Raw genomic sequence first — 46,385 nt, 5'->3', positions numbered from 1 at the left:
AAGAGGTCACTGGTTCAATCCCAGTATCGCGCACAAGGCCCAGAAACGGGCCTAGAAAACCGGGCCTGGTTTTCGAATGCGGATGTAGCGCAGTTGGTAGCGCATCACCTTGCCAAGGTGAGGGTCGCGAGTTCGAGTCTCGTCATCCGCTCCAGCACACTTGTGTGTGAGGCGGTATCGCCACGGTGGAATGGCCGAGTGGTGAGGCAACGGTCTGCAAAACCGTGCACACGGGTTCGATTCCCGTTTCCACCTCAACTTTGACACGCTTTGGCGTGTCGAGCGCGATTAGTTCAGTGGGAGAGCGCTTCCCTGACACGGAAGAGGTCACTGGTTCAATCCCAGTATCGCGCACTAGGTGCTTAAAGCACCTAGTGGGCTTCGATCAGAATCCCGAATGCGGATGTAGCGCAGTTGGTAGCGCATCACCTTGCCAAGGTGAGGGTCGCGAGTTCGAGTCTCGTCATCCGCTCAAATAAGAAAGCTTCTGTTCGGGATTCCGGACAGGAGCGTTTTTGTGGGTTAAGGGTCAAAATGTGTGTCTGGCTCGGCGTGTCGCGGGGGTTAGATTTGGCCTTTTTGAATGCCGATTGAGTGGGTGTAGTCGGTGTCGATAGCGTTGTCGTAGAGGGCTGGGCGTCCTGTTTCGTGGTCGGCTTGGTTCTCGGTTTGGGTCAGGGTGGATACTTTGGCGAGTTGGCCCTGGCCCCAGTCGGACTGCCTGGCGATTCGTACTGGATCGTCAGGCAGTTCCGTTTTTAAGTAGAGCCACCAATCCAGCATGCGGCGTTGTCGTTCGCCTGATCTGCCGCGGTGGGTTCTGGCGAGCAGTTTGAGCTGGGCGTTGATGCCGCCTTCTAAGCTGTTGGTGGTGGATTTGATCCGCTCGGGCGCAAGGACTCCTGCTGGCGGGTTGAGGTAGACAAACAGCATCTCGGACCGCCAAAGATGGTTGAGGCTGTTGTAGGCCTTGCGCACGTTGTGGTGGGTCCACACGCGGGTCCATGCACCTGTTTTGGGGTCTTTGATCATGGTTTTCTCGTTCATCCATTCCCGGTAGATCGTTGAAAACTCGTGCAGTTGCACACCCCACGCGGCGGCTTCATCCAGTGTGGTGATCCGGGTCAGTTTCAGCGCAAGTCGGTAGATGGTGCGCCCGGCATCGGTGCGTGGGTTGGTGGTGGTGTAGCGGCGGACCACGCGTTGGGCGTGGACGAGGCAGCGTTGAATTTTCGTAGTCGGCCAGCACTTTTTGATTGCGCTGTATGCGCCTTGGCCGCCGTCGATGACGGCGATGAGTGGGGCTTCGATGCGTTCAAGCAGCAGTTGGTAGTCGCGGGTGGTTTCGTGTTTGCACCAGTGCCAGGCGATCACGTGGTCGATGGTCGCCGCGACGATCAGGCAGCCACCGGCGGTGTAGGTGCCATCGAGAAATACCTGGTCGTAGATCCGCTTGTGGTGGCCGGCGGTGGGGTCAGGCACATCAACGAGCCAGCACCACTTGAAGCGCCGCTTCATGGTGGCGCGGCTAACACCGTTTCGTTTGGCTAGGTCGTCGAGTGATATTGCGGTGGTGCAATGCTCGATGAACTGGGTGAACACTGCCGCGTTGGTGATGTCGTTTCGACGTTTGACGCTGGAGGCGCCGCATTGTTTGCAGCGCCATCTGGTGGTGCCTTTGCTGGTGGTGCCGTTGCGTTTCATTTCACCGCCGCAGTGGCAGCGTGGTTGGTTCTTCGACATTGCGACACCACACCACGCCGCGCATAGCACATCACGGCTGCCACACCGAGGATTTCCCGTCGGGGGCTAGATATATGCTTCCGGAGCATATACTTTCCGGAAACCTACAGGTCAATCCGTGAAAATCCGCGATTCCGGACACACTTTTTGACCCTTAACCCGTTTTTGTCGTGCACTTTGAAAGTTTCAAGAGCACTTATGGCTCTTTAGCCCTTTTGGCATTACCTTGATGCGGATGAGCTGTATTCCAGTGGCGAAGAATACTGCTCCTGCAGAGCCTATTGCTGCGTTGCTTGGAGCGCTCATGCATACTGGCACCATGAAACTGTTTCTTGCGTCCTACCTTCATCCGCAGCTGCGGGAATTCTTACACGGCAAAATCTTGTACATCGATGACGCTGCAGTGGGGATGGAAGAAGTGCCGTTTGCACAGAAGGAGCGGGAAGAAGTGGCTTCTATTGCATCCGACTTTGTTTCACTGACCGTTGCGAATACCACGCTTGAAGAGTTTGAGACTCAAGTAAAGAAGGCGGATTGTGTCTACGTCGCAAGCGGTAATGCTTACCGCGTACTGTATGAGTTAAAGAAGTCTGGTGCCTTCGAACTGCTTTCTGAAGCGGTTCGCGGCGGTTTGCCATATGCTGGCAGCTCGGCGGGTGCGGTCCTTGCCGGGCCATCGGTCGAACCGATTTCCGTTATGGATGATCCAGGTGCTGTTCCCGAATTGCATGATCGTACGGCTCTATCACTTACTCCCTATGTTGTAGTTCCTCACGCACAGGGAACTACTGGCCCATACGCAATTTCGGTTATTAGTGAAACGGTTCAAAAGTACGGAAAAGACTGGAACCTGGTGCTTTTGCGTGATGGGCAGGCGCTGCTGATTAATGATGATTGCGTTGAATTGATCTAGAAGGTCCTATCTCGTACAGGCAGCCATACCCACCGGGCGTGGCGTCGATTGGCGGGTGCGTCAATTTCCGCCTGGAGGCGTTAACCATTTACCGAAAATAGTGTGCATTAACACATTTCCTATGACACTGGGAACTAAGCCGAATGGGGCAGCGACTAATAAGGCAACCGCTGCTCGTTCAGTTGGTTGGTATCCTGATTTGCTTTAAGCAAGGCTTAGGTTATTGGCCATTGTTTCGGGTGCGGTTATAGCATGTATTTACCCATTCGCAAGCCATGCAATTCGAGGAGAAAACTATGCACTTTCGTCGCTCCACCAGTCTGTTTGCGCTCTGTGCTGCCGCGTCCATGCTCGCCATGTCCGCGCCTGCAGCCTTGGCACACGACTCCGTGATCGGCGGCAATGTGGTCAGTGATTCTCCGCTGCAGGAGTTTCCGGAGGAGATCACTCTGGAGTTTTCCGCAGTACCCAGGGACGACTTCAACACCTTCGCTGTCACCGACACCAAGACGGGCGAGGTGCTTTTCGACGCCGAGCCCGAAATCAAACAGCGTGAGCTCACCATCGAGGTTCCGGACGATGTAAAGCCGGGACCTGGCGAGTACCAGGTGGGCTTCCAGATCACCTCCTCGGACGGGCATGCAACCCGTGGTTCCGTTCCGTTTAGCGTTGCCGGCTCTGCCGACGGCGCAGCGGGCGATGCCGCAGACGGCGATGACGCGAATGACGATGCTGCTAAACAAGATGAAACCAACTCCGAGGGCCTGCCGCCCGCCGCACTGTGGGCGCTGGGCATCGTCGGTGTTCTGGCTATCGTCGCCGTGGTCATCATGGCCGGTGCAAAGATGCGACGCGCAAATGACCTGGACTCTTAAAACCCACCCCTTTTAAGACGCAGGCAAGGCACAAATAAAAGGAGTGCCTTCGCGCCTTAAAGCTTGGACAAGAAAGACATCTAATGATGAAGATGCGTAATATTGTTGTTTCTGCCGTTGCCGTCAGCGCACTCTGGCTGGCTGGCTGCTCCAACAGCGAGCAGGATTCCGGTGCCGAAAAGGAAGCTGCAACCAGCGCGGCTCCGGCAAGCGCAAGCGCCTCCGATATGCAGGCAGGCGATGTCACCATCGAGGACGGCGTGGTTCGCGCCATGGCTGAGGATGCGGAGATGACTGCTATCTTCGGCACCATCCATAACGATTCCGACAATGACATCACCGTCACTGGCTTTAGCTCCTCCATCGACGCCGAGATGAACCAGGTGCACGAGGTTGTTGACGGTGTAATGCAGGAAAAGAAGGGCGGCCTGAAGATTCCGGCTGGTGGCACCGCAGAACTCAAGCCAGGCGGCGAGCACTTCATGCTGATGGGCGTGAAGGAACCAGTCATGGCGGGCGAGACGGTCAAGGTCACCCTCTTGCTTGAGGACGGTTCCAAGGTCGAGGCCGGTGAGGTGCCGGTGCGCGAAATCGGCGCCGGCGATGAGAACTACGGCGACATGTCTGGCATGGATCACGGTTCGATGGAGCACGGCGACATGTCGGGCATGGATCACGGTTCGATGGATCATGGCTCTATGGACCATGGCTCTATGGATCACGGTTCGATGGAGCACGGCGAGCACTCGCACCACTAAAGGCTAAAGCCGACGCGCGGGTGGATTACTCACGCGCCAGCATTGGAATGAGTAGTAGGGAAAAGAACATGGATGAGTCCTTAAAATCTGCATCTTCCTCCGCGCGTGAGACCACGGAGTTTTTGAGTCGACGCGGCCTGCTGGTTGGCGGCGCCGTCGCGGCCAGCGCGGTGGCGGTGGCCAGCTGCGCTTCACCTTCTCGCGACGATTCTGACTCTGGGTCTGGTGCGGCAGCTGCTGCTGGGCAGCCAGCGCAGGATGAAGCAGCCGAGATCATGGGCGATAATATCGTCGCATTCGATGGCGAGCACCAGGCCGGAATCGAGACCCCGCCGCAGGCACACGTGGCGCTCGTGGGCTTTGACTTAAAAGATTCCACCACCAAGCGAGGCGCCAAGGCACTGATGCGGTTGTGGACTGAGGACGCACGCCGACTGTGCACCGCAGAAAACCCCTTGGGCAGCCTGGAGCCGGAGCTGGCGCAAACCCCGGCTAGCCTTACCGTGACTTGCGGTTGGGGAGAAGGCTTCTTTGCCCGGACGGGCGTCGCCAAGCCGGAGTGGCTCCGGGATGTGCGCGCGTACAAGCGCGATAAGTTGCGCCCGGAATGGGGCCAAAGCGATGTGGTGCTGCAGATTTGCAGCGATGATCCGCTAACGGCGGCGCACGTGATGCGGCACATGACCCGTGCGGGTGCGAGCTACGTGGACACCAAGTGGGTACAGCAGGGCTTTGGTCATGCCAACGGCGCCGCGAAGAAGGGGGAGACCGCGCGCAATCTCTTCGGGCAAAAGGATGGCACTGTCAATCCGCACACTCCAGAGGAATTCCGGGAGCAGGTCTGGATCGATAAAGGAAAATTCGCCGGCGGCAGCGCCATGGTGGTGCGCCGAATCCACATGAATCTGGACGCGTGGGAAGAGCTTGACCGCGCTTCCAGGGAAAACTCCACTGGCCGCAAGCTGGACTCCGGTGCGCCGATGCACGGCACCGAGGAATTCGATGCCGTGGACCTCAACGCGCGCGATAAGTTCGGATTGAAGGCAATTGACCCGGCATCCCACGTGGCGCGCGCCCATCCGCCGAAGGACCATCCGGAGCAGAAGATTCTGCGCCGGCCGTTCAACTACAACCTCCCACCGAGCGCGGAAAACCCAGGTGAGCTGTCTAATGCAGGGCAGATTTTCATCTGTTATCAAAAGGATCCGAGTAAGCAATTTGAGCCCATTCAAGCCCGCCTTGATGAGCAAGATTTGCTCAATACGTGGATTACCCACATCGGCTCAGCCATGTACTTTGTACCGGCCGGTACCACCTCTAACTCCTACTGGGGCGAGTCGCTTCTTGAGGGTTAAGCGGGGTAGAATCTTTCGCTGTAACTCTACGATTAGCTTTGGTCGGCCAGGTATGTCGATCGAAGCGTGAGCGCATAAGGAGCGCAAGTCTAAATGGCGGAAATGATTCCAGCTGTACCGGTGAACTACGAGCCTTTTAAGGTGCCAGCAGGCACTGCCGTAGGCGCAGCAATGCGGGAGCTCGAGCTTCCAAACAAGGGCCCAGAGGCAGTCGTCGTCGTACGCGGCGCCGATGGAGCTCTCTACGATCTCTCGCATACGCCGACTGCCGACGCCGAATTCACCCCAGTTGCAGCAAGCGAGGAGGACGGCCGCGCTGTCATCCGTCACTCCACTGCACACGTGATGGCACAGGCAGTTCAGGCTGAGTTCCCGGGTACCAAGCTGGGTATCGGTCCGGCCATTGAAAACGGCTTCTACTTCGACTTCCAGACCGCCGAGCCTTTCACGCCGGAGGATCTGAAGAAGATCGAAAAGCGCATGAAGAAGATCATCAAGACTGGTCAGCGCTTTGAACGCCGCGTGTATTCCTCCAACGAGGAAGCAGAGGCAGCGCTTGCTGAAGAGCCATTCAAGCTGGAGCTCATCCAGGACAAGGGCAACGTTGACCCAGACTCCGATGAGGCAGCAGAGGTTGGCGCAGGCGATCTGACGCACTACGACAACATCAACCCGCGCACCGGCGAGGTGGAGTGGTTCGATCTCTGCCGTGGTCCGCACCTGCCAACCACCAAGTACATTCCGGCGTTTACCTTGACCCGTTCCTCGGCTGCTTATTGGCGCGGTGACCAGTCCAAGGCTGGTCTGCAGCGCATCTACGGCACCGCTTTCGAGTCCAAGGAGGCCCTCGAGGCCTACCAGCACATGATTGCGGAGGCAGAAAAGCGTGACCACCGCCGTCTGGGCCAGGAGCTTGACCTGTTCTCCTTCCCGGACGAGATTGGCTCCGGCTTCCCAGTCTTCCACCCGAACGGCGCCATCGTGCGTATGGAGATGGAAGAGCACTCCCGCCGCCGTCACATTGAGGATGGATACTCCTTCGTATCCACCCCGCACCTGACAAAGGGTGACTTGTTCAAGAAGTCTGGCCACCTGGACTTCTACGCGGACGGCATGTTCCCGGCCATGGCTTTGGACGGCGAGTATGACGAGGACGGTAACTGCACCAAGCAGCCGCAGGATTACTACGCGAAGCCGATGAACTGCCCGATGCACAACCTCATCTTTGCTTCCCGTGGCCGTTCTTACCGCGAGCTGCCGCTGCGCCTGTTCGAGTTCGGTACTGTCTACCGCTACGAGAAGTCCGGTGTTATCCACGGCCTGACCCGCGCTCGCGGCTTTACCCAGGATGACTCCCACATCTACTGCACCCCGGAGCAGCTGGAAGAAGAGTTGACCAAGGTTTTGGACTTCATCATTTCCTTGTTGAAGGACTACGGCCTGGATGACTTCTACCTGGAGCTTTCCACCAAGGATCCGAACAAGTATGTCGGTACCGATGAGATCTGGGAGCGTTCTACTTCCATCCTGCAATCGGTGGCTGAAAAGTCCGGCCTGGACCTGGTTCCGGATCCTGCAGGTGCTGCTTTCTACGGCCCGAAGATCTCCGTGCAGGCACGCGATGCCATCGGCCGTACCTGGCAGATGTCTACCGTGCAGCTGGACTTCAACCTGCCGGAGCGCTTCGAGCTCGAGTACACCGCATCCGACGGCACCAAGCAGCGCCCGATCATGATTCACCGCGCGCTGTTCGGCTCCATCGAGCGCTTCTTCGGCGTGCTGCTGGAGCACTACGCCGGCGCATTCCCAGCATGGCTGGCTCCGCACCAGGTAGTTGGCATCCCGGTTGCAGACGAGTTCTCCCCGCACTTGGAGGAGATCGCTGCGAAGCTGCGCAAGCGCGGCATCCGTGCCGACGTGGATACCTCTGACGACCGCATGCAGAAGAAGATCCGCAATCACACCACCGGCAAGGTGCCTTTCATGCTGCTCGCCGGCGAGCGCGACGTCAACGCAAATGCCGTCTCTTTCCGCTTCCTCGACGGTTCGCAGGTCAACGGCGTGCCGGTGGATGAGGCTATCGAGCTCATCGCCGCATGGGTTGCTGAGCGCATCAACGAGCAGCCGAACGAAGAGTTGATCAGTGCACGACGCTAATGAGCAATACGTCGATTCCGGGGCAGGGGAACCAGACCGCCTTGAGCGGCTGTGGGCTCCCTACCGGATGGCGTATATCTCGAAGCGTTCGAAGGACCCCTTTGTTGAGGCTCCCAAGGGCAGCGATGAGGACGGGCTGATTATTGCCCGCGGTGAGTATGTCTACGCCTTGCTGAACCTTTTTCCCTATAACTCGGGACATTTAATGGTGGTGCCTTATCGCAAGGAATCCCAGCTGGAGAACTTGACTCTAGAGGAATCCCACGAGCTGATGGCCTTCGCACAGAAGGCGGTACGTGTTTTAAAGCGCGTGTCCAAACCGGAAGCAATCAACGTGGGCTTCAACCTGGGCAAGGCGTCTGGCGGTTCCGTGGGAGATCACTTACATTTGCATGTGGTTCCCCGGTGGGCCGGTGACAGCAACTTTATGACTGTCTTGGAGGGCACTAAAGTGTTGCCTCAGTTATTACAAGAGACTCGCGCCCTTTTGGCCCAAGGCTGGCGGGAGATCGATGAGGAGGATTCCAATGCTTAGCGTTCACGGGCGAAAGCCAGCGGCAGTCGTCGTGGAACCCGTGGCAAAGCTGTTTCTGAAGATGGGGCTGACCCCCAACGTGGTCACCATCGTCGGCACTCTTGTCACCATTGCTATCGCAGTCGTCTGCATTCCTCTGGATCACCTGTTCGCGGCAGCAGTGCTCTCTGGTCTCTTTGCGGCCTTTGACATGCTCGACGGCACGATGGCCCGCATGACCACGGGCGGGTCCAAGTTTGGCGCGACTCTCGACGCCTCCTGTGATCGCATCACCGACGGCGCCCTGTTTTCTGCCATCTTGTACTGGCTGGTTTACGTCGATAACGCTCGCCCCATCCACGTGGTGGCCTGCCTCATCGTGCTGGTTTCTTCGCAGGTCATTTCCTATATCAAGGCCCGCGGCGAGGCTTCTGGCTTCAAGATGGTCGGCGGTCTGATCGAGCGCCCAGAGCGCCTCATCATCGGCCTGGCCGGTATTGGCTTGGAGGGCTTGGGTGTTCCCGACGCCATCGAGATCGCCCTGTGGATCCTTGTATTCGGTTCCATCTTTACCGTCATTCAGCGCATGGTCCAGGCTGCCCGCCAGGACACGAAGGCCCGTTTCACCCCAGACCTTTAAGGATTAATGCCTATGGCCCTTCTTCCTGGATTAGACCGTGAGCAGCTGTCTGCCGCCGGCTACTTAGCCGGTTGGCGGCTGGTGCGTTTGTTGCCGGAGAAGTGGGCCAAGCGCCTTTTTGACTGGGGCGCAGACCGCGCCAGCGATGATGGCCGCGGCATGGAGCAACTGCGCCAAAACTTAGCGCGCGTGGTGGGCCCAGAAAACGTCACGCGCGAGTTGGTGCGCAATTCGATGCGTTCCTATATGCGTTACTGGCGGGAGGCATTCTGCCTGCCGTCGATCCATCAGGACCCGGATCTGCACGCCAAGCTGCTTTCCGGTTTGCAGGGCTTAGAGAACTTCGATGAGTCCATGGCCCGCGGCAAAGGCGTCATTTTGGCGCTTCCGCACACTGGCAACTGGGACATGGCCGGGGTGTTTCTGGTGGGCCACTATGGCCAATTCACAACGGTTGCAGAAAGGCTCAAGCCGGAGGTGCTTTTCGACGCCTTCGTGGACTTCCGCGAGTCCCTAGGCTTTGAGGTTATCGCTCTGACAGGAGAGAAGACCTCACCTTTTGGTCGCCTCAAGGAAGTCTTGGAAGCAGGTGGCGTGGTCTGCCTGGTGGCCGAGCGCGACCTGACTCGCACTGGCGTCACGGTCGACTTCATGGGCGAGGAAGCCAACATGGCTGCCGGCCCGGCCCGCTTGGCCATGGAAACCGGGGCGGCATTGCACGTGGTCCACTCCTGGTTTGAGGATGAAGGCTGGGGCCTTTCCGTCAGCCCGCAGGTAGAAGTCACCAATGTGCAGGAGACCACCCAACGCCTGGCCGATGGCTTCGCCGCGAACATCAAGGCCCACCCGGCGGACTGGCATATGCTGCAGCCGCAGTGGAATGTAGACGTTGAACGCCGCGCGGCCGATCGCGCCGCACGCCGCGCAACCAAGGACAAGCGTACGTCCCAAGAAAAGCTCGAAGATAACGGTAAAAAGTAGGGAAGTAGGCAGTAGTGCGTATCGGAATCGTATGCCCGTATTCCTTTGATGAGCCAGGCGGCGTGCAGGCCCACATCCTGGATTTGGCCACCGTCTTTATCGAGCAAGGCCATCACGTGGAGGTCCTTGGCCCAGCAGCCCCGGAGACACAGCTGCCGAGCTTCGTCATGAAAGGCGGGCGCGCCATTCCGATTACCTACAACGGGTCCGTGGCCCGCTTGTCCGTAGGCCCGCAGGTAAAGCGCAACGTCAAGAAGTTCATTGAACGCGGCAATTTCGACGTGCTGCACATCCATGAGCCGAACTCGCCAAGCTACTCTATGGTTGCGCTGGCACAAGCCAAAGGCCCCATCGTCGCGACCTACCACGCCTCGGCTTCTAGCTCGCTCGTGCTGAAGCTGGCCAAGCCTTTCCTCACACCAATCCTGGAGAAGGTGCGCGGCGGCATTGCCGTCTCAGAGATGGCCCGCCGCTGGCAGGTGGAACAACTCGGCGGCGACCCAATTCTTATTCCGAATGGCGTGGATACCTCCGTGTACGCGGCAGCACGCAAGCGGGTCGCCGCGCAACAAGAGCAACTCGGACAGCCAGGGCAGTCCGGGCAGAAGGTGCCCGAGATTGTGTTCTTGGGACGTCTCGACGAGCCACGCAAAGGCCTGGATATTTTGCTGGAGGCCCTCACGATGGTGGACACGGACGTCAAGGTCACCGTCATGGGCGGCGGCCGCCCGCGTGAGGTCGAGGGCGTGGACTTCGTTGGCCGCGTAAGCGATGTGGAAAAGGCGGAGATCCTCGGCCGCGCTGATATCTATGTCGCTCCTAACACCGGCGGCGAAAGCTTCGGCATCGTCCTGGTAGAGGCGATGGCTGCAGGTTGCGCGGTGGTAGCTTCCGATCTTGAAGCCTTTGCCGCCGTTTGCGACGCCGATTCTGAAACCCCAGCCGGTGCGTTGTTCCGCAACGAGGATGCCCGCGACCTCGCGCGGGTGCTCAACCTTGTCCTGCAAGACAAAGATAAGCGCAATGCTTTAGTTGAAGCCGGTACCGAGCGTGCTCGCACCTACGATTGGGACCATGTGGCCGCTGCCGTGATGAAGGTTTATGAGACTGTGCAGGACGGAACTAAGGTCCGCACCAAGTAGAAGCGGGCGTTGCCGCCCTTTACCCACAGCAGATTTAAGAGCAGGAAAAGACTATGGCAGTAGAACTGGTTATCGTGATCGTCGCGCTCGTGCTCATCTTGATGTGGGCCTATTTCACCGCGCAGCGGTTGAACTCCCTGCACATCCGCACGGATGCGGCTTTGGCGCAGCTGGAGGCCACCCTTGACCGCCGCGCCGCCGTCGTGGCAGCGCTAGCTCCGGAGCTGGAGGAGGTTGCCTCCCGCGCGGAGTCGAGCGAGCTTACCCAGGGCCATTTTGAGACGCGTTCGGCCCACGAGCGGGAGCTGTCTATCGCGGTCAACGAGCGCTTTGCCGAGCGTCCCGCATTGCTTGCCGACGCCGAGGGGCGCATCCACCTTGCTCATCGCTTCTACAACGAAGCGGTCAGCGATACCCGCTCGCTACGCCTACGCCCCCTCGTGCGCATGTTCCGCTTGGGCGGCACGGCACCGCTGCCGGAGTTCTTCGAGCTCAGCCAGCTGCGGATTACTGAGTAGTTCCTGCTACTGAGCTGCTTGCTTGGTAGAGCTAGTGTTTTCGCGCTTGAGCTCCAAGCGCAGCCAAGACAAAGCAAGGCTTGTCAACACGAGGATGAGCACGTTGCGCGCCAGCAACAAGAAGGCAGGGAAGAGGCCGTCGCGGCCCGCGTAGAGCACCGCGTCATAGTTGAACGGGTAGACCAGTGTGCCCAGTGCCGCCGCAGCAAGCGTGCACAGTGCGAGGTTGCGCAGCACTTTGCCTACTTTTTCGTCGATATGTTGATGTGCAACCGATGAGGCACGCGGCCAGGCATGCTTGAGCGCTATCGCCAAGATCGGGCCGAGCCAGATGATGTACTGGGTGGAAAAGACCTTGTTGCTGATAAAAAGCAGGCAGATCATCGTGATGAAAAAGGCCAGCGTGCTGCGCGCACCCCAGTTGCCGTTGCGGAAGCGCATGAGTGCGAAGCCGATAGCGAAAAACAGCATCGCCAAGGTCAAAACGTTGCTAAGAACTAAGAGCGCGCTAACCCAAGGGCCGGTGATTTCAAAACTCTTGGAGGCAGCGTAGCCGATGGACCAAGTGTCCGGGAAAAGATGCGAGGCAAATACCGGAAGTGTTGCAGGTATCGATTCCACCTGTAGTCCCCGTACTCCCTGGTAGCGCAGCGGGGAAATGAGGCGCTCGACGTCATTGAAGGTGATGACGAGCAGGCAGATGCCCACGATGGAAGCGAAGAACGCGCTAAGGCGCTGCCAAGTCGCACGGGCATTGAAGCGGCCAACCAGGCCTGCGGCGAGCACGCCCGGCCACAGCTTCATCGTGGTGGCAAGGCCAAGCAACGCCGCTGCAAGCCGCGAGTTGCGGCCAAGAAGCATTCCTGCGGCAGCAACTGCCAGAGCCGGAAAAATATCGAGGCGCCAGACAAAGACCTGACCCACTGCGGTTCCAAAGATAACCCAAAACCATGCGGCGACGAAGGCCTGCGGCTTGCGGCGCCAGCCGTGAAGCAAGACCATGAGGAAAGCGGCGTCGACAAGCAGGCACAGCCCTGTAAAAATACCGGTAAAGCTGGTCTGATTCGGGCCGCTCAACCAGCCGACGAGAATTGAAGGCCACGTGCCAGGGTGCGGGTACTCGGTCATATCCGAGGAGTTTGTCCCAAAACGCTCGGAGAAGTAATAGGAAATATCTCCTAGCGGGACGTTGTTCCATTGCAGCAGTCCGATGAGGATAAGCCGGAAACAAATCCAGCCAGTCCAAACTGCTGGAACGGAACGAAAAATTTTCACCTAAGTAATGCTATTAGATGTTCGACTCGATAGTGGATTCGACATCGACGGGTGGCCCGAGCATCAGCAGAACGCCAAAGACCAGCGCAATGATTACGACGAACACGCTCAGAGTGCGCACTGGGAAGCGCACTACCTGGGCCAAAAGCTGCTCGGCAAGGCCGTGCGGCTGCTCAGAATCGCTAAAGCGCCAATGCGGCAGGAACTTATCGTGCTTGTCCGCCCATAGCGCAAACGGGAGTGCGGCAAAAGGTATGACCGAAACGATAAGCCCCAACATGCCCAGGCCAAAGGACCACTTGTTATTGATCCACACCATGACGCCCACGACGATGAAGCAGAGGAAACCAAAACCGTGGATACCGCCCGCGATAGGAGTTAGAGCCTCCGTCACGCCGGAGTACTTCAGGACCATAGAGAAAATAAGAAATGCCCACGTGAACATCTCCAGGTAGGCAACGACGCGGTGCAGGCGAGCAGGGCGTAAAAAAGACATGCGGCATATCCTACGCGCTAGCCCGGCGCACAGGTAAAGTTGACAGGGTTGCATGTGAAGAGCGCACGTTAAGGTTGCGCGTTGAGCAAAGAGGGGAGTCCCGCGTAGGTAATGGCTAAGGTGTGCGAGGTTATTGATCTAGCGCCGCTGAACGAAAAGGCTCAGGGTGATGTCTTTTCCGTGCCCATGGTTCCGTCCCAGATTGCGCGCACCTTTGGCGGGCAGGTGGTGGCCCAGGCGCTCGCTGCAGCCCAGCACACCGTTGAAGGAAAGCTCGTGCATTCCTTGCATGGCTACTTCGTGGGCCCAGGTGATGCCGCCGCGCCTGCGCGTGCCGAGGTAGAGCGCGTGCGGGACGGCCGTTCCTTTGCTACCCGTCAGGTGCGCATCTTTCAAGACGATCGCCTGATTTTCATGCTCAACGCGGGTTTCCACATCGCCGATGACTTTGGTCCTGAGCACCAGGACGCCATGCCGGAGGTTATGGGCCCGGAGGAGGCGGCCGCCGCCGGCGGTGGTGCTCCTTATTCCACCCGCATCATCCTGCGCGAGTGGGAAGACTGGGATATCCGTTTGGTCCCGCAGGAAAGCCGTGACCCTGAACTTGCCGAAGCCACAGGCGCTGGGTTCCGCTACGTGTGGTTCCGCAATACCTCGCAAGAATTTGCGGCGTCAGAAAGCAGCCAGGATGCCCACCGTGCGGCACTTGCCTATATGTCTGACATGACCTTAATCCGTGCTTCTCTGCTGCCACACCAAGGCGAGCAAGTACAGCTTGCCAGCCTGGATCACTCGATCTGGTTCCTGCGTCCAGTGCGTGTTAATGAGTGGTTGCTGTATGTGCAGGAATCACCATCCGCGCAGAATGCGACCGGTCTGGCCACCGGAAAGATCTTTAACCAAGGCGGGGATTTGGTTGCCGTGGTGGTCCAGGAAGGGCTTACCCGAACCGTGCGCGAGGGCATGCAGGTAGGCTCGCACAACGGCAATTGGCAAAACGTCTAGAAAAATATTCACTCAAACGCCGGAAAACGGTGGGGGCTGTTTTCAGCTACTCTACGCCCGTCCGTATAATTGCAGGCAGTTTCATAGAGCCACAATGAAAGGGATGAAATGTCCGGACACTCCAAATGGGCTACTACCAAGCACAAGAAGGCTGCTAACGATGCCAAGCGTGGCAAGGAATTTGCCAAGCTGATTAAGAACATCGAGGTCGCGGCCCGCACCGGTGGTGGCGATCCGGCTGCTAACCCGACTCTCGATGACATGATTAAGAAGGCCAAGAAGGCCTCCGTGCCGAACGACAACATCGAGCGCGCCCGCAAGCGCGGCTCCGGCGAAGAGGCCGGCGGTGCCGACTGGGAGACCATCATGTACGAGGGCTACGGCCCGAACGGTGTGGCAATGCTCATCGAGTGCCTTACCGATAACCGCAACCGTGCAGCCACCGATGTTCGCACCGCAATGTCCAAGAACGGCGGCAACCTCGGCGAGTCCGGTTCCGTTGCCTACATGTTCTCCCGCACCGGCATTGTTTTGGTCAACAAGGGCGAGCTGACCGAGGATGACGTCCTGATGGCAGTTCTGGAAGCAGGCGCTGAAGAGGTTAACGACCTGGGCGAGAAGTTCGAAGTTGTCTGCCAGCCGGGCGATATCCCGGCAGTTAAGGAAGCCCTGGTTGAGGCTGGCATCGAGGTCGACGACAATGAGACCGACTTCCGCGCATCCGTTGAGGTTCCGCTGGGTGCCGCTGATGCTCGTAAGATCTTCCGCCTCATCGACGCGCTGGAAGAATCCGATGACGTGCAGAACGTCTACACCAACATGGATCTTTCTGAAGAGGTTCTGGCCGAGCTCGAGCAGGACTAGCATTTAGCCAGGCTCTGCCACTTCGCACCGCGCCTTATTCTCCGCCTCGCGTAGGCGATAAGGAGAAAAGGCGCGGTTGCTCGTTTTAACCCCGCTCCATTTTTAGAACATGTGTGTGTATGATGTGGGAGGATCTTTTTCCTGAACTTCGCTCGGATTCCAAATCCAACTACCCACAGAAAGGCTTGCCGTGAACCTTGAAGGCTTGCGCGTCATGGGCATTGACCCAGGTCTAACCCGCTGTGGCCTTTCGGTGGTCCAGGCTGGGCGCGGTCGCGCGGTGATTCCCGTGGCAGTCGGCGTGGCGCGTACGCCGAGCGATAAAGAGCTAACCGAGCGTCTGCTGCGTCTTTCGGTGGCAGTTAAAGAGTGGATGGATGATTACCGTCCCGATGTGGTCGCTATCGAGCGCGTCTTCGAACGCGGCGAGGTCTCCACCGTCATGCAGACCGCCCATGTGGTTGGGGTAGTGGTGCTTGCTGCTGCTGAGCGCAACATCCCAGTGCACATGTACACCCCGTCTGAGGTAAAGAAAGCCATCTCCGGCAATGGCCGCGCCGATAAGAAGCAGATGACGGTAATGATTACCCGTATCCTTGGCTTGAGTGAAGCACCCAAGCCTGCCGACGCCGCCGATGCCCTAGCGCTTGCCGTATGCCACTGTTGGCGCGCACCCGCTTTGGCCCGCGTGGGGGAGAGCACCGGCTCTTGGCCTAAGACCAGCGGCGTGAAGGGCCGGGCCAATAAGCCGCGGACATCGTCTGGTACGTAGCCGGGGTGCCGGCCAGCATGACGCTATCCAGACTCGCACTGCTTTACTTACTGTTTCATCGCTTTAGATTTCATCCCGTCAAATAAAGGAGCCCCACCCACATGATTGCCTCGCTACGCGGAACCGTGTTGACCATCGGCCTTGACCACGCTGTCATCGAATGTGCGGGCGTGGGGTATAAGTTTCTCGCCACCCCAGTAACTCTCGGAACCCTGCGTCGCGGGGAGGAAGCTACCGTGCTTACCTCCATGGTGGTCAAGGAAGATTCCATGACTTTGTATGGTTTCGGCAACGATGAAGACCGCGAGATGTTCCACGTGCTGCAGTCCGTCTCCGGCCTGGGGCCAAAGCTGGCAGTAGCGGCGCTGTCCGTGATGGGAGCGGGGCAGTTGGCAGCGGCAATCTCTAGCGGTGATGCAAAGACACTGCAGTCTATTCCTGGAGTGGGCAAGCGCATGGCAGAACGCCTAGCGCTAGAGCTGAAGGACAAGGTCAGCGTCTTTGCCCCGCAAGCAGGAGCCGGCGAAGTTACAACGGGTACTTCCGCTGTGGTCAATGCGCCGGTGGTCGAGCAGGTCGTGGAAGCGCTCGTTGGTCTAGGCTTTAGCGATAAGGCGGCGCGGCCCGTCGTGGAATCTATTGTGGAGGCAGATCCGGCAGCAGAGACTTCTACCGTCCTGCGCGGTGCACTGGCACAATTGGGACGCAAGAAGTAACTTTCGCAGTTCATATTCGCTTTGAGCCTTAACCCCCGCCCGACTATCTAAATTAAGTGAGAATGCATGTCCGATGTAGAACGCACTGAGTTTCAGCTCCCTGAGGGGCTCGCTGACCCGAGCGCGCCGCAGCGCAACCTCGACATTGACGCGAGCGAGCAGGTGGGCGAGCACGACATTGAGCGTTCCTTGCGTCCGAAGTCCATTGAGGAATTCATCGGCCAGCCCAAAGTGCGCGAACAGCTCTCACTGGTGTTGAAGGGTGCTAAGAATCGTGGGGTAACTCCAGACCACGTGTTGCTCTCGGGCCCGCCTGGCCTGGGTAAGACCACCATGGCGATGATCATTGCGCAGGAACTCGGCACGTCATTGCGCATGACCTCCGGCCCAGCGCTAGAGCGTGCCGGTGACCTGGCTGCCATGCTGTCTAACCTGATGGAAGGTGACGTCCTATTCATTGATGAGATCCACCGTATTGCACGTCCGGCAGAAGAAATGCTGTACATGGCAATGGAGGATTTCCGCATCGATGTCATCGTGGGCAAGGGCCCTGGTGCTACTTCCATCCCGTTGGAGATTCCGCCTTTTACCTTGGTGGGCGCTACCACCCGCGCCGGCATGCTGACCGGCCCGCTGCGTGACCGCTTTGGTTTCACTGCGCAGATGGAGTACTACGACACTGCTGACCTGACACGAGTAATCACCCGTGCAGCAAAGATTTTGGACGTTTCCATCGATGAAGATGCTGCCGTAGAAATCGGTTCTCGCTCGCGCGGTACGCCGCGTATTGCGAACCGCCTGCTGCGCCGCGTGCGTGACTTTGCAGAGGTCAACGGTGACGGCCACATTGACCTCGCCGCAGCACAGGGCGCGCTGGCCGTCTTCGACGTCGATGAAAAGGGCCTGGACCGCCTCGACCGCGCGGTGCTGGAAGCACTCATCAAGGGCCACGGCGGCGGCCCGGTTGGTGTCAACACCCTCGCAGTAGCGGTGGGTGAGGAGCCTTCCACAGTGGAGGAGGTCTGCGAGCCGTACCTCGTGCGCGCCGGCATGGTTGCCCGCACTGGCCGGGGCCGCGTGGCTACCGCAGCCGCCTGGCGCCATATTGGATTGGAACCGCCCGAGGGTACGTTGGGCGAGGCGCTGTTTTAGAAGCCGCGTCGCGGCGTTTTGGCAGCCGCTAGATGTGGATTTCTGGCACACTGTCCTGTTATGAAATACGCTTTTCTACTCGTTATTGCCCTCCTTATTATCCTGCCTAGCTTCATGACTATGCGGAAGCAGAAGGAGCACCAGAACAAGCTGCGCAATCTCCAGGAGAACCTCGCCCCTGGGCAGGAAGTTATTACTGCGGGCGGCATGCACGGCACTGTGGTTGCCACCACCGAACGCGATGTGCAGCTACAGATTGCCCAAGGCGTTGTCGCAACCTTCGACAAGATGGCCATCGTGCGCACCGTTGAAGCCGAGCAGCCTGGCGAGGCCCGCGACGTCGACAATGCACGCGTTGCGGATGGGACCGCTGAGCCTGTTGAGTCAGTTGAGTCTGCTGAGGATTCGCAGCGTTAGCTGCTGGTGTAGCACTGGTCACACTCAGTGCTACAGCTGAGATCCCGTTGAGTTAATGGCCCGTCCATGACGTATCATGAGGGATCGTGCTCGTGCGCCAGTAAAACATTGGCCGCACGAATTATTCACTTTTAATTTGTTAAACCCTGTTTCTAGTTGCACAGGAGAACTTCTTGTCCGCAAAAAATCGTGGCGCATTGCGCAACAAAAACAGGCAGTGGCCCAAGCGCGCCATGGCCTTGTTTGCGCTAATCGTCGTTGCTATTTACGCCCTTATTTTCCTAACCGGCCCGCGCGAGGCTTCGACGAAGCTCGGCATCGACTTGCAGGGCGGTACCCGCGTGACCCTCGTGCCGCAGGGAGAGGAACCGACGCCGGATCAGCTCAAGCAGGCACGCGACATCCTTGAACAGCGCGTCAACGGTATGGGCGTTTCTGGCTCCGAGGTGGTTATTAACGGATCCACCCTCGTTATCACCGTCCCTGGCGAGGACGCCTCCCAGGCACAGGCAGTGGGCCAGACCTCCCAGCTTCTGTTCCGCCCTGTTGCGCAGCAGCCGATGCCGGATATGTCCAAGCTGGAAGACACCTTGCAGGATATGGCTAACCGCTGGGTGGAATACCGCGTTATCACCCCTGAGCAGGCCAATGAATCCCTGAAGAAGGTCAACGATGCAATCCAGCAGGGCGCAGAGCAGGCTGGCAACAAGGATGCTAAGAAATCCGAGGCACCGAAGGTCACCGCTAAGCCAAAGGAAGAGCCTTCCAACTCGCTTGAAAAGGCAGACTTCCGCGATGAGATGACTAAGATGCTGCTCAAGGACCGCCAGTCTGAAGACGCCACGACTATCTCCGCGGCTTCCGCACTGATGCGTTGCGACGCCGATACCGATCCGCTCGCCGGCACCGACGATTCAGCCAAGCAGTTCGTGGCTTGTGACTTTGCTGATAAGACGCCGTACATTCTGGCGCCGTCCCCGCTTCTCGAGGGCATTAAGGATCCAAACGGCACTCGCCTGACCGGTAACGAGATCGACACCAACAAGCCGATCAATGGTGGGCTGAACCCACAGACTGGCCAGATGGAAATCAGCTTCGCGTTCAAGGACGGCGATGGCCCGAACGGCTCCGAGACGTGGTCCAAGCTGACCCAGGAGAACCTGCAGAAGCAGGTTGCCATCACCCTTGACTCCGCGGTTATCTCCGCACCTGTCATCCAGGGCGCAACCCCGGTTGGTTCTGCTACCTCCATCACCGGTGACTTCTCCCAGGAAGAAGCAAGTAGCCTGGCTAATAACCTGAAGTACGGCGCACTGCCGCTTTCCTTTACCGGTTCCAACGGCGAGCCTGGCGGCACCGTCGAGACTGTTCCGCCATCACTGGGCAAGGCAGCTTTGAAGGCGGGCCTTATCGCCGGCATCGTCGGCTTCCTCCTCGTGGCTGCATACTCCCTGTACTACTTCCGCGCACTTGCTGGCGTTTCCCTTATCACCCTGGTTGCCTCCGGCATCCTGACCTACGGCGCCCTGGTTCTGCTGGGCCGCTGGATTGGTTACTCCCTGGATCTTTCCGGCGTCGCTGGTCTGGTCATCGGTGTGGGTGCCACGGCTGACTCCTTCGTGGTCTACTACGAGCGCATCAAGGATGAGCTGCTCGAGGGCCGCTCCTTCCGTTCCGCCGCCACCAAGGCCTGGGAGCGATCGCGTGCCACCATCGTCACAGGTAACGCCGTGACGCTCATCGGCGCCGTCATCGTCTACTTCCTTTCCATCGGTGAGGTTAAGGGCTTCGCCTTCACCATGGGCCTTACCACTGCCTTCGACTTGGTTGTTTCCTTCCTCGTTATGGCGCCGCTTATGCAGCTCATCGGCGGCAAGCCTGCGGCTGCGAAGCCCGCAATGAATGGTCTCGGCGGCATCTACGCGCTCGTCGAGGAGCGCCGCGCCCGCGGCTACTACGCAAAGACCCCGGCGGCAGGAAAATCCGATGCGTCCCGCCTGTCCGAGGAGGAGAAGTAAGCATGACCTCTAGCGTTAAGTCCCACAAAATTTCCAAGCTGGACCGCCTCTACGAGGACGAGGGCGGATTCGATTTCATTGGCCGTTCCAAGACCTGGTACGCCATCACCGCAGCCCTCGTGGTTGCCGCCGTCTTGGCCATCGCCATTCGCGGCTTCAGCCTTTCCCTCGACTTCGAGGGCGGCACCAAGCTCAACATGCCTGCAGGCGACCTCGTGGCCGAGCAGGTAGGAGACACCTTCGAGGAAGCAACCGGCATCGAGCCGGAGGTGGTGCAGATCGTCGGTGCTGGCGATTCCCGCACCTTGGAGATCACCACCGAACGCCTATCCCAGGAGCAGGTCGACACCGCTCGCCAGGCCATCTTTGAAAAGTACGAGCCGAAGGACGAGTCCGGCGAGGCCACTCCGGATGCGATTGGCTCCTCCACGGTCTCTGAGTCCTGGGGTTCTTCCATCACCGAGCGCATGTTGCTGGCCATGCTCGTATTCTTGGTCGCCGCCACCATCTACGTGGCAGTGCGCTTGCAGCGCGACATGGCTTTCGCCGCCATTTTGGCGCTGATTCTCGACGGCGTGATCATCGCCGGCATTTACGCCTTGTTCGGCTTGGAGGTTTCCCCGGCCGTCATCATCGGTCTGCTGACCGTTCTGACCTTCTCCATCTATGACTCTGTCATCGTCTTCGACAAGGTCAACGAGAACACCGAAGGCTTCGAGGGGCAGCGCAAGCGCACCTACGGCGAGCTGGCCAACTTGGCTACGAACCAGACCGTCATGCGTTCGATTTCCACCTCGATCATCTCCGTGCTGCCAATCATCGCGCTGTTTGTTATCGCGGTCTGGCTCATGGGCATCGGCACCCTGCGCGATCTCGCGCTTATCCAGCTGATCGGCGTTATCGAGGGCATTTTCTCCTCGCTCTTCCTTGCTACTCCATTGCTGGTTACCTTGGCTAACCGCCGCAAGGCAGTAAAGAAGCACAATGCGGCCGTTAAGGCCTTCCGAGCCGAGCACGGCGAGGATGCCACCGAAGAAGACACAACAGAGGCGGCCAAGGGTTCGCGAACCGTGGCTTCGCCGCAGCGTGCGGCAACAGGCGAGAAGGCGGCGTCGCCAAGCACTGGCGAGAATGGCACCCCGCGTAACCTGGATACGCCGGGCAGCGCTGGCGCAAGCTGGCGCCCGGGCCGTTAAGCACAACGGGGTGAAAAGGAGCGAGTACTACCGTGGTAAACACACCACAGAACGAGCGTCATTGGAGCAAGCGAGCTGCGATGGCGCTCCTCGCCGTTGTCGGGCTAAGCGCAACGGCGTGTTCGAATGGGGCAGGCGAGGATTCCGCTGGGCAAGCCAAGGATTCTGGCTCTCACTCCACGGACTTTTTCGGTTACATGGTCAATACCCGCCTGGCCACCACCAATGCGGGAACGTCCTTTGGCAACGCTGCGAATGCGGCCCAGCTGTCGAGCCGCCTATACCCAGGCATCTACATGCCGGGCCCATCGGGGCAGATGATTCCAAACTCGGACTTGGTGCAGACCGAGGAGATACCGGCCAGCCCGGAGAACCCATATAAGCAGGTCAATTTCACCTTGTCGGAGCAGGCAACCTTCTCCGACGGCGTTCCGGTGACCTGCGATGACTACCTGTTGGCATATACCGCTGGCGTCATGCCAGCCGAGTTTGGTTCGCACATGCCGCTTACTAGCGAGATCGCGCATTTTGATTGCGCACCCAACGCGAAGAAGTTCACCATCACCTTCAACAAGGACCAAGGCGATAGGTGGCGTTACCTCTTTGGCCCGGGCACCGTCATGCCGGCGCATGCCGTGGCTAAGAAGGCCGGGATGAACCTAGAAGAGCTCAACGCGGCGCTGTCCACGCAGGATCCTGCGTCCTTACAACAGGTCGCCGAGACCTGGCGCTACGGTTTCTCCACGACAGCCGAGGACTTTGATCCCGCGCTGCAGGTTTCCTTTGGCCCCTTCGTCGTGGATAAGGTCGGGGAGTCCGGCGAGGTCATCCTGCGCGCCAATGAGGAATACTTTGGTGATCAGCCCTCTACTGACAGGGTTGTGGTGTGGCCAAATACCGCAGATGCCAAGGCGCTGCGGGAGTCTGGTAACCTGCGCGTCGTCGACGCAGGCTCCGCTAAGCCGAAGTGGCTGCCGGCCGCCGACGAGGAAAGCCCCTATGAGGTTGAGCCCACCGTCGGCGGGTTGACCGATGCGTTGACGCTGTCGCAGGCTGGCGTTTTTCAGGAGCCGTGGGCGCGTCAAGCCTTCGCGGCCTGCATCGACCAGTCCCGCCTGGCCAAGGTCAGTTCGGACATCTCCGGCGTGGACGTGCCGCCGGTCTACACGCGCACCCTGCGTCACTCCGACCCGGTAGGCACACACCTTAGCGATATCGCGGATGCGCACAAGAAGCCGGACATGACCAAGGCCTCGGAGCTTTCGGGCAATACCATCAAGATTGGCTACTTAGGCCCCGATGAGCGCTATGCCGCGATGGTGGAGGAAATTAAGGCCATGTGCGAGCCGGCCGGCATTACCATCGAGGACCAGTCCGCCGAGTACATGTCCCAGCATTACCTCGAGATGGATCCGGTTACATGGACGCCTATCATCGACGTCTTCTTGGGTCCTGTCGATCCAATGAGCGAATACACCACGCCCGATGCCGATATCTCGAATCTGAAGGAGATTCGAGGCGCGGAGGAAAAGCTTTGGGAGGATGTGCCTTCTATTCCGGTGGCAGCGCAGCCGCGCGTGTTCATCGTGGATCGCAACGTCAAGGGAGTAGTGCCTTACACTGGCAGCGCGGGCATTGGCTGGAACATGGACCGCTGGGCCGTGAGCGCTTACGCGAGCTAGTGCGCAGACCTTTCCACTTAACACTGATTTTTAATAAGGATTTTTTGACCGTGAGTGAAGTTTATTCAGATGCTGCACGTGCGCTGGCGGAAAAAGTCCGCCTAGTGAAGGACTTCCCGGAGGAGGGCATCCTCTTTGAGGATCTCACGCCCGTGCTAGCCGACGCCGATGCTTTCCAAGCCGTCGTCGATGGCCTTGCGCAGGCTTGTAAGGACCTCGGCGCCGACATGATCGGCGGCCTGGATGCCCGCGGATTCCTGCTGGGGTCAGCCGTGGCCTATAAGCTGGGCCTGGGAATTCTGGCCATCCGCAAGAAGGGCAAGCTCCCGCCACCAGTACTGACCCAGGAATACACCCTAGAGTACGGCTCCGCGGCGCTGGAGATTCCGGCCGATGGCGTGGACATCAAGGGCAAACGTGTCGTGCTTGTCGACGACGTGCTGGCAACCGGTGGCACCCTCTACGGCGCGAAGTTGCTTTTGGAGTCCGCGGGTGCGGAAGTTGCCGGAAACGTCGTGGTGCTAGAGGTCAATGGCTTAGCCGGCCGCGAGCGATTGGCAGATGTTCCGCTGGTAGTGCTCAATCAGGCGGGCGCGACCGGCTAGAATGATGTGGCTAAGGCCGTACTAGGGCCATACTAGGGCCATACTAGGCCAAACACATCACCCCCATGACCTATGAGGAGGGCGACGCCGTGACCACTGAGAAGTCGACAAAGCGCCCTAATGGCGGCATGCGCAGCATGTCCGCCCGTTTAGCGCGGTCTTTGACCGGCGGAAGGGTAAGGATCAACCCGGTTTTGGACCCACTTATGTCCATTCACCGGCAGTTTCACCCCAAGGCCGATGCAGAAGTGCTCAACAACGCTTATGACACTGCTGAGCGCCTCCACGAGGGGGTGTTCCGTAAGTCGGGGGAGCCGTACATTACGCATCCGCTGGCGGTGGCCACGATTGCCGCGGAGATCGGCATGGACACCACCACCATCGTTGCGGCGCTGCTGCATGACACGGTGGAAGATACCGACTACTCGTTGGATGACCTCACGCGCGACTTCGGCCCGGAGGTTGCCCGGCTTGTCGACGGCGTGACGAAGCTGGACAAGGTCGCCTTGGGCGCCGCCGCGGAGGCGGAGACGATCCGCAAGATGATCGTGGCCATGGCTACTGACCCGCGCGTGCTGGTTATCAAGGTCGCCGACCGCCTGCACAATATGCGCACCATGCGCTTTTTGCCGCCAGAGAAGCAGGCAAAGAAGGCGCGCCAGACCCTAGACGTCATCGCGCCGCTGGCGCACCGCCTCGGCATGGCGAACGTGAAGTGGGAGCTGGAAGACCTTTCCTTTGCCATCTTGTACCCGAAGAAGTACGACGAGATTGTACGCATGGTGGCAGATCGCGCGCCTTCGCGCGATCGCGCCCTTAAGGAGATCCAGAAGCAGGTTGGTGCGGCGCTGCGTGAAAACGGCATTCAGGCCGAGGTCATGGGCCGCCCGAAGCACTATTGGTCCATTTATCAGAAGATGATGGTCCGTGGCCGCGACTTTGCGGAGATCTTCGACCTCCTGGGTATCCGCATCTTGGTCGATGACGTCAACTCGTGCTACGCCGCCATCGGCGTGGTCCACGCGCTCTACCAAGCGCTGCCGGGCCGGTTTAAGGACTATATTTCCTCCCCGCGCTTCGGCGTCTACCAGTCGCTGCACACCACGGTGATTGCAGAAGGCGGCTCCACCCTGGAAGTTCAGGTGCGTACGCACGAGATGCATTACAACGCCGAGTTCGGTGTGGCCGCGCACTGGCGTTACAAGGAGAAAAAGGGCAAGAACGGCGCCGGCGATGCCGAAGTCGACCAGATGGCGTGGATGCGCCAGCTGCTGGATTGGCAGAAGGAAGCTGCAGACCCGAACGAGTTCTTAGACTCGCTGCGCTATGACCTGACCACCAAGCAGATCTTTGCTTTCACGCCCAAGGGCGATGTGGTGACTCTGCCAGCGGGGTCCACGCCGGTGGACTTTGCCTATGCCGTCCACACTGAGGTGGGGCACCGCTGCATCGGTGCGAAGGTCAACGGCAAGCTGGTGGCGTTGGAATCCCAGCTAAAGTCCGGTGACAAGGTAGAGATCTTTACCTCGAAGGATCAGAATGCCGGTCCTTCGCGTGATTGGCAGGAGTTCCTAGTATCGCCGCGCGCGAAGGCGAAGGTGCGCCAGTGGTTTGCCAAGGAGCGCCGCGAAGAGCACCTAGAGGCCGGCCGCGACGCTTTGGCCGCGGAAATCCAGCGCGGAGGCTTGCCGATGCACCGCCTGTTCACCGCATCCTCGATGCGCCAAGTGGCAGAGCAGTTGCACTTTGACGACGTCGATTCGCTCTACACGGCAATCGGCGCGGGCCACGTCTCGGCCCAGCACGTGGCTAACCAGTTGATGTCGCTCTTCGGCGACCAAGACGATGCCGCTGAGGCACTGGCGTCACGTACTTCGCTCACGGAGTTGGAGAACTCCCGTACTCAACGCACCACCGATTCCGAGAAGGGAACCGGCATCCTAGTGGAGGGTAGCCCCGACGTCATGGCTAAGCTGGCGCGCTGCTGCCAGCCCGTGCCTGGTGACGCCATCTTCGGATTCGTCACCCGTGGCGGCGGCGTTTCGGTTCACCGTGCAGATTGCACCAATGCCGAAAAGCTCAAGCAGGAACCAGAGCGCATGATGAAGGTGGAGTGGTCCTCCGGCAAGGGCGCCGCCGGCGAGTTTGCTGCGAGCGTCCAGCTCGAGGCCATCGACCGCCAGGGCCTGCTGGCTGAGCTGACCGGCGTGTTCAGTGAGCAGAAGCTCAACGTGTTGTCCATGAGCTCCAATCGCGGTGATGACCACATCGCCACGATGCGCTTTACCTTCTCCATCTCGGATACCAAGCAGCTGGGCCAGCTTATGACCACGCTGCGCAACACCGAGGGCGTCTTCGACGTCTACCGCGTAACGGCCTAGAAGGTAAAGCCCAGACCGTGACGGCGGGACGCCGTCACCCTCACCCAACCTAGGGTGAGGGTTTCTTAATGCCATATAGCTGGCGGTTTGTGGGCAGGTGAACTTTCCGGGCATGCCCGGTAAAACGCCAGGTAAAAGCATTTATGTGGGCTGCGAAGGTGCCTTAAAGCGACTATAAACAAGACGTTCGTACCTCTCTCATGAAACAGGAGAACTCGTGAAACTTCGTCGCTTTGGCCAGCTGCTCGCTGCCTCTACCGTTACTGCCGTCGCTCTCAGCGGAGCCCCTGCCTTCGCGCAGGACAACACCGTGACTATCTCCGTCAGCAACATCACTGACATCCACGGTCATTTGGAAAATGGCCTGCCCAAGGACAAGACCGTAAAGCCCGGCGATGAGATGGGCGCGGCTCTGCTGCAGTCGCTGATTAAGAAGGTCAACGAAGGCCAAGAATATGCGCTGACTTCCTCTGGCGATAACGTGGGCGGTTCTGCATATATCTCCGCCATCTCTGAGGATGAGTACACCATGGACGTTCTCAACGCGATGGGCCTCGATGCTACCGCAGTGGGCAACCACGAGTTTGATAAGGGCGTCGATGACTTGCGGGACCGTATCCAGCCGCACTCCGAATTCCCGATCCTGGGCGCAAACGTCCTGCAGAATGGCAAGCCGATTCTCGATGCTTCCATCGTCCAGGAAATCGGCGGCGTCAAGGTGGGTTTTGTTGGCACCGTTACCCAGAACACCGAGTTCAAGGTTGCCCCGGCAATGATTCCAGGCGTGACCTTCACCGACCCAGTTGAGGCCACCAATAAAGAGGCAAAGCACCTGAAGGAATCCGGCGAGGCTGACGTCGTCATCGCGCTCTTCCACGAGGACGCCCAGCAGTTCGCCGACGGATTCAGCACCGACGTTGATGCGCTCTTCGGCGGCGATACCCACGTGAAGACCCAGGGCGAGGTCGCCCGCGAGGGCGCCCTGCCGCTGCAGTGGGCGCAGGGCCACGAGTACGGCAAGCTGCTCAACGACCTGGATATCACCTTCGACACCAAGGCGAAGAAGGTCACCGACATCAAAATGAAGCAGTACGACGCGACGGACGCGGCTTCGCTTAGCGAGGATGCCGAAATCGCCGCGATCGTCGATGAAGCTGCGGCCAAGGCGGAGGAGCTCGGTGCTGACGTCGTGGGCACCATGCCAGAGGCGCTCTTCCGTGGCTCCGATGAGGGCAAGGGTTCGGGCTCCAACCGCGGCGTGGAATCCACCCTGAACAACTTCATCGCGCAGGCACAGCGCAAATCTGTGGCGAAGGCCGTGGGCAAGGAGATCGACCTGGGCGTCATGAACGCCGGTGGTGTGCGCGCGGACCTGCCTGCAGGCGAGGTCACCTACAAGGATGTCTTCACGGTGCAGCCATTCGGCAACGCCGTGGCTTACTGCAAGGTTTCCGGCGCTGACCTCATCAAGGCTCTGGAGAACCAGTGGCAGGAAGGCGCATCTCGTCCGCGCCTGGCCATGGGCCTTTCCGATAACGTGCAAGTGGTTTATGACCAGACCGGTGAGCACGGTAGCCGCATTAAGTCCGTGACCATCGACGGTGAGCAGGTCGACCCGAGCAAGGACTACACCATCGCGCTGTCCACCTTCCTCATCGGCGGCGGCGACGGCTACTTCGCTGAGGGCGCCATCAAGGATGTTGTGGACTTGGGCTACATGGACACTCAGGCCATGATTGATTACATCAAGGCTGGCAAGCCAGCCGCTCGTGAGGGTCAGGGCCAGATTGGCGCTCACATCACCGGCGAGGTTAAGCCGGGCAATGAGATCACCGTGGAGCTGTCCTCCCTCAACTACACCTCTGAGGGCGAGCCGATGGCAAAGACCGCCACGGTCAAGCTGGGGGATGAGACCGCCACTGCGGATATCGACAACGCGAAGCAGGACGGTGACGACCAGTTCGGTGAGCGCGGCCGCGCGACGCTGAAGCTTAACGTGCCGGCGGACTTCACTTGCGATACCCCGCTCGAAATCACCACCGACGCTGGCACTGAGGCAACGCTGCCGCTTGACGACGCCACCTGCAGCGACGAGCCGGGCAAGGGCGATACTACCGACAGCTCCTCGCTGAGCTCCCTGTCCTCCCTGGACTCCGGTTCTTCCAAGGGCCTGGGCATTGCCGCGGGCGTCATCGCTGCCATCGTGGGCATCATCGGTGTGGTGGGCATGAACATGCACATGCTGCCGGCGCCGGTGCGTGCTTTCATTGAGAACCTGCGCAAGCAGTTCAACATATAAGCACTGCAGTCTAAAGCAAGGCACCGTGGAATCTTCTCCACGGTGCCTTTGTCTATCCAAGCTCCGTGAAGGAAAAGCGTGGTAGTAGAGTAGTTTGACGTGGATATTGTGGATTTGATCGGGCGTGAGTCGGTATATCAATTAGGCATTGAGCCACACCGAATCCCCGTGGTCTTACTTGCCACCATCGGTATCTACTTGGCCTTTATGATTCTGGTCAAGCTCTTTGGCACCCGCGTGCTGACGTCGATGACTGCCTCCGATGCGGTCATCATCATTATGTTCGGTGCCGTGGCCGGCCGTGTCATCGTGGGTAATCCACCTACCCTTGCCGCCGGCGTCATCGGCCTTCTAACGCTCATGGTTTTAGAGGCTGCCTTCGGCACCATCCGCCGCTACATCGGCTGGTCCCGCTACCTAGACCGCCGTCCCGTGCTGTTGGTCTATAACGGCGAGCTGCTCGAAGACAACATGCACTTTGCCCACATCACCGTCAGCGACGTAAATTCCGCAACCCGCAAAGCCGGACTCGGCCGCCGCGGCGACATTCAGATGATGATCCTCGAACCCACCGGCCAAATTTCCGTCATCAAAATCGGCCAACTCGTTGACCCGGACCTCTTCCGCGACATCCTCGGCGCTGAGCTCATCGAGGGCATGGACGACAAACCAGGGGAGAAGTAGCTGTGCATTGGGCTGTTCGTAATGCCAAGCTACCTGGAAAGCTCTGATAAAAGCTCCGGACTTCTGACAACTTAATCTTTTTCGAATATTCTTTCTTCTGATGAGCGACACTAATGAGGAAGAACCCCCTAACACGCAGATGGCGGAGCCAATGACACCGAAGAGTCAGGATCGATCGCTGAAGACTCGAGACAGGCTTATAGGGTGGTCTGTTTCCTTGCCTGGCGCACTTTGCATATTGCTCGTCATTGTTATCATCGGAGTTGCTGCAGCATTCCTTCTGACTTGGTGGCTTACGGGTGACGAGTGGAAAGATGTAATTTTAAAGCTCGTGAATTACCGTGGGGCGATTCCGAACGCAATTGTTGCTGTTGTAGGTCTCGTAATCGCCTGGCGTTCGTTCAAGCAAAAACAAAGTTCAGATAGGCGCGATGCCTACTACAACAGAATCGAGTGGGCAATGAATCTAACTCTTGATAGCGACGAAAGAAAACGTCGAGCAGGATGGCAGTTGTTGCCAACGCTCGTGACAATGTCTGATCGCTCCGATGAAGACGAGACGTTTGTCCAAGCAATATCGGAATACATCAAGGAGAATTATGAGAATGGTGTAGAGCGTGAGCACTCGACGACGGAATCTAGTGAGGAAGCGTAAACGCCTCAATCTTTACCCAGGAAAAAGGGTGGATTACGCTGTATCAGCGATGTAAGGTTAAGGGCACCGAAAGAGGAGGGACGTGCCATGACGATTGCAGATAGGTCTGCTCAGAATTCTCAGGCGATTTCTGACGAAGAGTTTGAAGCGCTGGAAGAGGCACATTTCTTCATGAAGGCATACATGCAGCGTTTGAATGAGCCACGTAACCTTCCCTGGTGGGAGAAAGTCTTGGGCGTGTTCGGTATTCGACGAATTGTGCGCTAGCAGAGCTTTATTGAGGAGCACTCAAATAGGAATTCCCTCGATGCCGTTGTTTGCATCGAGGGTTTAGTTTTGCGCGTGATGCGTTCTCTGGCATCGGTGCTTAGCTGAAACCGTCCGGTGCATCACTGAAACCACAGCAGGTCAGGCATAAGAAAACCGCCCACCAAATGGTGAGCGGTTGTTCTAGATCTTCGGATCGAGTTTAGAAGATCTTGAAGTACTTGTTGACGAAGCCGAACAGTGCGCCGAGGGCGGTGATGACTGCGGTGGCAACGCCGATCCACTCCTTGACGTCCTTTGCCGTGAAATCGTCGGAGGAAGAGGAAGAGGAACCTTCCTTTTCAGGGGTCTTGGTCTCCGTAGGGGTTTGAGTAGTAGTAGGAGCAGCCGTTGTGGTAGTGGAAGTAGCTGCGGCTGGGGTTGCAGCCATAGCAGCGCCAGCGCCGCCGAAGGAGATGGTAGCGGCTGCAGCAGCTGCAACCAGTGCCTTGCGGGAGAAGAACTTCATGTGTTCAATCCTTAAGAGTTTGGGAATTTCAAAGACCCCACGAATGTTAGTTCCGGCCCTGAAGATATGCAACCGAAAAAGCGAAAAAGTTCATCCTGTGAAGTATCTGTAGGTATGTTGTGTGCAGGAGAAATAGGAAAAATGCACTAGATGATAGAGCCTATTTTGTGAAAAGGCCTGCGCACGCATAAGAAAATCTCAGCTACCTCTGAAAAAGGTGCATGTAAGACGAAGCCCCCTGGGCATACCCATCAGGGGTGCCCAGGGGGAGACGAAAGGACATCTATTTGTCGGCGCTTAGGCTTCGACAGACGCCTTCTTGATCTTGATTTCCTCGGCCGGCTTGCCGTCGGAGGCACCGCCTTCGACGCCGATCTCGGCGATCTTGTCCATGGTCTTCTGGCCTTTATCTGTCAGGTCGCCGAAGTAGGTGTACTCAGGCGTGAGCATGGAGTCGGCGTAGTTGACGAAGAACTGGGAGCCGTTGGTGTCCACGCCGGAGTTGGCTAGGGCGATGGAGCCTTTCGGGTAGGTCACCGGGGTCTTGGTGTCAGCTTCATCAGTCTCGTCGGTTGGGTACTCGTTGGCGAAGCTAAAGCCAGGGCCGCCGGAGCCGGTGCCGGTTGGGTCACCGCACTGCAGGACGCTCAAGCCGCCGGAGGTCATGCGGTGGCAGATGGTGTCGTCGTAGTAGCCCTGATCCGCCAGGTCCGAAATTGCGTTGACGGCACACGGAGCTTTAGCACGGTCGAGCTCCATTTCGATGTCGCCCTTGTTGGTAGCAAAGTTAACCTTCACCGTTCCCTTGGTGGAGACATCCTTGCCGTCCGGAACCTTCGCCCCGTTGGCATCCCGGCCGTCCTTTTCGTAGGTGCACTGCACGCTCGCAGGCAGTGCCTCAGCACGCTTGCCGGACAGTGGCTTGGCATCCGGGGTGTCCTGAGCAGTGGTCTCTGCGGCGCTGGATTCTTCGGCCACGACCTTCTCATCGGAATTATCGCGGGTGGCGAAGAAGTAGATGCCGCCGACCAAGGCGAGGATAACTACGAGCGAGGCCGCGACAACGCCCAGAGGGCGGGTCTTTTCCTTGCGGTCACGGGCCTTAAGCTCACGGTCGAGCTGGTTTAGCGCTTCTTCGCCACGCTGTTTGTTGTTGGGCATTTAATGGTCCTTTGGCGATGGATTTCGAGTTAAACGCTAGCTTCTAAGCCAGTGGGCTCGAGCTATACCTGACAGAGTCTAGCCCGTCTGGCCCAACGGATCGTATTTGCCCATCGTGGCACGCCAGGCAATCCTTCAGTAGGGTGGGGCGCCATGGCTCACGTTAAATTCAATGGAAACGAAACCGAAATCGCCGGAAACCTACCTGAGGTAGGGCAGAAGCTGCCAGAGTTCACGCTCGTCGGCACCGATCTTTCCGAGGTAACCAACCAGGACTTCGAGGGCAAGCGCCTGGTTATCTCCTTGTTCCCGTCCGTAGACACCGGCGTGTGTGCAGCGCAGCTGCGTTCCTTCAACGAGAAGGCTGCCGGCCTAGACAACACCGTTGTGTTGTCCGTGTCCCGTGACCTGCCATTCGCGCAGGAGCGCTTCTGTGCAGCAGAGGGCATTGAGAACGTCGTTAGCGCTTCTGACTTCCGCTCTGACTTCGGCGAGAAGCTGGGCATTACCCTGCAGGGCTCCCCGCTGAAGGGCCTGCTGGCTCGCTCCGTTGTTGTCACCGATGAAGAGCACAAGGTCATCTACACCGAGCTCGTCGATGAAGTCACCACCGAGCCGAACTACGACGCTGTGATCGAGGCATTGAGCAAGTAAATCAGCGAGTAAAAGCTCACTAAATCTCATCTAGCGCCTGGCCCCACTGCATTGGGGGCGGGCGCTAGACTGCGTTTTATGACTTTGAGCGTTTTAGGTTTCGCAGCTGGGCCCTACAAGACCAATACCTATGTGGTGGCCAATGGCTCCCGCGCTTTCGTGGTTGACCCAGGCATGCACGCGATGCAACGTGTTCTCGACTTGGGTAAAGAGCATGGCCTTAACTTCGAAGCTATCGTCTTGACCCATGGCCACCTCGACCACACCCGCGAGGCAGGTGACCTTGCCAAGCAGCTCAACCTTCCGGTGTACATCCACCCCAAGGACGCGTTCATGCTTGTTGACGGTTCCGGGGTCTCACCGGAATCGCAGCTGCTTTTCGACGCCGCGAATATGCTCGCCATCGACGATCTTCGCGAGCTCCACGGCGGCAAGACCTTGGAACTCATCGGCTACGAGTTCCGCATCGAGCATGCCCCGGGTCATTCGCCGGGCTCCGTCCTTATTATTGCCGAGGAATTCGTGCTTGCCGGCGACGTCCTCTTTAAAGGCTCTATCGGGCGCACCGACCTCGAGCACTCTGACCCAAGCGCGATGCAGCTCTCGCTTGCCGGGCCTGTCTGGAGGCTCGATGACAAGCTCGCTGTCCTGCCCGGACACGGCGCAACCACCACGATGGGCGCCGAAAGGGCAACTAATCCATTCTTGGCCACGCTACGGGATGTACTCTGATACGCGTGAGTGATAAGAAGCAGTTTAAGGCCCTGTCCGCTCCCAAAGGAGTCCCGGACTACATTCCGCCGCAATCGGCGACCTTCTACAAGGTGCGTGAGAACCTGGTCCATCAGGCTCATCTCTCCGGCTTCCAGCACATCGAGCTTCCGATCTTCGAAGACACCACGCTTTTCGCGCGTGGTGTTGGTGAATCCACCGATGTGGTCTCCAAGGAGATGTACACCTTCGCAGACCGCGGCGACCGATCGGTAACCCTGCGCCCAGAAGGCACCGCAGGCGTTATGCGTTCTGTCATTGAGCACAACCTTGACCGCGGCCAGCTGCCGGTCAAGCTCAACTACTTCGGACCTTTCTTCCGTTACGAGCGCCCGCAGGCTGGCCGCTACCGCCAGCTTCAGCAGGTCGGTGTCGAGGCCATCGGCGTTGACGATCCCGCGCTCGACGCCGAGGTCATCGCCCTGGCAGATCGCTCCTTCCGTTCCCTCGGGCTGAGCCAATTCCGTCTCGAGCTGACCAGCTTGGGTGACCAGAACTGTCGCCCGGCTTACCGCGAGAAGCTGCAGGAGTTCTTGTTCAAGCTCGACTTAGATGAGGAAACCCGCAAGCGTGCGGAGATCAACCCGCTGCGTGTCCTCGATGACAAGCGTTCTGAGGTCCAGGAGCAGCTTGCCGACGCCCCGCTGATGCTCGATCACCTAAACGACGAGTGCCGTGAGCATTTCGAGACGGTCACCGGCCTGCTCGATGACATGGGCATCGAGTACACCATCAATCCGCGCATGGTCCGCGGCTTGGATTACTACACCAAGACCTGTTTCGAGTTCGTGCACCCGTTGCTCGGCGCGCAGTCCGGCATCGGTGGAGGCGGCCGCTACGACGGCCTGATGTCTCAGCTGGGAGGCCAGGAGCTTTCCGGCATCGGCTACGGCCTCGGCGTCGACCGCACCATCTTGGCTCTGGAGGCTGAGGGCATCCAGCTCGACGGCGTCGACCAGCGCGTTGAGGTCTTTGGCGTGGCACTGGGCGCCGATGCTAAGCGCCGTATGGCAGGCATCGTCAACGACCTGCGCAACGCCGGCATCTCCGCTGACATGTCCTTCGGCGACCGCGGCCTCAAGGGGGCGATGAAGGGCGCGGACCGTGCCGGCGCTCGCTTCGCGCTTGTCCTGGGCGAGCAGGAGCTCGAAAACGGCGTTGTCGCCGTCAAGGACCTTGCCGCGCATGAGCAAAGCGACGTCGCCATTGACGCGCTCGTTGAGCACCTGCGCAGCCAGCTGAATTAAGCCAACGACGTTAAAGGGCATCTCGCTGAGATGCCAAAGGCGCCTTCCTTCCCACATATCGGTTGGGGAGTGAAGGCGCCTTTTGTTTTGCTACTATGCGTTCGCCATGCCGCTTTTGATGCCTGCCAAGTAGATGCGCAGCATACGTTTTGGATATCGGGCACGTAGTTCTCCACGTGCACCTTCCTGGGGCGCACCAGCGTTAAGATTCCCACCACGAAGTCGAGGTGCCCCACGCCTGGGCCAATTACGTCGTGCTGCTTTCCGAGCTCGATGAACCTTTCGCCGTTTTCCTGCAACGCGTCGCGCTTCAATTGCAAATCCTCCGGCAGGGTATCTAAGTCCTCCGGCACGAAGGAAGGGATGAGGCTGGTCAAACCCATTTCCGTGAGCTTGAGAGCATAGTCCAGGACGAAGTTTTCCGCGTCCGAAGGATCGGATTCGAAGCCTTTAATCAAGCGATTTTGGAAGACCAGAAAATCGTCGCTCATGTGTTCCGCGCACGCGTGAATCAACCCTTCACGGTCCGGGAAGTTGCGGTAGAGCGTGGCGACGCCCACGCCTGCTTCCTAGGCAATCTTTTCAAGGGAGACCGAGTTGCCATGGCGTTTAAACATGGCGCATGCCGCCTCGATGATGGCTATTCGGCGGCGTAATGCATCGGCTCGCATGGAGGTAGATATCGCTTTCTAGGTTAGGGTCTGTGCGTTAGCGATAAGACTACCTTTTGCCACGCAAGCCTTTTTGCATTAGCACTCCACCTGCGTGACGGCGAAGCCTAGGGTCTTTGCGAGGCCACCAATGGAGGTCTCCTTGTACTTCGCCAGCATGTCGCGGCCGGTATCGGCCATCGTCTGCACGGCGGCGTCGAGAGAAACGTGGTGCGTGCCTTGGCCCATGCGCGCCAGGCGCGCGGCGTTGATGGACTTGACCGCGCCGATGGCGTTGCGCTCGATGCACGGAATCTGCACGAGGCCGCCGACTGGGTCGCAGGTAAGGCCGAGGTTGTGTTCCAGCGCAATCTCGGCTGCATTTTCGATCTGCGCCGGCGTTGCGCCTAGCAGTTCAGCCATGCCGGCCGCCGCCATTGACGACGCCGAGCCTACCTCGCCTTGACAGCCCACCTCGGCGCCCGAAATCGAGGCGTTGTGCTTGATGATCATGCCGATGGCACCCGCGGTAAGCAAGTAGCGGCGGGCGGAATCGCGGGTGAAGTTCGGCTTGAAGTCACGGGCATAGTGCAACACCGCTGGGATGATGCCGCAGGCGCCGTTCGTTGGGGCCGTGATGACGCGGCCACCGGCGGCATTTTGCTCGTTGACGGCGAGCGCAAACAGGTTGACCCACTCCATAGCGGAAAAACCGCAGGTCTTATCGTCGTGGCCCTCCATTAGCTGCTTGTACATGCCCGGCGCGCGGCGTGGGACCTGCAGGCCGCCCGGCAAGATGCCGGAGGTAGAGATGCCGTCGGTGACGCACTCGCGCATGATGTCCCACACCAAATCCAGGTGCGCGTAGACGTATTCGAGGCCGCCGTCTTCTTTATGGAGCGCTTCCTGGTTGGCGGCGACAATCTCCCAGATCTTCAAATCGTGCTTTTCGCACAGCGCCAGCAATTGCTCGCCCGTGGTGAATGGGTAAGGAACATCGTCGGTGGATTCGGCCGCTGCCATGCCGGCAGGTACCTCGGCGGAGGCTGCGACCTCGGCGTCGAGTTCCGCGCGGGAGAGAATGAATCCGCCGCCGACGGAGAAGTACTCGGCGTGCTCGGCCAGTAGGTTGCCCTCTGCATCCCAGGCATCGAAGATGAGGCAATTCGGGTGCTCGGGGACCGGCTCGTTGTTGAACTCGATGGAATATTCCATCGCGCCCAGCGGGCCGTCGGTCATGCCTTTGCTCGGAATGGGCTGATCGGAACGCGGTTCAGCATCAACCGGGACGGTCAGCGGATCCCAGCCGGCCAAGCCCAGAATCACCGCGCGGTCGGTGCCGTGGCCGCGGCCAGTCAGCGAAAGCGAGCCCCGCAGCTCGGTGTGCACCTTGGCTGGATGCTCCGGCAGCGTTTTCAGGAACGCAAGGGCCGCGCGCATTGGGCCGACGGTGTGCGAGGAAGATGGGCCAATGCCGATGGAGAAAATGTCGGTGACGCTGATTGCCATGCTGGGCGGTGCCTCCTTTGTGAGTTTGCTTTGTGAGTTTGGAAATTAAATTGGGGGTAGGTGGGGGGAGTATTTCTAGGGGGCAGGCTGTGGCTAAACCCGTGTTAATTGCGATCTTGCTGCGGCCGAAATTCTCTGTGACGAGGACTTTTTCCGGAAGGCCTCGCATACAGTTTCTCCATGTTACCGCTTTGGCAGTAGTTCACTACGTGGAGGCAGCGTTGTTAACCCCTCGGGGTGGGTGTGACCAAGGTCAAGCGATTTTTGGGGATAAGCCGATAGAAATTATTGAATTTTATTGTGTGACCTTTGCACACAATGAATACTGATTAGTATCTCGGTTCACAATAGTTAAGCAATTCAGCGTGCCTAACAACTGTGGCTGGATAAAAGTTCTTTCATCTGCTCTGTCTGATTCCTCGGGAGATTATCGTGAGTATCAAGACCGGACCCGAACCGCGGTCCGACATCGAATTTGTTGAAGTCGACGGCCAGGCACAGCCCATCGACGTAAAGCCGGAAAAGGTCATCGGCAACGTTGAGAAGATCGTCATTTTGATTGCCGCTATCGCTGCGGCTGCCGGTTGGGGAGTGCTCGCTCTCCACCGCGGTGAGACCATCAACTCCGTGTGGTTGGTCCTGGCCGCCGTTGGCTCCTACATTATCGGATATACCCTGTACGCTCGCCTTATTGAGTACAAGGTGGTAAAGCCGCGCAATAGTCGTGCGACTCCTGCCGAGTACGCCAATGACGGTAAGGACTTCCTGCCTACCGATCGCCGCGTGCTCTTTGGCCATCACTTCGCCGCTATTGCCGGCGCGGGCCCGCTGGTCGGCCCGGTCATGGCGGCGCAGATGGGCTATCTCCCGGGCACACTATGGATCGTCCTCGGCGTCGTCTTTGCGGGCGCGGTACAGGATTACCTGGTGTTGTGGGTTTCCACGCGGCGCAAGGGCCGCTCGCTGGGCCAAATGATCAACGATGAGATGGGTAAAATTGGAGGCATCGCGGGCATCATCGCCACCGTCGCCATCATGATCATCATCATCGCAGTGCTGGCGCTCATCGTGGTCAACGCTTTGGCGGATTCGCCGTGGGGCGTCTTCTCCATCACGATGACCATCCCCATCGCTTTGTTCATGGGCCTCTACCTGCGCTACATCCGCCCTGGCAAGGTCTCTGAGGTCTCCGTCATTGGCGTCATCCTGCTGCTTGCCGCCATCATCGGCGGCGGTTGGGTCTCCGATACTGAGCTCGGTGCCAGCATGTTTACCTGGTCCAAGGAGACCTTAGCCTTTGCCATCATTGGCTATGGCATCGTGGCAGCTATCCTGCCGGTCTGGCTGCTGCTTGCCCCGCGTGACTACCTGTCTACCTTCATGAAGATTGGCGTCATCGCGCTGCTTGCCATCGCCATCGTGATTGAGCGCCCGTCCGTGCACATGCCGGCAGTGACCAGCTTCGCCACGGACGGAAATGGCCCAGTCTTCTCCGGCAACCTCTTTCCGTTCCTGTTTATCACCATTGCGTGCGGCGCACTTTCTGGCTTCCACGCGCTGATCTCCTCGGGTACCACGCCAAAGCTCATTGAGAAGGAATCCCACATGCGTGCCATCGGTTACGGCGGCATGATCATGGAGTCCTTCGTCGCGGTCATGGCGCTTATCTCCGCGGTCATCATTGACCGCCACATGTACTTCGCCATGAACTCTCCAGCGCCGAAGACACAGGGCACTGCGGAAGGTGCGGCCGACTTCGTAGGCACCCTCAACCTGCCCGGCGCTGGCATCACCGCCGAGCAGCTAACCGCCGCAGCCCAGGCAGTGGGCGAGGAGTCCATCGTTTCCCGTACCGGCGGTGCGCCAACGCTGGCTTATGGCATGTCCGAAATCATGACGCAGATGCTGGGCAATCCAGCCATGCAGGCTTTCTGGTACCACTTTGCCATCATGTTCGAGGCGCTGTTTATCCTCACCACGGTGGACGCTGGCACCCGCGTGGCACGCTTTATGATGTCCGACTCCTTGGGCGGCATCCCGGGCCTGGGCAAGTTCCGCGACCAAAGCTGGAAGCTCGGCACCTACCTTTCTACTTTCATCGTCTGTGTGCTGTGGGGCGCCATTCTCATCATGGGCGTTACCGATCCGCTAGGCGGCATCAACGTGCTCTTCCCGCTCTTCGGCATCGCGAACCAGCTGTTAGCTGCGATGGCGCTCGCACTCGTCGTGGTCGTGGTGGTCAAGAAGGGTCTTTATAAGTGGGTCTGGATTCCGCTTATCCCGCTGGCCTGGGACCTCATCGTGACCATGACCGCGTCCTGGCAGAAGATCTTCAGCTCCGATCCGACCATCGGCTATTGGGCTAACCACGCGCGTTTCAAAGACGCCGCGGCTCAGGGGCTTAGCGAGTTCGGGTCTGCAAAGTCCGTCGAAGAAATTGACGCAGTGGTGCGTAATACCTTCATCCAAGGCTGTCTATCTATCCTCTTCGCCGTGCTTGTCCTAGCCGTTATTGGTGCGGCAGTGATGTCGTGTATCAAGGCGGTCAAGCAGCGCGTAGCCGGTATCGAGCCAGTGGATTCGGAGACCGAGGACATCCCGTCCACGCTGTTCCTGCCTCGTGGAATGATGCCGACCAAGTGGGAGAAGGAAGTAGCCGCGCAGTACAACATGAGCTTCGAAGAAACTGGAGGGCATTAGTGATTAGCGCGCTCAAGAAAATCACCTGGTACGTCGGCGAGCTCATGGGCGATCACGCCTACGCGAAGTACTGCGCTCACCTTAAAGCGCATCATCCCGACGCCGTGATTCCAACCGAGCGCGAATATTGGCGTGCCCGCTACGCCGAGCAGGATGCCAACCCCGGTGCGCGGTGCTGCTAGATGACGCTGTGGCTAGGCGGTGCCGTCGTGGCCTTTCAGCAGCGCGCTAAACGGCGTGAACTCTTCTTCCACGTCCAATCCGGTGGGACGTGGGGAAGGCTCTGCCACGTTCGGGGCGGCTAGTCCTGCGACGCGGTCGGTGGGAGCCACGATGAGATCGGCAAGCTCCTTGGCCGCGCGCTCGATGCGCTGGGCGTTGCGTGTACCTTCTACGGTGCCGAAGTCTTCGGTGGCTTGGAAGACGCCGGTGGGGATCACTGTGGCATGCAGGTAGTTAAACAGCGGACGCAACGCATAGTCGAGCACCAACGCGTGCCGCGAAGACCCGCCCGTGGCCGCAATCGCTGTGGGCAGGTGCTCCAAGGCGTGCGGATCGAGTGTGTCGAAGAAGAGCTTGAAAAGGCCCGAGTAGCTGCCCTGGAAAATCGGGGTCACCGCAATCAGTGCGCTCGCCGTCGATAGTGCGCGCTTTGCCTCATCTAGGCGGGGAGTGGTGGAGCCCCAGTTCGTCATGGCCTCGGAGAGCTCGGTGGCAAGCTCACGGAGTTCAATCATGGTGGTCTCCACGCCTTCGCCTCGGGCGCCGACCTGGGAGCACACGGCCTGGGAGAGGGCGTCGGCAAGCGCGCGCGTTGATGACGGCGTGGATAGCCCTGCGGTAACAACGACCAGTGAACGCATCTAGTTCTCCTCTCCGGGGTTGACCTTGAAATGGGGTGCGGCGGGGTTGGCCTTCAGACTTGCGTGGGTAGGCGGATTTGAAGGCACATGCTCCGGGCGGCGGGCCTCCATGCGGCGGCGCAGCTCCGGAACCACCTGGGTGCCCAAGATTTCAATCTGTTTCAGCACCACCTCCTGCGGCAGGCCCGCGTGATCGATGAGGAAAAGCTGGCGCTGGTAATCGCCCACCCAATCGGCAAACTGCATGGTGCGCTCGATGACCTGCTCCACCGTGCCTACAGTCAGCGGCGTCTGCGCGGTGAACTCCTCCAGGGAAGGGCCGTGGCCGTACACCGGTGCGTTATCGAAGTAGGGGCGGAAGAACTTCTTCGCCTCGGCTTCGGTCTCGCCGATGAAGACCTGGCCGCCCAAGCCCACGATGGCCTGATCCGCGCGGCTGTGACCGTAGGACTCGAAGCGGCGGCGGTAAATGCCCACCATCTTCGCGGTGTGCTCCTTGTTCCAGAAGATGTTGTTGTGGAAGAAGCCATCGCCGTAGAAGGCGGCCTGCTCGGCAATCTGCACCGAGCGGATGGAGCCGTGCCAGACAAAAGGCGGCACGCCGTCAAGGGGCGCCGGGGTAGACGTATACCCTTGTAGAGGCGTGCGGTACTTGCCTGTCCAATTAACCACCGGCTCGCGCCACAGCCGGCGCAGCAAGTGATAGTTCTCCACCGCCAGTGGGATGCCTTCGCGGATATCCTTGCCAAACCACGGATAAACCGGGCCCGTGTTGCCGCGGCCCATCATGAGATCTACGCGGCCGCCGGAAAGGTGCTGCAGGAAGGCATAGTCCTCGGCGATCTTTACCGGGTCATTGGTGGTGATAAGCGTCGTGGAGGTGGATAGCTGCAGGTTCTTTGTCTGTGCGGCGATATATGCCAGGTGGGTAGTCGGTGAGGAGGGCACGAAGGGTGGGTTGTGGTGCTCGCCGGTCGCAAAGACGTCGAGGCCAACCTCCTCGGCCTTCAGCGCAATCTCGGTCATATTGCGGATGCGCTCGGCCTCGCTGGGGCTGATGCCGTTGGTTGGGTCCGCGGTGACATCGCCGATGCTAAAGATTCCGAATTGCATGCTGCTCCCTTGAGTGTGGCTTAGAACTTTAGTGTATATGACATGTCAACAACAGGGGTGCGTGGGAAATTCCCACGCACCCCTGTCATTTTTAGGCGGGACCTAGACTTTAGGCGCTATAAGTGTTTAGCCGTTATAAGCATTGCGCTCGAGGTAGTCGCACCGCGCCATCTCGCCTGATTGGTAGCCGGCCAAGAAGGCTTTGGAGCGCATTTCGGAAGAACCGTGTGTCCACTGATCGGGGCGGACCTGGCCGCCGGAGCGCTGCTGGATGTTGTCATCGCCAACAGCGGCAGCGGCGGTCACTGCGTTCTCGAGCTGCTGCTTCGAAATCTCTTGCAGGCCCATGTTCGTATTGTCATCGGCATAGTTTGCCCAGATGCCTGCGTAGCAGTCTGCCTGCAGCTCAATCTTGACGGCGTTGGAATCCTCGCCCGGCTGGTTGTAATTGGAAAGACCCAGCGTTCCCTCGAGGTTTTGAATGTGGTGACCAAACTCGTGGGCCACGATATACATTTGAGTCAGGGGTGCGTTCTCGGCGCCGAATTGGGTGAGTTGATCGAAAAAGGCGGTATCGAAATAGGCCGTCTGATCACTCGGGCAGTAGAACGGGCCGGTGGCGGCCGATGCTTGGCCGCAGCCGGACGTGGTGGCGCCGTGGAAGATGACCATTCCGGGTTCGGTGTATTCCAGCCCGGCCTGCTTTGGCAGTTGGTCCGCCCAAACGCGGTCGATGGACTGGGCGGCGTACATGATGCGGCAGTCGTCGTACTTGTTGCCGTCCTCAGCGGTCTGGCAGTGGGCAAGCTCTCCGGTGGGGTTGCCGTTTGCGTCTGTGCTGTTTTCTTCCTGCGCTATTTGGTCCTGGTCATTCTCGGTGCCGAAGTACTGATCAAGATCGGATGGGTTTCCGCCCATGATCAGGAACAAACCGATGAGGACGAGAGTGCCCAGGCCGCCCCCTGCCGCAATGGTGCCGCCGCGGCGCCCGCCGCCACCAGAGCGGGCGCGGGTGTTGTTGAATTCTGCATCCGAACGAAATGTCATGCCATTGATAATGCCATATGTCCAGCGCATTGTGCCGCCAGAAAATATAGATACTTTCTGTAGCTGCCTCATCGAAACGAAATACTAGGCGGGGTTGTAGACTTGGGCGCGTTCAAGTTTTGCCATTCTCCGGCGCGTGCTGTCTACGCGTGGCGGGAGAGGGTAAAAAATCGAAATAGAAGGGACTGAACGCTAGTGCTGCGCACTCATTTGGCTGGCGAGCTCCGCAAGGACATCGCAGGCGAGACTGTTACTCTCACCGGTTGGGTTTCCCGCCGTCGCGACCACGGTGGAGTTATCTTCATTGACCTGCGTGATCGATCCGGCATCGCCCAGGTTGTTTTCCGCGAATCCGAAGTAGCAGAGCACGCACACGACCTGCGCTCTGAGTACTGCGTGAAGGTAACCGGCGTCGTCGAGCCGCGTCCAGAAGGATCCGAGAACCCGAACCTGCCTTCCGGCGAGATCGAGGTCAACGTCACCGAGCTCGAGGTCCTCAACAAGTCCGCAGCACTGCCTTTCCAGATCGATGACCCATCCACCTCTGGAGAGGTCGGCGAGGAAGCGCGCCTGAAGTACCGCTACCTGGATCTGCGCCGTAAGACCCAGGGCGACGCGCTGCGTCTGCGCTCTGCGGCAAACCGTGCAGCCCGCAAGGTGCTCGACGCACACGATTTCACCGAGATCGAGACCCCAACCCTGACCCGCTCCACCCCAGAAGGCGCCCGTGACTTCCTGGTCCCAGCACGCCTGAAGCCAGGCTCCTGGTACGCCCTGCCACAGTCGCCGCAGCTGTTCAAGCAGCTGCTCATGGTTGCCGGCATGGAGCGCTACTACCAGATCGCGCGCTGCTACCGCGACGAGGATTTCCGCGCTGACCGCCAGCCGGAGTTCACCCAGCTCGACGTCGAGATGTCCTTCGTGGACCAGGACGACGTCATCGCACTAGCCGAGGAGATCGTCTCCGAGCTGTGGAAGCTCATCGGCTACGAAATCACCACGCCGATCCCGCGTATGACCTACGCTGATGCGATGAAGTACTACGGCTCCGATAAGCCGGACCTGCGCTTTGACATCAAGATCGTCGAGTGCACCGAGTTCTTCAAGGACACCACCTTCCGCGTATTCCAGAACGAGTACGTCGGTGCCGTCGTCATGGAAGGTGGCGCATCCCAGCCGCGCCGCCAGTTCGATGCTTGGCAGGAATGGGCAAAGCAGCGCGGCGCTAAGGGCCTTGCCTACATCACCATTGCTGAGGATGGCACCCTGGGCGGCCCGGTGGCCAAGAACATCACCGACGCCGAGCGCGAGGGCATCGCCGCTCACGTGGGCGCAAAGCCTGGCGACGCCATCTTTTTTGCCGCAGGCGACACTAAGTCCTCCCGCGCTCTGCTCGGCGCAGCCCGTGGCGAGATCGCCCGCAAGCTCGACCTCATCAAGGAAGGCGACTGGGCCTTTACCTGGGTCGTCGACGCACCACTGTTCGAGCCGGCTGCCGACGCCACCGCATCCGGTGACGTTGCCCTGGGCCACTCCAAGTGGACGGCCGTGCACCACGCCTTTACCTCCCCGAAGCCGGAGTACCTCGACACCTTCGACCAGAACCCGGGCGAGGCTACCGCTTACGCTTATGACATCGTCTGCAACGGCAACGAGATCGGCGGCGGTTCCATCCGTATCCACCAGCAGGATGTGCAAAAGCGTGTCTTCGACGTCATGGGAATCGGCGAGGAAGAAGCACAGGAGAAGTTCGGCTTCCTGCTCGACGCATTCCAGTACGGCGCACCGCCACACGGCGGCATCGCATTCGGCTGGGACCGCATCGTGTCCCTGCTCGGCGGCTTTGACTCCATCCGCGACGTCATTGCTTTCCCTAAGTCCGGCGGCGGCGTCGATCCGCTGACCGACGCCCCGGCACCGATCCCTGCCGCACAGCGCAAGGAGACCGGCGTCGACTTCAAGCCGGAAAAGAAGTCAGAAGAAAAGGCTGCAGCGAAGTAAGCGCTAAAGCTTGCTTTTAAAGCGGGGCAGGGCCGAAGCTGCGGGAAAGTGTTTCACCACACCGCATGAGGCGGTGCCCCGCTTTTGCTGCGAGCGCGGCTGACATAGAGCTCAGCGATCAAGTAAAGGAAGATGTAGTGACCACGGAGAATACGGGCGTTACTGACACGGCCTATACCCAAGACGAGGTCGTCGAGATGGCCGCCGAGTTGCTTTCGCGCCGTTACGGCGGGGTTGCCGAGTTTACCCAGGTAACTGACCTAGGCGGTTCGGGCAACGCCACCGTCTTGCGCGCGCGGATGACTCCGACGGCATTTTTGCCGCACCGCTCCGTGGTCATCAAATACAACCCTTCTACCGGGCATGCGATTGATGACGCCGCGCTTCTCCGCGAGGTCGTGGCGTACCAGTTCACCACCGCTTTGGGCGAGGACGTGCGCCCGGGCCCGGTGCTTTTTGCCCATGATTTGGATCGTCGCATTTTGGTGCTTTCCGACGTTGGTGAGGGCGACACCTTGGCCGATGTTCTCACCCAAGCACAGGGCGAGGACCGCAAGGAGATCCTGCGTTCTCTGGGACGTTCTTTGGGCCAGATGCATGCGGGTACCGCAGACCGCGAGCGGGACTACGAGACGCTGCTTAACCGCATACTGCGCCAGCACCCGGAATACGCCGAGCATCAGTCGCTGCGCGATGAATCCCTGCAGCGCTCGATTTTGATTGGCGCAGACATCCTGGCCGATGCTGGCCTGCCAGCGCCCGCAGACTTTGTGGAGCTTGCGCAACAGGCGGCAAGCGCGCTGTCCATCGGTCGCGAGCGCGCATTTACGCCTTTTGATTTGTCACCCGATAACGTCATCGTTTCCCAAAACCTAGCCTTTTTGGATTATGAGTGGGCGGGTTATCGCAACGTCGGCTTCGACGTCGCCTGTGTCATCGCCGGCTTCCCGCAGTTCCTTTTCGCGCGCCCGATTTCGGATGAAGAGGCCGAGATTTTCATCTCCGCCTGGCAGCGCCGCGTGGTGCAGGTGTGGCCGCGTCTCGGGGACGATATCGAGCTCCACGAGCTCATCGTCGCCTCGCTCATCGGCTGGGCTTTGTCCAGCGTGACCACGATGTACGCCGGCGGTATCGAGGGCGTTGTGGCTCTTTCGGAAGGCTCCGCTGGCATCGAGCACGACGCACGCCATTCCTTGCTGCGTCCTGCAGACCAGGGTCCATTTAGCGAAGAGGAAATTCTCATCCGCCGCGACTTGTACGAGACCTTCGAGGCGTTGGCGCGGTATTCCGCCAAGTGCGATTCCGCCGCATGCGAACCGGTTGCGCAGTTTGGACAGACCGTAGCCAGCCGCCTGCGTGAGGGCTAGGCCATGAGCCAAGATTTTCTGTTTGGCCCAGCACCCGGCGGGACAGAGGCATCCGCGCCACTGCCTGGCCAAGAAATCTTTGCCACCCATTCCGGCTCGCCATTGGCGGCCCGGATGCGCCCGCAAAGCCTCGATGAGGTTGTGGGTCAAGGCCACCTACTTGAAGAAGGGAAGCCCCTGCGCCGGCTCATCGAAGGCTCCGGCGAGGCTTCTGTCATCTTGTATGGCCCTCCCGGTACTGGCAAGACCACCATCGCCTCGCTGATCGCAAAATCGATTGGCCAAAACTTCGTGGGCTTATCCGCCTTGGATTCGGGAGTCAAGCAGGTGCGCGAGGTCATCACCCGGGCGCGCCAAGAACTCATCCATGGCCGGCGCACGGTGCTGTTTATCGACGAGGTGCATCGCTTTTCCAAGACCCAGCAGGACGCGTTGCTCGCGGCAGTGGAAAATCGCACCGTGTTGCTCGTCGCTGCGACCACAGAAAACCCCTCCTTTTCCGTGGTGGCGCCGTTGCTCTCGCGCTCGTTGTTGCTGCAGTTGCAGCCGCTAGACGACGCCTCCCTGAAAGCACTCGCCGAACGCGCCCTCACCAGCGAACGTGGCCTGGGTGGGCGCATTAGCGCAAACAACGAAGCGCTCGACCAGCTCGTGCTGCTCGCCGGCGGCGACGCCCGTCGCACGCTGACCTACCTGGAAGCCGCGGCCGAGGCC

At 59.2% G+C, this 46,385-nt stretch carries 43 protein-coding genes and 5 tRNA genes (2 of these 48 running past the window's edge); 38 read left to right on the top strand and 10 right to left on the bottom strand.

Features of this window, described 5'->3' with window-relative positions; all coding sequences use genetic code 11:
- From HMPREF3158_RS11510 to HMPREF3158_RS11490, 5 genes are all read left to right on the top strand, one after another.
- A tRNA-Val gene (locus HMPREF3158_RS11510) sits at positions 1 to 33 on the top strand (it extends 65 nt beyond the left edge of the window).
- Between the two features lie 45 nt (positions 34 to 78).
- Positions 79 to 154 (top strand) — tRNA-Gly (locus HMPREF3158_RS11505).
- 30 nt (positions 155 to 184) lie between these two features.
- Positions 185 to 255, top strand: a tRNA-Cys gene (locus HMPREF3158_RS11500).
- Between the two features lie 27 nt (positions 256 to 282).
- Positions 283 to 354 (top strand) — tRNA-Val (locus HMPREF3158_RS11495).
- A gap of 45 nt (positions 355 to 399) precedes the next feature.
- Positions 400 to 472, top strand: a tRNA-Gly gene (locus HMPREF3158_RS11490).
- A 92-nt stretch (positions 473 to 564) separates the two neighbouring features.
- Here HMPREF3158_RS11490 and HMPREF3158_RS11485 read toward each other — a convergent pair.
- Positions 565 to 1,743, bottom strand: a complete 1,179-nt coding sequence (locus HMPREF3158_RS11485) for an IS256-like element IS1249 family transposase (RefSeq protein ID WP_005323424.1) — start codon at positions 1,741 to 1,743, stop codon at positions 565 to 567.
- A gap of 319 nt (positions 1,744 to 2,062) precedes the next feature.
- On the opposite strand from HMPREF3158_RS11485, the gene HMPREF3158_RS11480 reads away from it, so the two are divergent.
- The 10 genes from HMPREF3158_RS11480 to HMPREF3158_RS11435 all read left to right on the top strand — a co-directional run bounded on the left by HMPREF3158_RS11480 (position 2,063) and on the right by HMPREF3158_RS11435 (position 11,596).
- Positions 2,063 to 2,656, top strand: a complete 594-nt coding sequence (locus HMPREF3158_RS11480) for a Type 1 glutamine amidotransferase-like domain-containing protein (RefSeq protein ID WP_062039505.1) — start codon at positions 2,063 to 2,065, stop codon at positions 2,654 to 2,656.
- 296 nt (positions 2,657 to 2,952) lie between these two features.
- On the top strand, positions 2,953 to 3,531 hold the full coding sequence (locus tag HMPREF3158_RS11475) for a copper resistance CopC family protein (RefSeq protein ID WP_070498596.1): 579 nt from the start codon (positions 2,953 to 2,955) through the stop codon (positions 3,529 to 3,531).
- A gap of 83 nt (positions 3,532 to 3,614) precedes the next feature.
- Positions 3,615 to 4,289 carry a copper chaperone PCu(A)C gene (locus tag HMPREF3158_RS11470; protein WP_070498593.1) on the top strand — a complete coding sequence of 225 codons (675 nt, stop codon included), beginning with the start codon at positions 3,615 to 3,617 and terminating at the stop codon, positions 4,287 to 4,289.
- A 68-nt stretch (positions 4,290 to 4,357) separates the two neighbouring features.
- Positions 4,358 to 5,644 carry a Dyp-type peroxidase gene (locus HMPREF3158_RS11465; RefSeq protein WP_070456539.1) on the top strand — a complete coding sequence of 429 codons (1,287 nt, stop codon included), beginning with the start codon at positions 4,358 to 4,360 and terminating at the stop codon, positions 5,642 to 5,644.
- A 93-nt stretch (positions 5,645 to 5,737) separates the two neighbouring features.
- Positions 5,738 to 7,801 (top strand): threonine--tRNA ligase, encoded by a 2,064-nt coding sequence (gene thrS, locus HMPREF3158_RS11460; protein WP_070433157.1) that lies wholly within the window; start codon positions 5,738 to 5,740, stop codon positions 7,799 to 7,801.
- On the top strand, positions 7,788 to 8,336 hold the full coding sequence (locus HMPREF3158_RS11455; RefSeq protein WP_061922834.1) for an HIT family protein: 549 nt from the start codon (positions 7,788 to 7,790) through the stop codon (positions 8,334 to 8,336). Before thrS ends, HMPREF3158_RS11455 begins: the two co-directional genes overlap by 14 nt.
- Positions 8,329 to 8,955 (top strand): phosphatidylinositol phosphate synthase, encoded by a 627-nt coding sequence (gene pgsA, locus HMPREF3158_RS11450; protein WP_061922830.1) that lies wholly within the window; start codon positions 8,329 to 8,331, stop codon positions 8,953 to 8,955. Before HMPREF3158_RS11455 ends, pgsA begins: the two co-directional genes overlap by 8 nt.
- Positions 8,956 to 8,967: 12 nt before the next feature.
- Positions 8,968 to 9,936: a phosphatidylinositol mannoside acyltransferase gene (locus tag HMPREF3158_RS11445; protein WP_070498591.1), complete on the top strand. Its 969-nt coding sequence runs from the start codon at positions 8,968 to 8,970 to the stop codon at positions 9,934 to 9,936.
- Positions 9,937 to 9,950: 14 nt separating this feature from the next.
- The gene (locus HMPREF3158_RS11440; protein ID WP_070498589.1) at positions 9,951 to 11,078 is read left to right on the top strand and encodes a glycosyltransferase family 4 protein; all 1,128 of its coding nucleotides are present in this window, start codon (positions 9,951 to 9,953) and stop codon (positions 11,076 to 11,078) included.
- Positions 11,079 to 11,131: 53 nt separating this feature from the next.
- On the top strand, positions 11,132 to 11,596 hold the full coding sequence (locus tag HMPREF3158_RS11435) for a hypothetical protein (protein WP_070498587.1): 465 nt from the start codon (positions 11,132 to 11,134) through the stop codon (positions 11,594 to 11,596).
- A gap of 6 nt (positions 11,597 to 11,602) precedes the next feature.
- Here HMPREF3158_RS11435 and HMPREF3158_RS11430 read toward each other — a convergent pair whose 3' ends face one another.
- Entirely contained in the window at positions 11,603 to 12,871 is a 1,269-nt protein-coding gene (locus HMPREF3158_RS11430) for a DUF2029 domain-containing protein (protein WP_070498586.1), read from the bottom strand.
- A gap of 13 nt (positions 12,872 to 12,884) precedes the next feature.
- A complete protein-coding gene (locus tag HMPREF3158_RS11425) occupies positions 12,885 to 13,367 on the bottom strand; it encodes a DUF3817 domain-containing protein (protein WP_062038794.1) in 483 nt (160 codons plus the stop codon).
- 111 nt (positions 13,368 to 13,478) lie between these two features.
- Here HMPREF3158_RS11425 and HMPREF3158_RS11420 point away from each other — a divergent pair, with 111 nt between their 5' ends.
- The 15 genes from HMPREF3158_RS11420 to HMPREF3158_RS11350 all read left to right on the top strand — a co-directional run bounded on the left by HMPREF3158_RS11420 (position 13,479) and on the right by HMPREF3158_RS11350 (position 30,080).
- Positions 13,479 to 14,372 carry an acyl-CoA thioesterase gene (locus tag HMPREF3158_RS11420; RefSeq protein ID WP_070498584.1) on the top strand — a complete coding sequence of 298 codons (894 nt, stop codon included), beginning with the start codon at positions 13,479 to 13,481 and terminating at the stop codon, positions 14,370 to 14,372.
- Between the two features lie 108 nt (positions 14,373 to 14,480).
- Positions 14,481 to 15,236, top strand: a complete 756-nt coding sequence (locus tag HMPREF3158_RS11415) for a YebC/PmpR family DNA-binding transcriptional regulator (protein WP_062038800.1) — start codon at positions 14,481 to 14,483, stop codon at positions 15,234 to 15,236.
- A 190-nt stretch (positions 15,237 to 15,426) separates the two neighbouring features.
- Entirely contained in the window at positions 15,427 to 16,008 is a 582-nt protein-coding gene (gene ruvC, locus HMPREF3158_RS11410) for a crossover junction endodeoxyribonuclease RuvC (RefSeq protein ID WP_061922809.1), read from the top strand.
- A 101-nt stretch (positions 16,009 to 16,109) separates the two neighbouring features.
- Positions 16,110 to 16,724 carry a Holliday junction branch migration protein RuvA gene (gene ruvA / locus HMPREF3158_RS11405; protein WP_070456556.1) on the top strand — a complete coding sequence of 205 codons (615 nt, stop codon included), beginning with the start codon at positions 16,110 to 16,112 and terminating at the stop codon, positions 16,722 to 16,724.
- Positions 16,725 to 16,790: 66 nt separating this feature from the next.
- Complete coding sequence (gene ruvB, locus HMPREF3158_RS11400; RefSeq protein WP_070433165.1) at positions 16,791 to 17,876, top strand: Holliday junction branch migration DNA helicase RuvB; 1,086 nt, start codon at positions 16,791 to 16,793, stop codon at positions 17,874 to 17,876.
- Positions 17,877 to 17,936: 60 nt separating this feature from the next.
- A complete protein-coding gene (gene yajC / locus HMPREF3158_RS11395) occupies positions 17,937 to 18,293 on the top strand; it encodes a preprotein translocase subunit YajC (RefSeq protein ID WP_070498583.1) in 357 nt (118 codons plus the stop codon).
- Positions 18,294 to 18,526: 233 nt separating this feature from the next.
- The gene (secD, locus tag HMPREF3158_RS11390) at positions 18,527 to 20,311 is read left to right on the top strand and encodes a protein translocase subunit SecD (protein ID WP_201057473.1); all 1,785 of its coding nucleotides are present in this window, start codon (positions 18,527 to 18,529) and stop codon (positions 20,309 to 20,311) included.
- Positions 20,312 to 20,313: 2 nt separating this feature from the next.
- Complete coding sequence (secF, locus tag HMPREF3158_RS11385) at positions 20,314 to 21,507, top strand: protein translocase subunit SecF (RefSeq protein WP_070498581.1); 1,194 nt, start codon at positions 20,314 to 20,316, stop codon at positions 21,505 to 21,507.
- 32 nt (positions 21,508 to 21,539) lie between these two features.
- A complete protein-coding gene (locus tag HMPREF3158_RS11380; RefSeq protein ID WP_246816212.1) occupies positions 21,540 to 23,189 on the top strand; it encodes an ABC transporter substrate-binding protein in 1,650 nt (549 codons plus the stop codon).
- 50 nt (positions 23,190 to 23,239) lie between these two features.
- Positions 23,240 to 23,794 (top strand): adenine phosphoribosyltransferase, encoded by a 555-nt coding sequence (locus HMPREF3158_RS11375; protein ID WP_062038815.1) that lies wholly within the window; start codon positions 23,240 to 23,242, stop codon positions 23,792 to 23,794.
- A gap of 65 nt (positions 23,795 to 23,859) precedes the next feature.
- Positions 23,860 to 26,175, top strand: a complete 2,316-nt coding sequence (locus HMPREF3158_RS11370; RefSeq protein ID WP_371326210.1) for a RelA/SpoT family protein — start codon at positions 23,860 to 23,862, stop codon at positions 26,173 to 26,175.
- Between the two features lie 217 nt (positions 26,176 to 26,392).
- Entirely contained in the window at positions 26,393 to 28,474 is a 2,082-nt protein-coding gene (locus tag HMPREF3158_RS11365; protein WP_070498579.1) for a bifunctional metallophosphatase/5'-nucleotidase, read from the top strand.
- Positions 28,475 to 28,573: 99 nt separating this feature from the next.
- Positions 28,574 to 29,158 carry a DUF421 domain-containing protein gene (locus tag HMPREF3158_RS11360; RefSeq protein WP_070498577.1) on the top strand — a complete coding sequence of 195 codons (585 nt, stop codon included), beginning with the start codon at positions 28,574 to 28,576 and terminating at the stop codon, positions 29,156 to 29,158.
- A 100-nt stretch (positions 29,159 to 29,258) separates the two neighbouring features.
- Positions 29,259 to 29,813, top strand: coding sequence for a hypothetical protein (locus HMPREF3158_RS11355; protein ID WP_141741049.1), 555 nt, complete (start codon positions 29,259 to 29,261; stop codon positions 29,811 to 29,813).
- Between the two features lie 87 nt (positions 29,814 to 29,900).
- On the top strand, positions 29,901 to 30,080 hold the full coding sequence (locus tag HMPREF3158_RS11350; protein WP_061922781.1) for a hypothetical protein: 180 nt from the start codon (positions 29,901 to 29,903) through the stop codon (positions 30,078 to 30,080).
- Between the two features lie 202 nt (positions 30,081 to 30,282).
- On the opposite strand, the gene HMPREF3158_RS11345 is transcribed toward HMPREF3158_RS11350, so the two are convergent.
- Together HMPREF3158_RS11345 and HMPREF3158_RS11340 are read right to left on the bottom strand one after the other, a co-directional pair.
- Positions 30,283 to 30,588: a hypothetical protein gene (locus HMPREF3158_RS11345; protein WP_070498575.1), complete on the bottom strand. Its 306-nt coding sequence runs from the start codon at positions 30,586 to 30,588 to the stop codon at positions 30,283 to 30,285.
- Between the two features lie 297 nt (positions 30,589 to 30,885).
- Positions 30,886 to 31,749 (bottom strand): peptidylprolyl isomerase, encoded by an 864-nt coding sequence (locus HMPREF3158_RS11340; RefSeq protein ID WP_070498573.1) that lies wholly within the window; start codon positions 31,747 to 31,749, stop codon positions 30,886 to 30,888.
- 153 nt (positions 31,750 to 31,902) lie between these two features.
- Between HMPREF3158_RS11340 and tpx the strand changes: the two genes are divergently transcribed.
- The 3 genes from tpx to hisS all read left to right on the top strand — a co-directional run bounded on the left by tpx (position 31,903) and on the right by hisS (position 34,421).
- Positions 31,903 to 32,403 (top strand): thiol peroxidase, encoded by a 501-nt coding sequence (gene tpx / locus HMPREF3158_RS11335; protein ID WP_062038832.1) that lies wholly within the window; start codon positions 31,903 to 31,905, stop codon positions 32,401 to 32,403.
- A 78-nt stretch (positions 32,404 to 32,481) separates the two neighbouring features.
- The gene (locus tag HMPREF3158_RS11330; protein ID WP_062038835.1) at positions 32,482 to 33,135 is read left to right on the top strand and encodes an MBL fold metallo-hydrolase; all 654 of its coding nucleotides are present in this window, start codon (positions 32,482 to 32,484) and stop codon (positions 33,133 to 33,135) included.
- 5 nt (positions 33,136 to 33,140) lie between these two features.
- Positions 33,141 to 34,421 carry a histidine--tRNA ligase gene (gene hisS / locus HMPREF3158_RS11325; protein ID WP_062038838.1) on the top strand — a complete coding sequence of 427 codons (1,281 nt, stop codon included), beginning with the start codon at positions 33,141 to 33,143 and terminating at the stop codon, positions 34,419 to 34,421.
- Here hisS and HMPREF3158_RS11320 read toward each other — a convergent pair.
- The gene (locus tag HMPREF3158_RS11320; protein ID WP_235591273.1) at positions 34,418 to 34,981 is read right to left on the bottom strand and encodes a TetR/AcrR family transcriptional regulator; all 564 of its coding nucleotides are present in this window, start codon (positions 34,979 to 34,981) and stop codon (positions 34,418 to 34,420) included. The two genes, hisS and HMPREF3158_RS11320, sit on opposite strands and share 4 nt — an antisense overlap.
- Positions 34,982 to 35,170: 189 nt before the next feature.
- A complete protein-coding gene (locus tag HMPREF3158_RS11315) occupies positions 35,171 to 36,580 on the bottom strand; it encodes an L-serine ammonia-lyase (RefSeq protein WP_061922766.1) in 1,410 nt (469 codons plus the stop codon).
- A gap of 432 nt (positions 36,581 to 37,012) precedes the next feature.
- On the opposite strand from HMPREF3158_RS11315, the gene HMPREF3158_RS11310 reads away from it, so the two are divergent.
- Together HMPREF3158_RS11310 and HMPREF3158_RS11305 are read left to right on the top strand one after the other, a co-directional pair.
- A complete protein-coding gene (locus HMPREF3158_RS11310; protein WP_070498572.1) occupies positions 37,013 to 39,280 on the top strand; it encodes a carbon starvation CstA family protein in 2,268 nt (755 codons plus the stop codon).
- The gene (locus HMPREF3158_RS11305) at positions 39,280 to 39,462 is read left to right on the top strand and encodes a YbdD/YjiX family protein (RefSeq protein ID WP_371326209.1); all 183 of its coding nucleotides are present in this window, start codon (positions 39,280 to 39,282) and stop codon (positions 39,460 to 39,462) included. The genes HMPREF3158_RS11310 and HMPREF3158_RS11305 overlap by 1 nt, the downstream gene beginning before the upstream one ends.
- A gap of 12 nt (positions 39,463 to 39,474) precedes the next feature.
- On the opposite strand, the gene HMPREF3158_RS11300 is transcribed toward HMPREF3158_RS11305, so the two are convergent.
- The 3 genes from HMPREF3158_RS11300 to HMPREF3158_RS11290 form a co-directional block, all read right to left on the bottom strand.
- Positions 39,475 to 40,143, bottom strand: coding sequence for an FMN reductase (locus tag HMPREF3158_RS11300; RefSeq protein ID WP_070498570.1), 669 nt, complete (start codon positions 40,141 to 40,143; stop codon positions 39,475 to 39,477).
- Positions 40,144 to 41,256, bottom strand: coding sequence for an LLM class flavin-dependent oxidoreductase (locus HMPREF3158_RS11295; RefSeq protein ID WP_062038847.1), 1,113 nt, complete (start codon positions 41,254 to 41,256; stop codon positions 40,144 to 40,146).
- A gap of 126 nt (positions 41,257 to 41,382) precedes the next feature.
- Entirely contained in the window at positions 41,383 to 42,303 is a 921-nt protein-coding gene (locus HMPREF3158_RS11290; RefSeq protein WP_070498635.1) for a KPN_02809 family neutral zinc metallopeptidase, read from the bottom strand.
- 195 nt (positions 42,304 to 42,498) lie between these two features.
- On the opposite strand from HMPREF3158_RS11290, the gene aspS reads away from it, so the two are divergent.
- The 3 genes from aspS to HMPREF3158_RS11275 all read left to right on the top strand — a co-directional run.
- Positions 42,499 to 44,304 (top strand): aspartate--tRNA ligase, encoded by a 1,806-nt coding sequence (gene aspS, locus HMPREF3158_RS11285; RefSeq protein ID WP_062038851.1) that lies wholly within the window; start codon positions 42,499 to 42,501, stop codon positions 44,302 to 44,304.
- A gap of 197 nt (positions 44,305 to 44,501) precedes the next feature.
- A complete protein-coding gene (locus tag HMPREF3158_RS11280; RefSeq protein ID WP_070498633.1) occupies positions 44,502 to 45,671 on the top strand; it encodes a phosphotransferase family protein in 1,170 nt (389 codons plus the stop codon).
- A gap of 3 nt (positions 45,672 to 45,674) precedes the next feature.
- Positions 45,675 to 46,385: the 5' portion of a replication-associated recombination protein A gene (locus HMPREF3158_RS11275; RefSeq protein WP_070498569.1), read on the top strand. 654 nt of this gene lie beyond the right edge of the window; the window shows 711 of its 1,365 coding nt (coding positions 1-711); it begins with the start codon at positions 45,675 to 45,677; the stop codon falls past the right edge of the window.

Origin of the sequence: Corynebacterium sp. HMSC06G04 (assembly GCF_001807365.1) — a bacterium.
Lineage (GTDB): Bacteria > Actinomycetota > Actinomycetes > Mycobacteriales > Mycobacteriaceae > Corynebacterium > Corynebacterium simulans.
Note: the sequence above shows the minus strand (reverse complement) of the source record. Positions and strands in the feature narration are given on the sequence as shown.

Bases quoted from the DNA above. Each gene is read 5' to 3' on its own strand.
- yajC (WP_070498583.1), top strand. From the start codon at position 17,937: ATGAAATACGCTTTTCTACTCGTTATTGCCCTCCTTATTATCCTGCCT.
- HMPREF3158_RS11315 (WP_061922766.1), bottom strand. From the start codon at position 36,580: ATGGCAATCAGCGTCACCGACATTTTCTCCATCGGCATTGGCCCATCT.
- thrS (WP_070433157.1), top strand. From the start codon at position 5,738: ATGGCGGAAATGATTCCAGCTGTACCGGTGAACTACGAGCCTTTTAAG.
- HMPREF3158_RS11420 (WP_070498584.1), top strand. From the start codon at position 13,479: ATGGCTAAGGTGTGCGAGGTTATTGATCTAGCGCCGCTGAACGAAAAG.
- tpx (WP_062038832.1), top strand. From the start codon at position 31,903: ATGGCTCACGTTAAATTCAATGGAAACGAAACCGAAATCGCCGGAAAC.
- HMPREF3158_RS11340 (WP_070498573.1), bottom strand. From the start codon at position 31,749: ATGCCCAACAACAAACAGCGTGGCGAAGAAGCGCTAAACCAGCTCGAC.
- HMPREF3158_RS11485 (WP_005323424.1), bottom strand. From the start codon at position 1,743: ATGTCGAAGAACCAACCACGCTGCCACTGCGGCGGTGAAATGAAACGC.
- pgsA (WP_061922830.1), top strand. From the start codon at position 8,329: ATGCTTAGCGTTCACGGGCGAAAGCCAGCGGCAGTCGTCGTGGAACCC.
- HMPREF3158_RS11300 (WP_070498570.1), bottom strand. From the start codon at position 40,143: ATGCGTTCACTGGTCGTTGTTACCGCAGGGCTATCCACGCCGTCATCA.
- HMPREF3158_RS11345 (WP_070498575.1), bottom strand. From the start codon at position 30,588: ATGAAGTTCTTCTCCCGCAAGGCACTGGTTGCAGCTGCTGCAGCCGCT.
- HMPREF3158_RS11475 (WP_070498596.1), top strand. From the start codon at position 2,953: ATGCACTTTCGTCGCTCCACCAGTCTGTTTGCGCTCTGTGCTGCCGCG.
- HMPREF3158_RS11435 (WP_070498587.1), top strand. From the start codon at position 11,132: ATGGCAGTAGAACTGGTTATCGTGATCGTCGCGCTCGTGCTCATCTTG.
- HMPREF3158_RS11445 (WP_070498591.1), top strand. From the start codon at position 8,968: ATGGCCCTTCTTCCTGGATTAGACCGTGAGCAGCTGTCTGCCGCCGGC.
- HMPREF3158_RS11480 (WP_062039505.1), top strand. From the start codon at position 2,063: ATGAAACTGTTTCTTGCGTCCTACCTTCATCCGCAGCTGCGGGAATTC.
- HMPREF3158_RS11425 (WP_062038794.1), bottom strand. From the start codon at position 13,367: ATGTCTTTTTTACGCCCTGCTCGCCTGCACCGCGTCGTTGCCTACCTG.
- HMPREF3158_RS11280 (WP_070498633.1), top strand. From the start codon at position 44,502: ATGGCCGCCGAGTTGCTTTCGCGCCGTTACGGCGGGGTTGCCGAGTTT.
- HMPREF3158_RS11470 (WP_070498593.1), top strand. From the start codon at position 3,615: ATGATGAAGATGCGTAATATTGTTGTTTCTGCCGTTGCCGTCAGCGCA.
- HMPREF3158_RS11290 (WP_070498635.1), bottom strand. From the start codon at position 42,303: ATGACATTTCGTTCGGATGCAGAATTCAACAACACCCGCGCCCGCTCT.
- secF (WP_070498581.1), top strand. From the start codon at position 20,314: ATGACCTCTAGCGTTAAGTCCCACAAAATTTCCAAGCTGGACCGCCTC.
- HMPREF3158_RS11465 (WP_070456539.1), top strand. From the start codon at position 4,358: ATGGATGAGTCCTTAAAATCTGCATCTTCCTCCGCGCGTGAGACCACG.
- ruvA (WP_070456556.1), top strand. From the start codon at position 16,110: ATGATTGCCTCGCTACGCGGAACCGTGTTGACCATCGGCCTTGACCAC.
- HMPREF3158_RS11350 (WP_061922781.1), top strand. From the start codon at position 29,901: ATGACGATTGCAGATAGGTCTGCTCAGAATTCTCAGGCGATTTCTGAC.
- secD (WP_201057473.1), top strand. From the start codon at position 18,527: ATGGCCTTGTTTGCGCTAATCGTCGTTGCTATTTACGCCCTTATTTTC.
- HMPREF3158_RS11295 (WP_062038847.1), bottom strand. From the start codon at position 41,256: ATGCAATTCGGAATCTTTAGCATCGGCGATGTCACCGCGGACCCAACC.
- HMPREF3158_RS11355 (WP_141741049.1), top strand. From the start codon at position 29,259: ATGAGCGACACTAATGAGGAAGAACCCCCTAACACGCAGATGGCGGAG.
- ruvB (WP_070433165.1), top strand. From the start codon at position 16,791: ATGTCCGATGTAGAACGCACTGAGTTTCAGCTCCCTGAGGGGCTCGCT.
- HMPREF3158_RS11330 (WP_062038835.1), top strand. From the start codon at position 32,482: ATGACTTTGAGCGTTTTAGGTTTCGCAGCTGGGCCCTACAAGACCAAT.
- HMPREF3158_RS11370 (WP_371326210.1), top strand. From the start codon at position 23,860: ATGACCTATGAGGAGGGCGACGCCGTGACCACTGAGAAGTCGACAAAG.
- HMPREF3158_RS11415 (WP_062038800.1), top strand. From the start codon at position 14,481: ATGTCCGGACACTCCAAATGGGCTACTACCAAGCACAAGAAGGCTGCT.